The following is a 50769-nucleotide window of genomic DNA, read 5'->3' as shown; positions in this document are numbered from 1 at the left end:
ACGAAGAGGTTATGGGTTTAGAAACTTCAACAATTTCAAATTAAGAAGTTTTCTGACTTGGCATTTTGCCAGCTAGTTTCAGTTTATTTTACATACTATGTTCGGTAGAGCCGCAGCAACTACTCCCGGTAATTTCTGAACAACCCTACCCGCTTTTATTTGCCACAATCAGCGGCGCACATCTGTATGGTTTCCCGTCGCCTGATTCTGATTATGATTTACGTGGTTCGCACATTCTGCCAGTATCAGAGGTTGTTGGCTTAGATACTGGACGGGAAACTATTGAAGTCTCAGAATTACGCGACAAGCTAGAAATTGACCTGGTAACTCACGATGTCAAAAAGTTTTTTTCGCTATTACTCAAAAAGAATGGCTATGTTTTAGAGCAACTATATTCGCCTTTAATTCTGCACAGTACGCCAGAACACGAGGAATTGAAAGACATTGCCAAAGGCTGCATCATTCGCCATCATAGCCATCATTATTTAGGCTTTGCTCAGACGCAATGGAAACTTTTTGCCAAAGAAGAACGGCGGCGAGTTAAACCCCTGCTTTATGTTTATCGGGTGTTATTAACTGGCATTCATCTGATGCGAACGGGTGTAATCGAAGCCAATTTAGTGCAGTTGAATGAATTATTCAAATTACCCTACATTCCTGACTTGATTGAGCGGAAGTTAGCAGGAGCAGAAAAATCTGTTTTGGAAAATGCTGATATGGCATTTCATCTGAGCGAATATGAACGATTGTTAGGTGAATTAGAAGAGGCGAGTCAAAACAGTACCCTACCGGAATCGCCTTCTGCCAAGCCTGCGCTGAATGACTTGCTGGTAAGGGTACGGTTAGCATCTTTTACAAACAAGTTAGGGTAGGTTTAGTTGAGGAACCTCACCCAACAAATACTTGTGGGCGTTGGGTTTTGCTACCGCTCAACCTAAAATTAATAGGTATAATTATAATTCAAGAGGCAAATTTTTAATTAAATCTTCGCGGTTGTTACTACTCTTTAGAGATTTAATAACATTTTTATTCGCTTTTGCATAAATGGTGGGGTAATCTCTCTCGCCTAGTTCTTCCCTCACAGGATATGCAAGCATTTCTGTATCAAGACTAAATTCTGCTGCTACTCCTTTTTTATTACCACGGGCATCAACTCTAATCCATCTATTTAAACTTTTCAAATAAATTGCGTTCAAACCATGTAAGGTGAACCACGGTTTATCAGTGTCATCTAAAATAAGCTTTTGATAACAAAGTCCGGTGGGAATTCTTAAGTATCGTAAGATGGCAGCTAGTAAATGTGATTTTGCATAGCAAATGCCTTGTTTGTATTTCAAAACATCGGAAGCATTGCAGGTGACGGTATCGCTGTTTATATCGAATGAATGGGAGATTTCATCTCGAACATATTCATATACCGTTTTAGCTAAATGAATGCCATCATTTCCAACATTGTCCGATAAGTTATTGGCGATATTTTGTATGCTTTTTATGTTATAGTCGATGACTTCTGAGGGAGCTAGATATTCTTCAAGGTTATTAAGTTCAGGTATTAATTTCATTGGATTTATACTGGTTTTATTTGGCAAGGCTAAAATATTTGATCCCCCCAACCCCCCTTGAAAAGGGGGCTAAGAAAAAGTCTTACATTGTGTTAATTATTTAAAACTGAGGGCGGCGACAAACAGGCAACCCCAGCCTACAATAAATGCTACTCCTCCTAGTGGAGTAATTGCTCCCAGCCATTTGACACCTGTAAGACTCAAAGCATACAAACTACCAGAGAACAACGCCACGCCGACGATGAAGGCATATCCAGCTGCCACCAGGTTTGATTGTGCTGCTTCGGCACGACTTAATAATAATGCTACCAGTAACAGCGCCAAAGCGTGGTACATCTGATAACGAGCGCTAGTTTCAAAAATTTCTGTCGCCCTTTCAGTTAGTTTTTCCCTTAAAGCATGGGCAGCAAAAGCACCAAGGGCGACAGATGTAGCGCCGAGGATGGCGGCTATACTCAAAAAAATCCGCGTCATTTTCTCAGGTGAGTCCTAAGAGTAGTTCTCTTCAATTTTAAATGCTAAAGATTGAATCGATAGGAAATTCCTCCCTCTGAATTAACATCAAAATTGGCATCGAACTCTTTCGCTTTTTCATCCAAATACTGCTTGGCTTCCTTCCCTGATAGCTGCGCCTCTGCTGCAAAGCGCAATGTTGTAATGGTGCCGTCGCCGTCTTGGATGAGCTGATAAAAGATAGACTGGAGGCGATCGCGTGTTTCTTTGGAGTGTTGTTTTTGCAATCCCCTTGCCAGCCATCCTCCCAAAGCTACTGCGGGTAGCCCTAAAACTAAACCTCCTAAACCAGCCTCTCTATCTTCCTGCTTATCCTCCGGACTAGCATCCTGATTTGGCATCGTAAAAACGATTAACGGGACTAATAGAAGAAGACCGCCGAAGGTAAGTAGTAAACCCGCAGATAGTTTCTTAATCAGCTTCATAGGGCAGTTGATATATTCAAGACTGCCGCGATCTTAACCTCAGTTTCGGGTAGCTTCCAGTAGGCGGGAAAAATAAAAGCGAGTCTTAGTCATTGCTTTGCGCTGAATGACAAAACCGTTACTTTCCAGAATCTTCACGACATCAGCTTCGCGGTGCAGGTAAGCGCGAGTTGCTTTGCTGGGGCCTGGGAAGAAACTGCCGATTTTCTTAAGCAAACTGAGGGCTAAAGTTTTCGGTGCAAAGCTGAGAATTATCCGAGATTCGGCCATTGAACACAGATGAGAAATCATCTCGGCGGCTTTGTCTTGGGGATAGTGAATTAACACATCCAGACAAATCACGGTGTGATATTTGCCGCTCAATGTTTCCAAATCCTGCACTGTAAACGTAGGATTGCTATTGTTGCCTAAAAGTGCTTCGGCTCTTTCTTTGGCTTCTCCTACCATTTTTTCGGAGATATCGCTGGCGTAGAGTTTGGCACCAGCTTGGGCGAGGGGAATGCTGAGGCTACCAACACCACATCCCGCATCGCAAATGGAGAGAGTTGCTAAATTGCCATCGTCTGTTAGCCAGCTGATGACAGTCTCGACTGTCTGCTGATGCCCTTCGCGGATATCTAGTTGGACTTTATTAACTTCGCCATCGCCGTAGATGCGCCGCCACCGATCGAATCCGGTGGAGTTGAAGTAGTCTTTTACTATCGTTTTGTCGTCTGCTGCGTTCATGAAATTGGTTTTTGTTTAACTGTTCCCAACGCTTAAACTTACCATTCTGCGAGGTCAGTAGTATTAGTTGAGCCGTATTAGGCGGTGGAAACCGCTGCTAGACAAACTAAACCTGCCTACGCAGGTTCCAATTGCCTTGATTCTCCGTTAGTTTACCCTTCTCGGATGAGATTCTGTATAGCCGTGAAAATCTTTGCCAGGGCTTTGTGCATCTGAGTACCTTAAGCATTGGGAAATAAGCGTTGCCAGGTTAGCTCTTTGGTTGCTTCGTCTAGATGCCAGCGCAGCAGTTGATGAGCGGGTTGGCTGAGGTAGGGGCTGGTTTCGTTGTTTTTTTGGCGATCGCGTTTTGATGGTTCTTTGAGCAACCCTATGGCGCGACGAGGTGCTATGGTTGCTAGCGCGATCGCATCCTCTATTTGACAAATCCCCCACTTGACTAAATTCTGCACTCCCACCAACAGCGGTAATGTTGTCCCCGAAAGGGTGCCATCTGGTAATCTTGCTGTACCATTTTTTACTTCTATTTGCCGAGTATCCCACGGGTAAATGCCGTCTGGTAGCCCTAATGGTGATAATGCGTCGCTAACTAAAAATATGCCTTTTTCGTAGTCGCTGGCGCGTAGCAGCATCTGGATCATTGTCGGGGAGACGTGCTGACCATCGGCAATTAAACCACACATTACGTCAGGATGGACGATTGCTGCTCCGAGTAATCCGGGTTCTCGGTGATGTAAACTGGGCATGGCGTTGAAGGCATGAGTCACCATTGTTGCACCCGTGTTAAAGGCACGTTGCGCTTGAGTTTCTGTGGCTTGGGAGTGTCCGAGACTGATGGTAATGCCAAGCGATCGCAAATACTCTATTGCTTCCCCAGTTTCATCTAGTTCTGGTGCCAAGGTGATTACTTTGACAATACTGGCGTAATCCCCTAAAATTCGCTTCACGTTGTCAATTGTCAGAGGCAATAAATACTCTGCTGGGTGTGCGCCGCGCTTTTGGTAATTCAGAAATGGCCCTTCTAGATGAACTCCCAAAATCTGGGCGCTGGCTTGATCTTTCTGCTGGGAGGAGGCATCAGCGAAAATGGATAGCGATCGCTGTATATTCTCTACTGATGTTGTGACGATAGTGGGCAAAAATCCATCTACGCCCTGTTCCCACAATAATTTAGAAATTTCGGGTATTTTCTTGCTATTTTCTAAATTAACTTCTGGAAATGCTAAGCCTAGCGCCCCGTTAATCTGCAAATCCACGCCTCCCAGAGAAAGCCACTCGCCGCCTACATCTAAGACTTCTCCATCTGGCGATCGCATTCCTTTTTCAAAGACGCGCATCGGTGAGATTTTCTCAATTGTGCCTTGTGTAACGGAAATTTCCTGTAATCCTTGATATCCAGGCAGTCTAACGTTGATAATATTCACAATTCGATTATCCCAAATCTAAAATCGCATGACTCAACCCCTAGTTGGTATTATCATGGGCAGCGATTCCGATTTGCCTACTATGCAAGACGCGATCGCAGTCTGTGAAGAATTCAGCGTAAACTGCGAGGTAGCGATCGTCAGCGCCCACCGCACCCCTGAACGAATGGTAGAATATGCCCAACACGCCCACCAACGCGGCATTAAAGTTATTATCGCTGGTGCTGGTGGTGCTGCCCATCTGCCGGGAATGGTTGCTGCTTTAACACCCTTACCTGTGATTGGAGTGCCAGTAGCTTCTCGCCATTTGCAGGGTGTCGATTCTCTCTATTCCATTGTGCAAATGCCAGGGGGAATTCCCGTCGCCACTGTCGCTATTGGCAATGCGAAAAATGCTGGTTTATTGGCTGTGCAAATATTAGCTTCCCACCAACCAGAATTACTTGAACGAGTCCAGCAGTATCGCCAAAATTTAGCCCAATCTGTCATGGAAAAGCAAGGGCGGCTAGATGAACTGGGCTACAAGCAGTATTTAGAGGAAAGGCTTTAATAGGAATTCTGATACAAGGATTGTGAAATTCTTGCCCCTAGCAAGTTTTATAAATTTAAGCGTTGCACGATTCAAACAAAATCGTACAACATTTTTGTGCAGCAATCAGACGAATTATTAAAACTTTTTACCCAATCGGTTCTATATAAAAATTTACACTCAATGAGTTAGAAATATTGTAATATCTTACTCTAGATTTTATTCATCCCCCGAAAGGTATACTTTAGCTACAGGCTACAACTGCCTGTAGCTAAGACTTTGGAAAAATTATTTTTTGGTCAACTCTCTAAAGTCTGAAATAGGGAACTGTATTCTATTATACAGAATTTGTGATGAAGAAAATACAAAATCTAAGGACTTAAAAGGCAAAATTACAATTTTTCCAAACGCCAATAGCGTCTTGAATCCCTGTGGGGTTGTTTCTACAAATAGGTCATTTACCGCTTCAGAGGGCTAGATTTACCCCGATTGCGAAACTGTTGGATGTGTTTTAAGCGGCAAGGAAACTGCACTGATGATCTCTAGACTAAAGATAAAAAAGAAGAAGTCGAGGACTAAAAGTAAGCGACTTTCTTCAAATGGGCTACCTTACTCCCCTCGGAGCGCCATGATGTGGAAGCAGTTACAGACTGCTATTAAGAGGTTAACTCCGAGTTGGCAAGCTTGCATTCCTATAGCCACAATCATTGTGATGCTGTGGGGTTACTCGGCAGTTGCTCAAGATGCTCCAGCAGCCGCTGGCCCGACAACGGCGGAGCTAAAGGTAGCATTGGATACTTTGTGGGTAGCGATCGCTGCCTTCCTAGTGTTCTTTATGAACGCTGGTTTTTGTATGTTAGAAACTGGCTTTTGCCGCCAGAAAAACGCCGTCAACGTTCTTGCCAAGAACTTGATCGTGTTTGCTTTGGCTACCGTTGCTTTTTGGGCGATTGGTTTTGGCTTGATGTTCGGAGATGGCAACCCCTTCATCGGACTCAATGGATTTTTCTTAGGCGGAGCCGATAACAGTCCCGCCACAAACGATGCCTATCAAGGCGTCTTTAGCTCTCTCAAATGGGCTGGCGTCCCTTTAGCTGCTAAGTTTTTGTTCCAGCTAGTATTTGCTGGAACCGCCGCCACAATTGTTTCTGGAGCAGTTGCGGAACGGATTAAGTTTGTTGACTTCTTAATCTTCAGCCTCATACTCGTAGGTATTATCTACCCAATCACCGGACACTGGATTTGGGGTGGTGGCTGGCTACAAACGCGAGGATTTTGGGATTTTGCCGGCTCAACTGTAATTCACTCGGTTGGTGGTTGGGCAGCTTTGATGGGAGCTGCATTCCTGGGGCCGCGCCTAGGAAAATATCAAGACGGGCAGAGTGTTGCTTTCCCAGGTCACAACCTGAGCATTGCCACCTTGGGCTGTTTAATTCTCTGGTTGGGCTGGTTTGGTTTCAACCCAGGCTCCACAATGGCTGCCGATCCCAATGCCATTACTCACATTGCGCTGACAACCAACATGGGAGCAGCTGCGGGTGGAATCGCCGCTACAGCTACAGCTTGGTTGTACCTGGGTAAGCCGGATCTGTCGATGATTATCAACGGCATCTTGGCTGGCTTGGTGGGGGTTACAGCCGGCTGTGCTTTCATCAGCATTGGTAGTGCTTTGATCATTGGTTCGATTGCCGGAGTTGTGGTAGTTTTCGCTGTCACTTTCTTTGACAAGCAGAAGATTGATGACCCAGTGGGTGCTACCTCGGTTCACCTTGTCTGTGGTATTTGGGGTAGTTTGGCAGTGGGTCTATTCAGCGTCGGCCCTGGTGTCTACTCCTGGTACGGCGACGGTCTTGGCCCAGCGAAAGGGTTACTGTTGGGCGGTGGCCCTGGACAGTTCATCACTCAACTGATTGGCGTTGTTTCAGTAGGCGGCATGACAGTTCTACTGAGTACAATCTTGTGGATGGTGCTTAAGGCAACCCTTGGTATCCGAGTTAGCCCTGAAGAGGAGTTTGAAGGCTTGGATATCGGCGAACACGGTATGGAAGCCTACAGCGGATTTGCCAAGGAAGCAAGTGCAGGTGGTTTTGCTGAGACTGGTAAGCACGGTGGAATGCCAAATTCACCGGGAGAGTATGTCAAGTAAAGGCAAAGGCTAATAAGTATAAGGAAAAGGCAAAAGAATTTTTTCTTTTGCCTTTTTCTTTTTCTGGGAGCGATCGCGTACATTATCGCCGCCCCTGGGATCTTCATCATTCTCAAAATCCTAGATGCTACAGTCGGTCTGCGACCCAAAACAGAAGCCGAAATGTAAAGAATGGATATCAACGAACATGGTGAGGAAGGTTCAGGACTTACGCACTTACCGTGAACTAAAGTTCCGGCTCAAAGCCCAAACCCATTGAAATGGGTTGGTTCGGGTTTTTTAGTCAGTTTCAACTGACTTGGGCTTTGGGCCAGGAAATTGATTTCCTGGTTCCTAGTGCGTAAGTCCTAAAGGTTATGAAGATGAATTCGGAGGGGGGATGAGTTTTACCAGTGAGTGAAACTAAACAAATTTATTGCTGATAGCCTTTAAAATCAAATTCAAATGCTGAATTTGAGAAGTGTGTCTACCCGCTCGAAAACCTTGATTCCGGCTTGGGCTTTCATTTCCTTGGCTACTAACGGGCTGCTGATGCTAACAACGATCCTGTTGCTGAATCGGGATCGGTGGCTACCAGTCAGATTTCAATCTAGCGATTCTACATCGCAGATGCAAACTCCGCCGGATCTCTCTACCAGCCTGATGAGTAAAACCCTTGCTCCCCAACCAACCTTAGGACAACGCCACCAGTTGTCTTATCAACAGTGGGTGGCTTTGCTGGGGCGAGAAGCTGAGGTAATAGCAGCAAACAAACCGCCAAATTTAACCGTCCTAGCTGGGGATTCCCTCAGTTTATGGTTTCCTCCTGAGCTATTACCAAGCGATGCTCCTTCGGGGACTAGGGGCGATCGCACTTGGCTAAATCAGGGAATTTCTGGCGATACTTCCGCTGGGTTGCTCAACCGATTATATGTATTTGACCAAACTGAACCGAGTACGATTTTTGTGATGATTGGCATTAACGATCTGCTTCGGGGAGGGAAAGACCAGACAATTTTGGCGAATCAGCGACGGATTATCCGGTATCTGCGGCGAGTTCATCCCCAAGCCGAGATTGTGATTCAGTCGATTTTGCCTCACAGTGGAGCTAGGTCAACCTTTCGCGCACGCGATCGCTTGTCGGAAGTCCCCAACAGTCGCATCCGCAAGATTAACCAACAACTAGAAGCGATCGCACGTTCAGAAGGTGTCAATTATCTCAACCTGTATCCCCTCTTTAGCAATTCTCAAGGCGATTTGCAACTCGATTTGACTACCGATGGCTTACACCTGAATTCTCAAGGCTATTTAGTCTGGCGTTCGGCGCTTGTGCTGTTCATGGGGCTGCAACTAGAACCCGCAAATGCCAAATTTAATTAAAATTCTCCTTCCTCTGGTTTCTCTCGTTCTCATCCTCAGCCTGGGAACGAGGAAGCGAGGGTAATTTACCTTTCCCTACGCATCCAGGCAATTTATGATTTACAAGGAGATAAGAGAGAACACACAGGAAACGGCTAAATGGATACAAAAGCCTTCAAACGGTCATTAAACAGTTCTGAGAACTACCATCGCAAGGGCTTTGGTCATCAAGAGGAAGTCGCCGGAGTCCTCCAATCAGAATATCAAAGCAATTTAATTCAGCAAATTCGGGAAAACAACTACACCCTGAAACGCGGTAATGTCACCATCCGGTTAGCACAGTCGTTTGGTTTTTGCTGGGGTGTGGAACGCGCCGTAGCAATGGCTTATGAAACCCGTCGCCACTTCCCCAGCGAGCGAATTTGGATTACTAACGAAATTATTCACAACCCTTCTGTCAATAAGCGCTTGCAGGAAATGCAAGTCGGGTTTATCGCCTTGGAGGAAGGGAAAAAAGATTTTTCTGTAGTCGATACTGGTGATGTGGTGATTTTACCAGCCTTTGGTGCCAGTGTTCAGGAAATGCAACTGCTCAACGATAAGGGTTGCACAATTGTTGATACAACTTGCCCTTGGGTTTCCAAAGTCTGGAATACTGTTGAGAAACACAAGAAAAAAGCTTACACTTCCATCATCCACGGTAAATACAACCACGAAGAGACAGTCGCCACCAGTTCTTTTGCTGATAAGTACCTGGTAGTGCTAAATATGGCACAAGCTGAGTATGTCGCTAACTATATTCTCAACGGGGGCGATCGCAATGAATTTATGGTGAAATTCAAGCGCGCTTATTCGGCTGGCTTTGACCCAGATAAAGATTTAGAGCAAATTGGCATTGCTAACCAGACGACGATGCTTAAGAGCGAAACCGAACAAATCGGTAAACTATTTGAGCGGACGATGATGCAAAAGTATGGCCCCACCAATCTTTCGGAGCATTTCCAAAGCTTTAACACTATCTGCGATGCTACTCAAGAGCGCCAAGATGCAATGTTTGAGCTAGTAGATGAAAAGCTGGATTTAATGGTGGTGATTGGCGGTTTCAATTCTTCCAATACCACACATTTGCAAGAAATAGCCATTGAGAGGGGGATTCCGTCTTATCATATCGACAGCGCCGAACGAATTGGCCCAGGCGATCGCGTGGAGCATAAGCCGCTGCATGGCGATTTGGAAGTAAAGCCGAATTGGCTACCCGCTGGCTCAATTGTAGTGGGAATTACTTCTGGAGCCTCAACTCCCGATAAGGTTGTGGAGGACGTAATCGAGAAGATTTTTGAGTCGAAGGCTGTGGCGCTGGTTTAAAAGCTAGGGTGGGCTTCCACCCTACAAAATTTTAACTATCCATCTTACCATCGGAGACTGGGAAAGCATCATTAAACTGCTGCTGGTCGTAATGGTAAAGAGTGCGGATTGGGTAAGGAATGTTAATTTCAGCGCGATCGCAAGCTGCTTTGAGCGCGATCATTACCTTGGTTCTGGTGCGGCGCACCTCTATCTTTTGCGGTAATGTCCAATAGCGCACCACCAGATTAATTGAGCTATCACCAAAGCCCACACCATCCACTTCTGGCGCTGGTTTTGGCAAAACCCCCTCGACTTCAGACACAGCTTTCTGGAGGGTAGCGATCGCGTGGGGGATTGGCGTATTGTAATCTACTCCTATCTCCAAGTCAGTCCGGCGGTGAGTCATAGCAGTTAGCACCTGCACCGGAGAAGTGAAGACGATCGCGTTTGGCAGTACCACTCGCTCTCCCTGATAAGTCATAATTTGGGTAGAGCGAATCGAAATTTCTTCAATAGTACCCTCGAAACCCTCTACAATCACCTGATCGCCCAACCGAAAAGGCTCCTGCAACAGCAGCAGCACTCCCGCCAGGAAATTTTTGAAAATATCTTGAAAGGCGAAGCCAAACGCCACAGAACCCAGACCCAGCAATCCAATGATGTCACCCAGTCGCAAGTCTGGAAAGGCAACAACACAGGCAAAGAGAACTCCCCCCACCCAGGTTCCAACAAAACAAGTCTGCATTAGCAGCACTCGCAGGGATGGGTTTTTCAGCGCCCGCCTGCCAATTCTAGCGACCATCTGTCGCACCAGATTAGCTCCGTAACGGGTTAAAAAGAGAACCGCGATCGCTAGAAAAATTCCCGGTAGCGCCTCAATGGTATAACCCATCGTGTTTAACAGGCTCTGTTGAATTTCTTTGAGCAGAGCAGTCATAGGCGCGTTAAAATCATCTCAACTCTGGAGAACAATATCAGAAGATACAGGCAAAGCTGTTTTTTCTTTAGTTATTTTGGCGTAAAGGCGTTTCTGGAAATCATCAAAAATGCTTAGCCCGCGCAGGCGGGCTTGATTTTTGTAAGCGCCCATCAACGGCTAATGTGAGTTTTAGTCTTCGTGATCTTCAAACGGATCGCTCAATTCCTTGGCAGGAGGGCCAAAAGAGGTATAAATTGAAAGTCCAGTAATGGCGACGACAAAAGCACAGATACTAATGCTAAGAACTGTTGCGGGTTCCATAGGTTGAATAATTTATGAGAGCTTATCTTATACAATATTACAAAACGTTAAAAATTTCAGTCGAGATTGGTCGCTAGTAATCTATGGCACAACGCACTTGGTTAGGAGATAGACTCAAACCCCTGAACTCCGAATATGGAAAAGTCGCTCCCGGTTGGGGTACGACTGGATTGATGGGTGTTTTCATGGCGCTATTTTTCGTCTTTTTGCTGATTATTTTGCAAATTTACAACTCCACACTCCTGATTGACGGTGTGGATGTGGATTGGAAAAGCCTAGGCGGTTAATAAACTGCTACAAGGCTCAGAGCCTTGGGGCTTTGCTTAACGCCGTGAGTGAAGAACACGCGAGTTTTCCCGGCTATGCCGGGTTTTTTTTGTCAGGAAAGCAGGAAAAAACCTATGAATGTATTTGGCATTGGCCTGCCGGAAATGGCGCTGATAATGGTTGTGGCTCTTTTAATATTCGGCCCCAAGAAGTTGCCAGAAGTTGGTCGCAGCCTGGGTAAGGCAATTCGAGGGTTTCAGGAAGCATCCAGAGAGTTTGAGGGCGAGTTTAAGCGGGAAGCAGAAAATTTAGAACAAGTAGTAAAAACCCTTCCCTCGTCTGAAAGTGAGAAAGTGGCAGACACGAATTCTGAGAATCATGCCACAAGCTCGTCTCAACAAGGCTAAATATTCTATCTAGTTTCTAGTCAGATGCTGGAAAGTATGTAACGGGGGCGATCGCGCCAGAAGCGATCGCTTCTTTGCTCCTATCTACCTAAATTCTATTAATTAGCAGCCACTGGCAGAAATTCGTACTGCTGCAAAATCTGTCTCAAGGAAAGACAAAGCTTTAAAGCTGGGGCAATATTGGTAAAACAGTTGGTTAACAAAGCAGCGACACCAACACTTAGGTTAGTAGATTTAACCTTTGGGGAAATAGCAGGGGCTACAAGCCCCCAGCATAAAACTCATAAGCAGACAGCAGGCATAACGCCATTCAGTTTTAGGCTTTTCATCTTTGATTGACTAAAACTCGCTCTAAACTTTGGTTCCAAAAATCCAAAATTCAAAATCTAAAATGGTAGATATCCCCAAAACGTACCCCTAAACGCGCTCTGTTTTGCCATTCTGCTCAGTTGTACTGGGTACCTCAAACTTATACCCTACCCCCCGAACGGTTTGAATTAGCTCCGGCTGAGCCGAATCAATTTCAATTTTCCGGCGAATCTGGCCGATATGAACGTCAACCACTCTTGGATCTCCGATGTACTCGGAAGCCCAAACTTCTTTGATCAACTCTGCTCGTCGCCAAACTCGTCCCGGATGACTCGCTAGAAAATGTAGCAAATTAAATTCTAAGGCGGTCAGGGGGATTGGCTGGTCGCTAATATTCACTTCCCTACGCACTGGATCGATAACCAGTTTGTCAAAGATCAAACGTTGCTGTTCAGCAACTTTCAGGGGTCGGTGACGCTTAAAAAGCGCTCCTACCCGCACACCCAGTTCCCCTAAACTAAAAGGCTTGGTGATGTAATCATCCGCGCCTTGCAAGAACCCGTGGATTTTATCGTTTTCGTCGGCTCGACTTGTCAACAGCAGCACCAAGACATCTGTGCGTTCCTGTAATTCCTTACAAAGTTGATAGCCAGTCGTGTCCGGCAAATTCACGTCTAGAATCACCAGGTTCGGGTTGAATTGCTCAAAGACGGCGCGGGCTGTCTTCCCGTCTTCAGCAGACTGCATTTGATAGTTTTGCTGACTTAAAAACCGATGAATGAGATTCCGGATGGCAGGATCGTCATCCACGACAAGAATTTTGTGAGTTGCGGAAGCCATGACCATAACTTTCCACTAAAAACTGGATTATGATTAACGGACAAAAGAGGTGTTCAGCAAAGAGCGGCGTGGGGAGAATTTGCGCTCATTTTCGCTTAAACACAAGTTCCCCACTTTAATTAGTGTTCCCAACCTAATGGCGTAATGAGCATTTTAGACAATTATCGGCGCTCGCTCCAGGCGATGAAAATATCTTGTAATGGACAATTTTCCAAAATTAAGGTTTAAACGGGTTGTTTTATGTCTTTTTTGGCTAAAAAGATGAATTTTACCGATCGCACTGGGAGGAATCATCTGATGGCTGGGGTAGTGAGCTAGTAAAAGTGTTTTTCGGCTCAAGTGCTTGAGTCGAAGGATCAGGCTAAACTAACTTGCAGGGGGATGAGTTTCACCCGGTCAAGGCAAACCTGTTAACTGCTCTTTTTGCAGTACCTGTGGACTTGAAAGGTACAGAACAATGAACCAGTATGGCAAAACTTCATGGAAAATGTATAGCTACTTTGTCAAATGTATTAATTTATGACAACTCCATGCGAAAAAAGCTACAGAACATCTCTGGCCACGGTGCGTACTAGGAGCAATATGCTTATAGTAACCGGGAGTAGAGGGGGTGTCGGCCACTTAGCTTAACACGCTTGTGCTAACTTACACAGTGCTTGCAACTCGTGGGTCTGGAGCGTAAACATTTTCTTTTGTTGCTAGAAACTAACATAGGGGAATGTTGAGGGTTTTTCTCTTTGGCAGCAGAATAAATTCGATGAAGACTGATATAAATAATGGATCTCTGGGAGGTTTTGGATGAGCGAGCAAAATCCCTACGAAAAGCTTGGGCTGACAGAAGACTCAACGTTTGAGGAAATTCAGGAGGCGCGATCGCGTCTCCTTCAAGAGCATCATGGGCAAAAGGAGCTTCTGGAAACTATGGAAGCTGCCTACGATGCGATTTTAATGGAGCGTCTTAAAATGCGCCAAGAGGGAAGAATTAAGGTTCCTGAACGGATTCGTTTCCCAGAACGGCGAGAAACACCCGCTCCCAATTTTGCTCCGCCTCCGGTAAACCGTTCTGGGGCTTGGCTATCTCGGCTGGTGGATACGCCTAGTTTACAGGAGGTTATTTGGCCTAGCGGTTTGTTTTTACTATTGAGCGGCGTGAGTCTCCTCTACCCAGGTACGAATGATTCAATGCTGCCAATGAATATGGCTTTGGGAGCCGGATTAACTTTATTCTTTGTCAATCGCAAAGAGCGAAAGTTTGGTCGCGCTATACTGCTGACGCTGTTTGGGTTGTTGGTGGGTATAGGATTGGGAACGCTGTTTAATAGTCTGCTCTTGGAGCAAATTTCCTCTATCGGTGTAAGTGCTAATCAATTCGAGGCAGTAGTGACGTTTATTATCCTCTGGCTGGTCAGCAGCTTTCTACGCTAGAAGGATTTCTTCTGGCTGCGACTGACTCAAAACTAAATCCACGGCTTCGCTGAGGTCGTGGACTATTTCTGTTGGTTGGTATTGCTCTAGTTGGGCGCGCTCGCGTATCCCACAAGTTACCGCAATTACCTTGACATTGTGTTTTTTAGCTGATATAATATCTGCCTCAGTATCTCCCACCATCCACACATCAGTCGCGGGTGGTAATTCCTTGATGGCTCGTTCCATCAGCAAAGGTTTGTCGTCGATGTCGCGAGTCTTAACGTAGTCGTTGCTAAGTCGATAGCAGCGGTCTTTAGGGAAAAAACGCTCTACATCGCAGCGGCTGAAGGCATATTCAAGCTCTAGCTCTCGGCGCATGGTCATAACTACTAAATCGACGCCAGCTTGCTGTACTTTTTCTAAAGCTTCTACAGCTCCCGGAGCTAGTTGATCGTATGTCATATAGGGGAGCGTATGCACAGTTTGACGGCGCAGTCCGGCAAATTCCTTGGCTTGCGCTTCATCTAAACCGGAGAGAATGCCGATTTGTAGCTCTGGTACACGCGATCGCTTCAAACTCCAAAATTCCTCCTTAGACATTTTTCTCACAGGCTGATCTTGGCGTTTCGTATGCTCCAGACAAAACTGGTAAACCTGGTAATATCGCTCCGAAACATCCATAATCGGGCCATCGAAGTCTGTAATAAGTCTTAACATTTGCTTAACTATAGTGACTGCGATTGTTATTTTCAATAGCAGATTACTGCATTTTTGGGACGGATTGGGGATTGGGGATTGGGGATTGGGGATTGGGGATTGGGGATTGGGAAAAAGTCTTACCTAGTTCCTAGTTCCTAGTCCCTAGTCCCCAGCCCCTAGTCCCCAGCCCCCCATCTTCCAAACTACCGCGCTGCATCTGATCGCGCTCAATAGCTTCAAAAAGAGCGCGAAAATTGCCTTCCCCAAAGCCTTGCGCCTGGAAACGACGCTCAATCAGCTCAAAAAAGAAAGTCGGCTGTGCAAAAATTGGCTGAGTAAAAGTTTGCAACAGCAGCGCTTGAGGATTGTCCTTCTCCCAATCCACCAAAATTTGCTGCTTGGCGATTTCTTGTAATTCAGTTTTTGATAAGTCGAGTCCTTGGCGATTTTGCAAATCGGTGTAGTAGGTGGGGGGAACCGACAAGAAAGGTAAACCAGAGGCGCGGAGGTGCGCGATCGCCTGCACAATTTCAGGAGTCTGTAACGCAATATGCTGAATTCCCGAACCTCGATTCACATCCAGAAATTCCTGAATTTGAGAATTAGCCGAACTCGGTTCATTAATCGGTAACTTTACCCAACCATCAGGATGAACCATTACCTTACTGTGCAAGCCAGAACGCTTTGTCTGAATAGCGAACGACTGGTGGGGCAAAAAAGAGAGGGTATTTTTATACCAAGCAACCGCCCGATCCAGATCGCCAGCAGGAACATTCAGCACCACATGATCGATAGCGGTAAACAGTCCCTTGTCTATTGTTTGTTGTTTATTCCCGCTAAATACCAAAAAACCAATATCAACTGGCACATTGCCGCTTGCTTCAATTAAAGTATGCGACAGCGAACCCCAGCCAGTGATTTTGCCCCACTTGACATATCCTTCATCTTGGAAAAAGTGCCTAATTGGTTGCAGCACTTTCGCCCCTTGCGATCGCGCCCTCTCTATCACCGAATCGACATCTGGAACCCGAAAAGCCAAATCTGCCACACCAGGAGGGTGCAGGCGCAAAAACTCAGCAACCGGGCTAGTGGGTGCAATAGGAGAAGACAGAATAAAGCAGACTGAACCGCTTTTAACTACTTCCGTGCGGGTGTCGCTACTCGCACCGCCAAAGACACATTGAAAGCCCAGGATTTGAACAAACCAGTCGCGCAACGCTGTGGCATCTTCAACATAAAAGCGAACGTGATCGATTTTCATGGTTTATTCAGTCTTAGAGCTTTCCTGAGTGTAAATTCTGCCCTTTTCCCCGGATTTCCCGGTCACTCCTAAGAGAGATACAAGGCTAGAAAAATAGGTGGCTTTCTGGCTGAATATTAATTTCCATTGGCACCGCCTGCGGATCGGCTGCAAGAGCGAACATAATTGCGTCAGCAGCAGTTTCGGCACTGAGCATCTTTTTTCGGTCAACCTTCAAGGTAACTTTATCCCAGAAGGGAGAATCGACACCGCCAAAGTAGAACAAGGTGAACTTGATGCCAAAACGCTTCAGTTCATCCGCCATGCACTTGCTGAAACCCACAACACCAAACTTGGAGGCACAGTAAGCCGCTGCCATCGCCATTGAGTGCTTGCCCAAAATCCCTACCACATTGCAGATGTGACCGCTTTTATGCTCCTTCATCGCCTCAGCAGCCGCCTGACAGGTGTAAAAACTGCCCTTTAAATTCACATCAATCATGGCATCTAAGTCTTCTGGCTCTAACTGGTTGTACTGCTTGAGAATACCAGCACCAGCAGCATTGACTAAGACATCGATTTTCCCAAACTGGGCAACAGCCTTGGACATCAGCGCCTGTACCTGCTGTTGGTCGGTAATATCTGTGGGTACGGTTAAAACAGAATCGAGTTCTGATGCCAAGGAATCCAAACGGTTGCTATCTCTTGCCGCCAGTACCAACTGCGCTCCGGTTGGTGCCAGTTTGCGTGTCAAGGCGGAACCAATCCCGCCAGTGGCACCAACGATTACAATAACTTTGTCTTGCATATTGCTTTACATTTCTTTACATCTTTCCCCATAATACTGATTCCGGCTGATTCTGCTCAACAAAGGCGGTTACACTCCTTTTGCTGGTTTTTTCTCATTCCCAGGCTCGTGAGGATGGCACTGGGGGAACTTTCCCAGCAAACCTTGTCTTATTGATAAAGTGCTTCGCGCGTTCCCTCTTCAAATGGAGTAATTCATGAATTGGATTGTCACATCCGCACAACAGATATTTGCAGGCTTATTCTGGCTTTTTACCACGCCATTTTTTAATATAGGCAGCAACTCTCTCTCGCTTGGTTTGATTGTCCAACTGATTTTGTTAGCCTTGACGGTATTTGTGATTTCTCGCGCCATTAGTGAGTGGATAAAGCGGAAGCTGCTGGTACGAGTGGGATTAGATAGGGGAAGTCGAGAAGCGATCGCATCCGTCCTTAGCTATTTGTTGGTAGGCTTGGGTTTCATGATTGTGCTGCAAACAGCAGGCATCAACCTCAGCTCTCTGACTGTATTTGCTGGAGTTATCGGGATTGGTGTAGGTTTCGGGTTACAAAATTTAGCCAGCAACTTTATCAGCGGACTCACTCTACTTGTTGAATAACCAATCAGAGTTGGAGACTTTATCGAAATTGAGAACCTGCTTGGAACTGTAGAAAACATTTCTATTCGCTCCACTATTGTCCGGACACTTAATGGCGTTGTCGTTATAGTTCCTAATATTCGTTTTGTCGAAAATCATATTATTAACTGGAGTTATAAAGATTCTAATTGTCGCATTCATCTTCCAATTGGCGTGGCATACGGTAGCGCGGTATTAGTTACCGAGGCACTTTTAGCCGCCGCTCGCATGGAAACTGGCGTTTTATCTTCTCCTCCTCCCAAAGTTTGGTTTAAAGCTTTCGGAGAAAGTTCTTTAGATTTTGAACTGGTACTTTGGATCGACCAGCCACAAAATAGCGAGCCAATTAAAAGTTCTTTAAACTTTTTGATTGAACATGAATTTCGCTATCGAGGCATTGAAATTCCTTTTCCCCAGCGGGATGTAACAATCCGAAATCTAGAAAAATTAGAAAATTTGTTTCAAAAACATAACGCCGCAGATGTTTCCAATGGCATCAACTCCCAGAATGGCGCGATCGCATCCAACAACAAGCTAGTTTCAAAATCTCCTGACAATTGGACGCTGCGCGATTTGTTGCGGCGCGTGGCATACTTTGAAGGGTCTACTGATTTAGAATTGCGGCAATTAATTGAATATGGGTATCGGCAACTTTTTCCAAACTGACAAGTTGTATGTCAAGAGAATGACCCTGGCGATTCATTTTACATTATTCTCACCGGGTCTGTAGAAGTTTTTTCCCAAAAAGCAGAGAAATATATTGCCACGCTTCACCAAGGCGAATTTTTTGGGGAAATGTCTTTGCTGATGGGAACCCCTCGTTCAGCTACAGTTCGCACTTTGGAAGATTCAATTTTGTTTGTAGTAGATCGCCACGATTTACAGAAACTTTTGGTAGATCATCGAGAATTAGCGGATCAGATTGCTCAAAAATTATCTGAAAGGCAACAGGCGCTAAGAGATTTAGGATTACTCGCTGAAGAAATCACAGAACCGACTCCTTTTATTCGGCTACGTCAACGAATTCAAAACCTTTTTGGTATTTGATTTTAGTTTGTGTTTCTTATCGTTTATTAAAGATAGCCTTTACCTTTATCCAGCCTAAGTTTTAGTTAGTATAGCAGCGCTCTTAACCAAAACTTAATTCCTTTTTTATCTAAAGATAAATTAATTTTAATTCAACCACAATCCTAGATTATAAATCCTTAACCATGAACAGGTATTCTATCTGGGGTTAGATTTAGAGCGAACTTAGGGTTCCGGAGCGAAGGATATGGCAGCCAACGAAGTAAAGTTTAAGCTTAACCGCTTGACAGCAATAGGTACTGCGGCAATCACAGCTGCAACAATTGGTTTATCTGTATCTGCGGTTAAGTCTCAAAGCCCAGCAACAATTAAGATTGACGGTTCCAGCACAGTTTTCCCGATTACTGAAGCCGTAGCCGAAGAGTTTCAGAAGTCAAGAAGAGGCGCAGTAAGAGTTACAGTTGGCGTTTCCGGTACTGGCGGCGGCTTCAAAAAATTCTGTTCTGGCGAGACAGATATTTCTAACGCCTCCCGTCCTATCAGCACCTCAGAAATGGCGGCGTGTAAAGCCGCGGGCGTTCAGTACGTTGAACTGCCAATTGCTTATGATGCCTTAACAGTTGTGGTTAACCCGGCAAACACTTGGGTCAAGAGCCTGACAGTTGCAGAACTTAAGAAAATGTGGGAGCCTGCGGCACAAGGTAAAGTCAAAACTTGGAACCAAGTACGTTCTTCATTCCCCAATGCACCTATAAAACTATTTGGGCCGGGTGCTAGTTCTGGCACCTTCGACTACTTTACCGAAGCTATTAACGGCAAAGCCAAAGCCAGTAGGAGTGATTTCACTGCTAGCGAAGATGACAACGTACTGGTACAGGGCGTTTCCCGCGATAAGAATGCGCTGGGATACTTCGGATATGCCTACTACGAAGAAAACAAGGGCAAGTTGAAGGCAGTACCAATTGATAGCGGCAAAGGCCCCGTGTCCCCATCTGCCCAGGCGGTGCAGAATGGAACTTACACTCCCCTGTCTCGGCCTATGTTTATCTACGTCAGCTCTAAATCTATTAACAAGCCACAGGTGCAGCAGTTTGTACAGTATTACATAGGTAATGCTGGTAAGTTTGCTCGTGAAGTGAAGTATGTTGCTCTGCCAGCGCAGGCATACACCCTCGCGAATAGTCACTTCAAAAACAAAAAGTTCGGCACAGTGTTTGCGGGCGATACAAAAACCGGACTGAGAATTGAACAACTGCTACAGCTCGAAGCTAAACAGTAATAGGCAATAAAAAGGAAAAATTTACTTATTAAATTTTTCCTTTTCCTTCTCAGAGGATGTCCCCGAAGTGTCAAAAGTTAGTTTGCTCCCCCCCAGCCCTCCTTTTCAAGGGGAGAAAATCAAGTCTAAGTCCCCCTTTTTAAGGGGGATGCAAGGGGGATCTCAACCGCCTAAGCGTCTCGATTATAACTTTTCAGACGTCCTCTCAAAGCCCAACCTAAAAAGCATTTCAACTACTATCCATAAGTGGCTTAATTATGACCGAAAGACCACTGCAACTACCTTCTAAACAGGCTCAATTATCGTCAAAGCTAGTACGCGACTTGCGGGAAAAGGCAATTGAGTTTGTGTTATTTTTGGCGGCGCTTTCCTCGGTAGGAGTTACCTTTGCAATTATCGGCATCTTAATTGAAGAGTCTTTCCTATTTTTCCAGAAAGTATCTATAGTAGAATTCCTCACCAGCACCACTTGGTCGCCTTTGATTGCCGACGCAGATGGAAAATTTAACTACGGGATATTGCCGCTGATTTCAGGAACTTTAGTTACTACAGCAGTGGCATTGTTGCTGGCAGTGCCGTTGGGTACTATTGCAGCTATTTATCTAAGCGAATTTGCTAAACCACGAGTGCGAGAGGTGGTTAAACCAGCCTTAGAATTACTGGCAGGCATTCCGACAGTTGTTTACGGTTATTTTGCATTTTTGTTCGTCACCCCGTTGTTGCAGAAAGTGTATCCCGATTTGCCTGGTTTTAATATGTTGAGCGCTGGGCTAGTCATCGGTGTAATGATTATTCCTTATGTCAGTTCTCTGAGTGAAGATGCCATGCGTGCGGTACCTGTGCATTTGCGCGAGGGTTCCTATGCAATGGGGGCCACCCGCTTGCAGACGGCGTTGCGAGTTGTATTACCAGCTGCTATTTCCGGGATATCGGCCGCGTACATTTTGGGAATCTCGCGTGCCGTGGGAGAAACGATGGTGGTAGCGATCGCAGCTGGGGGTCAGCCTAATCTTACCTGGAATCCGACAGAACCAGCACAGACAATTACGGCCTACATCGTGGCAGTAAGTCTCGGCGACCTGCCTTATGGCAGCTTGGAATATGAAACCATATTTGCAGCTGGATTAACCCTAGTGCTGATGACCCTAGTTTTCAACATTGGCGGTCATTTCTTGAGAAAACGCTACCGAGAAATTTACTAAGTTAGTTATTAATAATTTAATAATCAATGACTAGCTAATAAATAATGAAAAATTTACAAGAGATTCGCTCTATTATTGCCAAGAGCAAGCGTTGGGACTTGGCTTTCCAAATCGTCGGCTTGTTGTCGATGTTATTTGGAATTGTCACTTTAATGGCGTTGGTGCTTAACTTAATGCACAACGGTTTACCGCGCCTTGATGGGCAATTTCTCACCTCCTTCCCTAGTCGCAAAGCGGAAGAAGCAGGCATCCTTTCTGCGTGGGTAGGAAGCGCCCTAGTAATGTTGGTAACTGCTGCAACTTCAATTCCAGTAGGGATAGCAGCAGGCATTTATTTAGAAGAATATGCTAAGAAAGGTTGGCTTTCCGACTTCATCGAAATCAATGTCACCAACTTGGCGGGAGTTCCCTCCATTGTCTACGGACTGTTAGCATTAGGCTTGTTCGTGTATAGATTTAAGTTGGGAGAAAGCGTTCTCACCGCCGGATTAACTCTGGCACTGTTGGTTTTGCCGATAGTAATTGTGACAACTCGCGAAGCTCTCCGCGCCATTCCCAATAGTATTCGCGAAGCTGCCTATGCAGTTGGTGCCAGCAAGTGGCAGGTGATCTGGGATCATGTTTTGCGTTACTCAACTGGCACAATTCTTACTGGTATAATTGTTGGCTTAGCACGAGCCATTGGCGAGACTGCTCCCCTAGTCACCATTGGCGCTCTTACCTTCATCTCCTTTTTGCCAGAACCCCCAATTCAAGGACAGTTTCCCTTCATTTCTTTTAAGTGGTTGCTGGCACCGTTCACAGTTTTGCCCATCCAAATGTTTGATTGGGTATCCCGTCCCCAGGAGGAATTTCAAGTTAATGCAGCAGCGGCGGGTATCGTCCTAGTTCTTATGACACTAGCTATGAATGGTATAGCAATTTTTCTGCGCTATCGTTTACGAAAAAATATCAAATGGTAGAAAAAATCGAAACCAACCAATCTCCCTTAAATTCAGCCAAAAATATTAAAGCTGAGGTTAATAACCTAAATTTTTATTATGGCGGTACTGTCCACGCACTGAAAAATATTAACCTGCCAGTCGGTGACAAACAGGTAACAGCGCTAATTGGCCCTTCAGGCTGTGGCAAAACCACTTTGTTGCGGTGTTTCAATCGGATGCACGACCTTTACCCCGGAAATCGCTACGAAGGGGAAATCCGCCTGGATAGCGATGGTATTAATATTCTCAGTCGTAAAGTTGACCCGATTGAAGTTCGGATGCGGATTAGTATGGTGTTTCAAAGACCTAATCCATTTCCTAAGTCAATCTACGAAAATGTGGCTTATGGTTTGCGGGTGCGGGGTATATCAAAGCGTAGCCTTCTTGATGAAAAAGTAGAGCAAGCTTTGCGTAGTGCTGCGCTTTGGGAGGAAGTAAAAAATCGCTTAAATGACTTAGCTTTCAACCTTTCCGGCGGTCAACAGCAGCGCTTGTGTATTGCCCGTGCTTTGGCAACTGAGCCTGAAATTATTCTTTTCGATGAACCGACATCGGCGCTAGACCCAATTGCTACTGGCAGCATTGAAGAATTAATTGCTGAGTTGAAAAAACAGGTGACAATTCTAATAGTGACTCACAGTATGCAGCAGGCAGCTCGTGTTTCTGACTATACGGCGTTTATGTACTTGGGGGAGTTGGTAGAGTTTGACGATACGAAGACTATTTTTGCTCAGCCTGCGAAGAAGCAGACAGCAGACTACGTAAACGGACGATTTGGCTAATTTTAATCCTTGTTAAGAGTTTCTTAACTGGGAATGCCTATTTATCAGGCTCTGTCTTATATTAATTTATAGGAAGCAGAGCCTCGAATACTTGCGTTAATAGTTTCTGACTCTTAACGAGAAATGCTGAGTGTCTTATTTTTATTTTGACCAATTTACTTAGCGATCGCAACTCGATATGACTTCCCTGAATTTTCTACCTTAAAAGCACTACACGACTGCAAAAACTTTAGGAAGTTACCATCCATCTTCAATTGCTTCATTATTGCGCTAATCGTTACCCCGTATTGCTTGTGAAATTCACTACCTAAACTTTCTATGGGAATAGGCGAGTTTTCAGATGTATTAGTTAAGGAGTTTAGAAGATTTATTAATACCTGTTCCAAAACAGCTTGCGAGTTAATCGTAGATGCAGAGTTTTGGGCAAATTCCACAAACTCATCTTTACCAGTATTCTGAACTTTCAACCCTTGGCATGACTGTAAAAATTTACTTAAGCTTGAGCCTAGTCCTAATTTTTTAAGAACTTCAGTTGCAGATTTGTTATATACAGCTCTGAAACCTGTACCCAAGTGTGATAAGGAAATTTTAGACTCTGGAGACTTGGTTTTTATACTACCCAAAATTCCTATAAGCGCCTGTTCTAATTCTTGCTTAGAGTTAATAGTATGTAAATGCTTTATGTCAGTTTTAACATCAGTTAGAGCAGTATTATTACTGTTATTACTGGCTACACTTCTAGGAGCAATTGTCTCAAATAGCGTTACATATAATTCAGACTGCTCTGGCGGTTGATGAACAACAAAATCAGATGGATTGTTTATAAAAATATCTCTAGCTCTCTTACCCGGAAGATGAGCCGCGACAACTTGGCTGATAGTAATTTTGTGTAAATCCAGAAACAAAGCGGAGATTATTGATAGCTTAATCCACTGGTTTGCGGTACGTTCTTGCTCACTTTTAATCAGTAATTGGAGATGCGTAATACATTGAGATAAGGTCGGGATTTCGAGCGGTTTTTTGGGGGGATAAGTCTCAGTTTTACCATTTTTGTAGTTAGATATTGTTAAATTTTCTCCCTGCCGCCAAACGCGATATACATTTAATCCAGTTTTTAGAAGATGGTTACAAAGGTTTGTCATCACTTTGTCTGAGGAGCAAACTAAAACTTCTCTGGCTTTGGGATAATGTTCACGAATTGACAAGCCAACTGCGATCATTTTCCCATCAGCATTGTCTCGGCCAGCAGGAACGTGAATCAAGTCATAGCCACGCTCATGAAGTTCAGCATCTAGCTTGCCCAGATGCCGCCAATTTGCAAAGGCAATTTTTACTTGAATAGGATAGGTGCAAACTGTTGTTAAGAAATTTTCGGTTTCGGTGTCCAGTTGCAAGTTTTCTGTATCCAGAAGTAAGATAGCGATCGCTTTTGGCGTATGTGCGTCAGCGCTGCTGGCGTTAGGGGTATCTTGGACATTAGTGCTGTTCGCTCCCGCGGCTTGTTGCATTACACTATTGTTTGGACTCTGGCTCATATGACGAATTTTTGCCAGTAAGTTACTGTAAATCGGCAACTCTAAACAGCGCCCAATTAGCAGAACTTGCAGAAATTTCTGTACCGTTTTAATCAGTGTATCCCTGTCTTGTGCTTTACTGAGTTCTGTTTCCAACTTCAGCAGGAATGCAGACTGATAACGAGTATCGCGCCAAGGAGCATTCCTGTACTTTTCGCTGAGTAATTCAGGTTCGTACTGCTGGATAGAAATAATCGCTTGGTAGACACAGAGGCTGATTTGGTGGATAACGGCAGAATCATTTGCTGCCCGCAAGCTGGGATTATCTGGCATAGCTGTTCACAAGATATATCCCATAATAAAAGATGAAGATTCACATATCTTAAACATGGCGAGAGACCTGCGGGGATTCATCAAACTACTGGAAGAAAGGGGACAATTACGGCGAATTTCAGCCTTAGTTGACCCAGATATGGAAATTGCGGAGATTTCCAACCGGATGTTGCAACGGGGTGGCCCCGGACTGCTATTTGAAAATGTCAAAGGGGCTGACTATCCGGTGGCGGTGAACCTGATGGGTACAGTTGAGCGGATTTGCTGGGCGATGAATATGCAGCATCCGTTGGAGTTGGAGGAACTGGGCAAAAAGCTGAGTATGTTGCAACAGCCGAAGCCACCGAAGAAGATTTCTCAGGCGGTGGAGTTTGGCAAGCTGCTATTTGATGTGCTGAAGGCGAAACCGGGACGCGATTTTTTCCCGGCGTGTCATCAAGTGGTAATCCAAGGCGATGATTTGGATTTGAATAGATTGCCGTTGATTCGTCCTTATTCGGGGGATGCTGGCAAGATTATCACGCTGGGGCTGGTAATTACCAAGGATTGCGAGACGGGTACGCCGAATGTGGGCGTTTATCGCCTGCAACTGCAATCTCGCAATACGATGACGGTGCATTGGCTATCGGTGCGGGGCGGTGCGAGACATTTGCGGAAGGCGGCGGAACAGGGGAAGAAATTGGAGGTTGCGATCGCGCTCGGTGTTGACCCTCTGATCATCATGGCAGCTGCAACACCGATTCCAGTCGATTTATCAGAATGGCTGTTCGCTGGACTCTACGGCGGTTCTGGGGTGCAGTTGGCGAAGTGTAAGACGGTAGATTTAGAAGTGCCAGCCGACTCGGAATTTGTCCTAGAAGGCACGATTACACCGGGGGAAGTGCTGTCCGATGGCCCGTTTGGCGATCACATGGGCTATTACGGCGGTGTGGAAGATTCGCCGTTGATTCGCTTCCAGTGCATGACGCACCGCAAAGATCCAATGTATATGACAACGTTTAGCGGTCGTCCGCCGAAAGAAGAAGCGATGATGGCGATCGCGCTGAACCGCATTTACACGCCGATTTTACGACAACAAGTTTCAGAGATTGTTGATTTCTTCCTCCCAATGGAAGCGCTGAGTTATAAAGCGGCGATTATATCCATTGATAAGGCATATCCGGGACAAGCGCGACGGGCAGCCTTAGCTTTTTGGAGTGCTTTACCTCAGTTTACTTACACCAAGTTTGTGATTGTGGTAGATAAAAATATTAACATCAGAGATCCGCGTCAAGTTGTATGGGCAATTAGTTCCAAAGTTGATCCAGTTCGAGATGTTTTCATTTTGCCCAATACGCCTTTTGATACTTTGGATTTTGCCAGCGAAAAAATTGGCTTAGGTGGAAGAATGGGTATTGATGCGACTACCAAGATTCCTCCAGAAACGGAACATGAATGGGGCGAACCTTTGGAATCCGATCCAGATGTCGCAGCGATGGTGGAAAGACGCTGGGCAGAGTATGGCTTAGCGGACTTGCAATTAGGAGAAGTTGATCCGAAATTGTTTGGCTACGATATGAAGTAATTATTTGGCACCAGCACCAACGCTGGTGTTAAATAATTGGGAAACTTATGGCTAAAAAGATAAGGAAGACAGCATCAAAGCTAATCGCCGGATTAGCACTCGGTAGCATTAGCTGGATTATCAATACTGGCGCAGCTAATCTTAGCGTATTAGCGCAATCAGCTAATGAAAAAAAGTGCGATATTTCTGCCATCGTTATCGACAAAGATCCGCAAGGTTTAAATGTACGTAGTGGCCCAGGTACCAGTAACCGAATTCTGGGGAAAATTCCCACATACGAGTCAGTTGATATCATCGCTTCCTCTGGAAATTGGGTAAAAATTAGGAAGGATTATAGCGACGGCTTTCGGGGAACTGGCTGGGTGTTTCTGCCCATGTTAGGCACCGCAACAAGGGGTTATGAAACGAATGGGGTTAATCTTTATGCCAGTCCTAGTCAGCAAAGCCGAAAAATTGGACGAGTTCCACGTAGAACCGATGTCAAACTATTAGGCTGTCAGGGACAATGGGCGCAGATTGAATATCGAGGTGTTAAAGGTTGGCTGAAAAGTGACGATCAATGTGGCTTAGGCACCACCTGTTCTTAATTGTTTTGCATTGAGAAGATTTGGCGCAAAACTGTTTAGCTATGATATAACGTAGAACCCCACCGCCAGCCTCTCCCCGCAAGCGAGGAGGGGCTAAAAAATGAGTCTAAAATTTTTAGTTTTTAGGTACTTTTATGCCTTCTCCATTTCCGGGGATGAATCCCTATTTAGAACATCCTGATTTTTGGACTGGAATATATCACTTGCTGATTAGCAAACTTTTGAACTTGTTGGCTCCCCAGGGAAAACGCATCTAAAAGTTATTGATTTGTAGCTGCAAAGGACATCTAATTTACTTCTCCCGGTTTTAAGAATAAATCTCAAACTCTAACTGATGATTGAGAAAGTTGTGAGTGAAATGGTCAACAATATTTGTGTCGCTGAGTTCTAAATTGTAGAAATCTACAAATTCATGTTCAAAATATGGGCCAGCGTGCCAAGTTCCTATTTCTAATTTGATGAAACAATTACCAGGAATGCGGAAAGCTGCAATGTCTTCTAATGCGGGTTTGTCAGCATCATTATTAGGAGGGGCAACGGCGATTAGCCAATCTTTTCCTTCGAGGGAACCTAAACATTGAGTGCATTGGGTGTGGCGTGTGATTGTGTGAAATTTCCGCCCTTTGTGGTGCAGTCGCATGATGTAAAAGCGGGGTATTCCATTTTGAAGATTTAGTTGGGCATCTTCTGTGTCGTAGTTTTTGCCGTCAACACTGGCAGAGATTACTTGACCGTAGGGGCGGAAATTTTCTGGTGTTATTAATTGTGCTTGTAGTTGTTGGATTGTTTTTGATGTGTTCATATTAAGTCAAGAAAAACTAACCGCAGAGGCGCTGAGAACGCAGAGAAAAGAGAAGTTTTAAGAGATGATGGGGTTTATTCTGGTTTGGGTTTGCCAGGAATTATTGAGGCTTGTTTTTCGTCGTCTGAGGGTCTGGTGTACCACCACGCCCAGGCAATTAAGACTGCTTGAAAGGGAAGTCTTGCTGCTTGAAACCAGGGAGAGTTCGGTATGTTTGGAAGCTGGATTTGGTTAACTGCCATGTTGATGTTGGCTGGGAAAACGAAGATGAAAAGAGTAAGTAATCCCCAAGCCGCAGTATGACTGACGAGGGGAATTAATAGCCCGATACCGCCTAATATTTCAAAGAAGCCGCTGATATAGACGAGTGACAGAGGGTAAGGTAGTTCGGCGGGGATGAGTTTGGCAAATATGTTTGGGATTACAAAGTGCAGCACGCCGACAAGAATGATACAGGCGGCGAGGATGATTCGCAAAAGTTCTTTGTTCTTTTTGATGAGTTCCATTTGAACCTATACAGACTGATTATTATAAAATACTGACAAATTTTGTCTATTTTTTTAGTTTCTGCGTGAAATTTTCCTTTTTCTTGAATCAAGATTCGGAAAATTTGGTTGCAAATCCTCCAAAATAAGAAAATATCTCTTATCCTCATGGAGGCTAGCCAGATGACTGCAACTTCTATACGATCAATAGACTGGAATGCTCTGTCATCTGAGCTGACGGGCATAGAAATCATTACTGATGCTACCCAAGTCGCGAAACTTTCCCAAGATTACTACACGTTCAGCCCGGTGTTGCAAAACCTGTTGAGTGGGAAAACGGGGAATTTAGTTGCCCGTCCGGTTACTGAGGCGCAAGTGTTACAAGTGGCGGCAGCTTGTGTTAAGTATAAAGCGCCGCTGACGTTGCGGGGTGCGGGTACGGGGAATTATGGTCAGTGCGTACCTCTGGAAGGTGGGGTAATTTTGGATACTACGCGGTTGAATGCGATTCGCTGGATTAAGCCGGGTTTGGCGTGTGTGGAGCCTGGGGTGAAGCTGGCGGCGTTGGATAAACAGGCACGGGAAGCGGGGTGGGAAATGCGAATGGCACCTTCAACTTACCGCACGGCGACAATTGGAGGGTTTATTGGCGGTGGGAGTGGGGGAATTGGTTCGATTACTTACGGACAGTTGCGCGATCGCGGTAATCTCCATGCTCTTAGAGTGGTGACAATGGAAGATGTACCGCGTGTAATTGAGTTACGCGGCGATGAAGTCCAAAAGGTAAATCACGCCTACGGGACGAATGGCATTATTACTGAGTTAGAAATTCCCCTTAGCCCCGCTTATGCTTGGGCAGAGTTAATCGTCACTTTTGATGATTTTATGACAGCTGCTCACTTTGGCCAAAGTCTGGGTGATGCTGATGGTTTGATTAAGAAATTAATTTGTATCTGTGCTGCGCCAATTCCATCTTACTTTGCTGCTTTACGCAATCAGATTCCTGAAAATAGTCACTGTGCTTTGTTGATGGTGGCAGAATGTTGTCTGGAACCGTTACAAGGTTTGATTCGGGAATATGGCGGTACAATTTGTTATGAAAAATCTGCAAGAGAAGCTAGTAAAGGTACTTCTTTAGCAGAGTTTACTTGGAATCATACTACTTTACACGCTCGTAGTGTTGACCCGACACTCACTTATTTACAAACTCTATTTCCAGCAGATAAAAGTCTTAATTTGGTGGAGCATATGTATCATCATTTTGGTGAGGAAGTGATGATGCACTTGGAATTCCTTCGGGTGAATGGTACTGCTATCCCTGCTGCTTTGCAAATTGTTCGCTATACGACTGAGGAAAGGTTGAAGGAAATTATTCGCTATCACGAGGAACAGGGGGCGTTTATTGCTAATCCTCACACTTATATTTTGGAGGATGGGGGAAGAAAAAGTATTGATCCGGTGCAGTTGCAGTTTAAGGAGATGGTTGATCCTTATGGGTTGTTGAATCCAGGTAAGATGAAGGCTTGGGGAGAAAGGAAATAAATGAACCGCTCCAGACGCAGAGAACGCAGAGGTGTAGAGAGGCGAAATTTCGCGTTTCCAACGGAAGCGACAGACAAAATTCGCTATATACCAATCTTCATTCATTCGGAAGATTATCCGTTTAAAGTCTGAAATTGTCTCTCCGTCCTCTGCTCCTGGAGTGGTTCGTTAATTACCATAAATCGGATTGCTATATCTTCATCTTTTATCTCTACAATGATGCACAATTTTATTCCTCCTGAGCGGTTTTTTCCTTATCTGAGTTGGACTGATATTCAGGAAATGCCGGATAAGGAAAATGTAGTAATTATTCAGCCTGTGGGTGCTATTGAGCAACATGGCCCTCATCTGCCGATTATTGTGGATTCGGCTATTGGTGTGGCTGTGATTGGGAAGGCTTTGGCAAAGTTAGATTCGGAGATTCCTGCATACGCTTTACCGCCTTTATATTACGGGAAATCAAATGAACATTGGCATTTTCCGGGGACGATTACTTTAAGTGCGGAGACACTTTTGTCTGTTTTAAAGGAGATGGCTGATAGTGTTTATCGGGCAGGTTTTCGGAAGTTGGTCTTGATGAATTCTCATGGGGGACAACCACAGGTAATGGAAATTGCGGCGCGGGATTTGCATCAGAAATATAAAGATTTTCTGGTGTTTCCGTTATTTACTTGGCGGGTTCCGCACGTTGCTAAGGAGTTACTGACTCCGAAAGAATTGGAATTTGGTATTCATGCGGGAGATGCGGAAACAAGTCTGCTGCTGTCTATTTTGCCGGAACAAGTGAAGATGGAAAAGGCGGTTGCTGAGTATCCGCAAGGTTTACCGGAAGATAGTTTGTTGAGTATGGAGGGAAAGTTACCTTTTGCTTGGGTAACGCGAGACTTAAGTCGAAGTGGGGTTTTGGGAGATCCGACGACGGCGACTAAAGAAAAGGGCGATCGCTTGTTAGAATCTGTTTCTGATGGCTGGGTACAAGTTATCAAAGATATCTACAAGTTCCGTCAGCCGCGTTGTAAAACTTAAGGCAAGTTATTTCACCCAGTCAGGTGAATCAAACAGGTGAAGGCTGTACCTATGGCTAGAGGTTAATTTGAGAGTAATCCAACCAACTCTCAATACCTCAGCTATGAAAACTTTCTTAAACTATTCTGCCTTATTATCTGCTCTAGCTTTGTGTGGTGCTTTGCCCTTAGCTTCCCCAACTCTTGCGTTTGATAAAGACTCCATACAAAATTTCAACCAGAGACGAAATAATGATGCTTTGCTGGCGCAGTGGCGAGACACTAATCGCCCTAGCGGACAAGTGCAGCAACTGTTAAACCGCATAGAAAGCCGTAGTGATAGGTTTCGTGAAAACCTCGATAGGGCGCTTGACGAAAGCCGTCTCAATGGTTCCAATCGGGAAGATGAAATTAATCAGTATGTCAGAGATTTTGAAGTAGCAACAAATCGCTTGCGCGATCGCTATTACAATGGTCAATATGTTGCTGCCGATCTTCAGGAAGTGCGGCGACGGGCAAACAGAATAGACAATTTCATGCGTCGCCAACGCTTAGGTTTGGGTGCTGAACGCGACTGGGCTGCTATCCGTCTGGATTTAAATCAACTAGGACGTATTACAAACGGCGTAACCAGACGCTATTACCTAGATCGTAGTTATTAAAGTGTCCCGTTGCAGATAGTTGCGATCGCAATCCCTAGCAGTTGTAAATTAACTTGTTAAAAGTTGATGATTTGATAATAAGACAATATGCGCGATTGCTATGTTTTTTCCTCTACTTTCTCTCCTTAGCAAGCGCCGGGGCAATTCATGAATTGCCCCTACTTCTAACCCTAACGCCCAACGGTAAGCGGTTGCTTGGTGAAAACAGCATTACCCGTCTCTACATCAAACCAGTGAATAAATTGGGGAGGAAGTGTTAACGTTACATCCTCGCCACTCAACTGCTGATCTGGCGGTAACAAAGCCCGAATTGTGACTGCTTCTGTCTGCGGCCCTTCAACGCGGACGCTAATTAAATTGTGCATTCCCAAGTTTTCTACTAAATACACTCGCCCCCGAATTGTTTGTCTATCTTCCGGTTGGGCAATGATTACATTTTCTGGACGAATACCCAGCACAATTTGCGGCGGCGTAGTGGGAATTTCCGGCAACGGTATTCTGAAACTACCCAACATTGCGGAATTTCCCTGGCAAGGAACAGTGAGCAAATTCATCTGCGGACTGCCAACAAAACCAGCAACAAACTGATTCGCCGGATTGTTATAAATACGGTGCGGTGGGTCAAGTTGCTGTACGTCACCCTTATTAAGAACAGCCACTTTTGTAGAAAGCGTCATGGCTTCTGTTTGGTCGTGGGTGACATAAACAACTGGGACTTTTTGAGCTGCAAATAGTTGCTTAATTTCCGCTCTGACTTTTTCTCGCAACAACGCATCTAAGTTACTCAGCGGTTCATCTAATAAGAATACATCTGGGCTACGTACCAGGGCGCGTGCTAGAGCAACCCGTTGCCTTTGTCCTCCAGACATTTGACCGGGTTTGCGGTTCATTAACTCGTCTAATCCCAAGACTCGCGACGCTTCTGCTACTCGTTCTTTGATTTCTGCGGATGGAGTTTTTTTCAGTCTAAGTCCAGAAGCAATGTTTTCGTAAACAGTTAAGTGTGGATAAAGGGCATAGCTTTGAAACACCATCGCAATATTGCGATCGCCTGGTCGTTTATTCGTAACATCCACGTCCCCGATGGTTACTCGACCGCGAGTGGGTTCCTCCAAACCTGCAATTAATCGGAGTATGGTAGATTTACCACACCCGGAAGGGCCTAGTAAGGTGAGAAATTCACCATCTTCTACACTCAAGCTAACGTCTTTAACTGGGATGACTTTAGGAGTATAGGTTTTATTTAAGTTTCTGAGTTCGAGTCTAGCCATTTTTCGATTTTGGATTTTGGATTAAAAAACTTTAGATGGAACCTCTCCCCTAGTCGTAATTTTGGATTTGTGGGAGAGTTTACTAGGGTTAAAAAAGGGTTTCCGGCTGCCCTTTATTAGGAAGGGGGTTAGGTTTTTTTAACCTTTGACAGCACCAGCTGTTAAACCTTGGACAATCTTGCGCTGGAAGAATAAAACCAGTAAGACGAGGGGCAATGTTCCTAAGACAGTAGCAGCAGCGATCGCTCCATAGGGAATTTCAAAGGCTGAGGAACCGCCTAGCTGTGCAGCTGCAACGGGGATTGTCTTCATATCTTCACGGGTGATGAAAGTGAGGGCGAAAATAAACTCGTTCCACGCAAAAATAAAAGTCAGAATTCCCGTTGTCACCAGTGCAGGTAATGTCATTGGTAAGACAATTTGTGTTAGCATTTGCCAAGTATTATAACCATCAACCTTAGCCGCGTCTTCCAAGTCTTTTGGTAATTGCTCGAAAAAGCTTCGCAGCACCAGAATTGTTAAAGGTAGATTAATTGCCGTATAGGGAATAATCAGCGCTAGATAGTTATTTGCTAGTCGCAGCCCTTGGATAATTTCCAACAGTCCCAAGAATAAAAGAATTCCTGGGAATAAGGTGACAATTAGGACACCTGCAAGAATAACTTTTGCACCCCAAGGGCGCAATCTTGCCAGCGCGTAGGCGGCGGGCGCTCCGATTAATAAAGCGAGAGCTGTGGAAGTAATCGACACGAAGGCACTATTTAAAATGTATCGCCAAAACGGGCGACGGACGAACAATTCAATGTAGTGATTGAGCGTATATCGAGTGGGAAAATAAACCGTGGGAACGGCGACAATATCTTCGTTAACCTTAACTGAAGTCAGCAATTGCCACAAAACGGGGGCTAGAGAAAATAGCACCACAAAAGCAACTACTATGGGTATGAATATTTTTTTCCAGGGAATTTTTACTCCTCCGGTTGGAGTTGGGGTTGGAGTCGTTTTTCGTTCTTGGGGAATTACAGTCATGTCAATTTTGGATTTTTATTTAATAAATGCTATTAAGCTGATCCAGAAGTTTTGGCACGGGATCTAGTTAGCAAGAAACTAGCGATCGCTACCGCTAAAATCAGCAACAAAAATGTCACTACTACTAACGCTGCACCATAACCGAAATCTAAGTAGCGCATCACAGTAGAATAAATGTATAGCGATACCACTTCAGTCGCACCCCCAGGGCCACCACCTGTCATTACTGCAATCAAGTCGAAGATTCCGAAAGCTTGAGCAAACCGAAATAATAGGGCGATCAAAATTTGTGGTAGCAGCAGCGGTAGGGTAATTCTGGTAAAGTTTTGCCAGGGTGTCGCTCCATCAATCGAATGCGCTTCGTAGAGGTCTGGCGAAATAGATTGTAAGCCCGCCAGCAGCAGAATACTAATGAATGGTGTGGTTTTCCAAACATCAGCAAAAATAACTGCCATCATTGCCAGCGTCGGGTCGCCAAGCCAGTTGATCCCAGTCTTAATTAGACCCAACCGCAGTAGAATATCGTTAACAACTCCAAATTGGTCGTTAAAAATCCAAGCCCAGGCAAGACCAATTAAAGCAGTCGGTAAAGCCCAAGGTAAAATAGCGGTGGTTCTTACTAAGCCTCGTCCCAGAAATTTCTGATTCAGAACTAGCGCAATCGCCATTCCTAACAGTAACTCGAAGAAAACTGATGCAGACGTGAAGATTGTTGTCGTCCAAAAACTCTGCCAGAAACGTCCATCGCCCGCCATTCGCGCATAGTTAGCAAAACCAGAGAAAACGGGTTTTAATTCTGTACCCAAATTTTCCGTAAACAAACTCAACCAAAATGCTCGCCCAATTGGGTAAGCATAGACAAATAAAAGCAGCAGTAATGCTGGTAGTAATAAAATCCAACTTGTTCGTTGTTCCCGCCCTCGAATTGTATCCATCTTATTTTTGCCTTTTGCCTTGCTTTATTAGTAGTTGAGGTACGACCAACTAAAGTTCGCTGCTTTTCACGCCTGACCTCTCCCCAACCCCACTTAAGGGAGGGGCTTTCGATTCCAACATTCCCAACAATGGTTGGGAGTTAAATTGTGAGGTTTTTCATGTCTGGTTGGGAACGCTTTCATCTTTTAGCTTTTGCCTTGTACTAGCAGTCGCCGCGTTTCATTAGCTGCGGATTTCATCGCTGTTTCTGGAGCCATGCGATTAGTTAGCGCAGCGCTAAGATAGCGTTGCAAAATATCCGACACTTGGGCATATTGAGCAATTGGTGGACGCAAAACTGCTTGCTGTACAACTTCTAGAACTTGTGGATAGTGAGCGTATTTAGCAACGATTTCTGGATCTGTAAACAATTCTCTTCGGCTTGGCACATAACCCGCACTCAAAATGAATCGGCGCTGTGCTTCAATACTGGTAAAGTATTGAATTGCTTTCCAAGCTTCTTTGGGATGTCTGGAAGTTTTAGAAATACCTAAACCCCAGCCTCCCAAACAAGCTCCTCCAGCTTGATTAGGAGCATGAACCATCGGTCTAATGGCAATTTTGCCTTTAATTTGTGATGTTTCTTCATTAGCTAAAGGCCAAACATAGGGCCAGCTGCGGAGAAATGCTGCTTGACCGCTTTGGAAAAAACGTCGGGTTTCTTCTTCCTGATAAGTTGTTACTCCTGGTGGAGAAACGCCCTCTTGAACGGTGTCTTTGAGGAATGCGATCGCTTGCAAAGTTTCCGGTCGATCCAATCCCACTTCTAGCGTGTCGCGATTAACCCAAAAGCCGCCAAAACCTTCGAGAACTTCCACAAACATTGCCACGAGTCCTTCGTATTGGCGACCCTGCCAAACGTAGCCCCAATTAACTTTTCCTTGCTGCTGCAAGGCTTTAGAAACTCTCATCAAATCTTGAAACGTTTCTGGTGGTTCCAATCCTGCTTCTTTTAATAAATCTTCCCGATAATAGAGCATCCCCACATCGGAACGAATTGGAATTCGGTACAGTCTGCTTTCGTAACGTCCCCCCTCCACATCTTGTGGCGTAAATGCTGCTAACTCCTCTTGGCTAATTTGATCAGTGAGGTCTCGTAACCACCCAGCAGCGGCAAATTTGGGTGTCCAAATTACGTCCATATTTACTAGATCGTAAGGAGAATCGCCCAAAAGAAAAGCAGAAGTATAGAGGTCTTCGAGTAAATTTGTAGCATTCGGCCCCTCAATAATATTGAGCCGAATGCCAGGATTTTCTGCCTCAAAATCTTTTACCATACCTTGTTGCCAAGGTTGAGCATCGGGGGCTGTCATCAACAAGTTGAGGGTGACTGGCTGCTGAGCCATCACAATCCAGTTAAATAGTATGACACCCAAGGAAAGAGTCAGGAAAAACCAAAAGCGGCGCAAATATCCTAACTTTTTTAGGATATTTCGCAATATGTTTATTGGTTTGCTATATAACATTGTTAGCTGAGTAATTAGAGGTTTTAATCATTAGAAAATGAAAACCCTCAACCTTCCTAATAGCCCGCTTTTGTTACCTATAAGCATTGCTTAGTACAATTAAACAAACTTAAACAAAGTTTTCCAGCGTCGGCTATGGGAATAGTTGTGTTTAGAAAACGTGAATATGCAGGATCGCCGTCTCAGTTTATCTGAGACTTTTCTGTAAGTTCTGCTAAGAGTGCGAACTGCTTATTGAGATAGACAAAAGCTGATGCAATTTTTCTAATTTAATTCGCCCTTAAACAGGGAGCAACTTTCCTAAGATATAGTAATCTATGCCTAAAGATAATCTCTCAAGAGGTAGAACTAGCACCATAGAAAGTGTTATTTTCAAGAAATAATGTAAAATAATGTTAAGATAAATAAACTTTTTATATTATATTTACGGAAAAACACCTGATAACTGTATAGACACGATAACCGCTATTCTACAAAAACGAACGCCGCTCTTCACACAGACCATAGAGGTTGAGATAATGAAAAAGTTGTTTATTTCCTGATATGAAATTTCAGATTTATAGGGCTTACGCACGTTAACAAACTTGTTCGCCTGATGGGATTAGGAAGCAAGAGAGTATAATTTTTGATGTAATAAATTTATTATTTTTTTTGCTATGAGTACACTACCAGAACAATCTCAAACTGAATATGTAGAACAAATGGCAAAGTTAATAGATTTGCCCATAAAACCAGAATACCTTCCGGGTGTGGGGGAAAACTTTGCTAGAATTGCTGCGATCGCGCAAATTGTCACAGAATTTCCCTTACCAGATACAATTGAAGCGGCACCTGTATTTGAGCCATGAGCAAAGCATATCCTGATGCCACTCAAATTGCTGAGGTAGTGCGGGGACAAGAAGTTTCTGCAAAATCTGTCATCGCTGCTACATTGGCAAGAATTGCCGAACAAAATCAGACGTTTAATTGTTTTACTACTGTAACTGCTGATACAGCAATGGCAGACGCTTCAAAAATTGATGAAGCGATCGCATTAGGTAAAGATCCGGGTATTCTCGCAGGCGTACCATTCGCCGTAAAAAATCTCTTTGATATCGCTGGGTTGACTACTTTAGCGGGTTCAAAAATTAAGGATGAAAATCCTCCAGCAACCAAAGATGCCACAGCCGTTGCTAAACTAAAACAAGCTGGTGCGGTGCTAGTCGGGGCGTTAAATATGGACGAATACGCCTATGGTTTTGTCACCGAAAATAGCCATTATGGTGCTACCCGCAACCCCCACGATACAACCCGCGTTGCTGGCGGTTCCTCTGGAGGTTCGGCGGCGGCGGTTGCTGCTGGGTTAGTTCCGCTAACGTTGGGAAGCGATACTAACGGTTCAATTCGCGTTCCTGCCTCATTGTGCGGTATTTTTGGCTTTAAGCCTACTTACGGGCGATTGTCGCGCTCAGGTGCGGTATTATTTTCCAGTAGCTTCGATCATATCGGCCCTTTTGCGCGTTCTGTGCGCGACATTGCCGCAGTTTTTGATATCCTTCAAGGAGCGGATGAGAGCGATCGCGCTTGTACAAAGCGCCCCCCTCAATTGTGCTTACCGCAATTAAATCAAGGTGTTGAAGGTTTGCGAATTGCTGTTGCTGAAGGTTATTTTGCTAAAGGTGCAGAACTAGAAGCCTTAGAAGCAGTCGCCACAATTGCAAGTGCGTTGGATGTCACCAAATTTGTAACGATACCGCAACCCCATCGCGCAAGGGCAGCAGCTTTTATAATTACAGCAGCAGAAGGCGCTAATTTGCATATAGATTCCTTGCGATCGCGTCCTTTTGATTTCGATCCAGCAACACGTGATCGCTTTCTAGCTGGTGCCTTAATTCCGGCAACGTGGTACATTCAAGCGCAACGGTTTCGACAATGGTATCGCGATCGCGTTCGAGAAATCTTCAACGAAGTAGATATAATTCTCGCCCCCACAACTCCTTGCTTTGCCCCTAAAATTGGTCAAGAAAAGATGACAATTGGCGAAGAAGAAGTCTTAGTTCGTCCTAATTTGGGACTATATACTCAACCTCTATCTTTTATCGGATTGCCCGTTTTATCCGTCCCAATTCATCATCCCGATAGACTACCTTTAGGAGTACAAATTATCGCCGCACCTTACAACGAAGCGCTAATTTTACGAGTAGCAGCAGTGTTAGAATCTCAATCAATTATATCAGCACCAGTTGCACAGTAGTTTAACATTTCTTTATCCCCACCCCCGAAATGTGAGGAGTGACGATGGGAATCGAAGGTTCAAACCTTTCATAATCAAGATGTTCAAAACCAGCATTTTCTAACGCTATCCAAGTTTCGCGGGCTGGTTCGCAACCATCAGCCAGAAATTTCCACACCGGACGAACTCCCTCCTGTACCCGCCTCAACCAAGTACCTTTAGGGGCGGCGACGTGTTCAATAAATAAGAAGCGTCCGCCGGGTTTGAGAACTCGCAAAATTTCTTGTAAAGTAGCCTTTAAATCTGGTACTGAACACAAAACCAAGGTACTAACAACCGCATCTACGCTGTTATCTTCAGCTTCCAAACGTTCAGCGCTGATCGTGCGGACATCAACGTTATTTAAGCCCACCTTTTCTGCTTCTTTCTGGAGATACGGGTGCATATAGGGATTTGGCTCGATGCCAATCCAACGCATATCTTTGGGATAGTAGGGGAAGTTAGCACCAGTTCCAGGGCCAATTTCCAAAACATCCCCGTGTAAGTTTCCGAATAGGTTGCGTTTGCGATCGCAAACCAGTTTCTCGTAGCTTGCATTGCCCGTAGATAGTAACCAGGCAAATAAACGTTTGTTCCAGCAGCAGGGGCAACCTTGCATTTGTAATTCCATAGAAATTTGCCTTCAATCACATTATCTATTATTTTATAAACCAGAGAACTTAGCCAAATACATCTAATAGGGTAAACCTACTGGATGAATATCATTAAACCGCTTGCAAAAGTTGATAAACGCCCTCAGACTGAGGTATAAGCGCATTTTGGCTACATAAAGATGATAAAAACATACGATTGGATTGTAGTTGGCAGCGGTATTACGGGTGCAACGCTAAGTTACGAACTGGCAAAAAAAGGCTTTTCGGTTCTGTTAATACAACACGCCGCATCGCCAAATGCCACGCGCTATAGTTATGGTGGATTGGCATATTGGTCTGGGACAACAGATTTAACGCGGCAATTGTGCGCTGAAGGTATCGAAATTCACCGCAATTTATCGGAGGAATTAGACAGTGATACTGAGTTTCGCGAATTAGACTTAATTTTAACAATTGCTGCTGATGATAACTCGAAACAAGTAGCAGCATACGCTCGTTTTGCTATTCCACCGCGCTTACTCAGTGTTGAGGAAGCTTGCGAAATGGAACCGCTACTAAATAAAGATGCGATCGCGTCTGCTTTAACCGTCCGTCACGGTCATATTGAAACAGAAAAAACTACCTCCGGGTACATCAAAGCCTTTCGCCGTTTTGGGGGTGAAGTTCTTTGCGATCGCGTGGTACAACTCAACAGAGAAGGCGAAAAGATTCTCGGAGTCAAAACAGCAACCGAAACCTATCATGCAGCTAACACCATCATCTGTGCAGGTGGTTTCAGTCGCGCCTTACTAAAAGCAGCTAATATTCCCATTCGGCTATATTTTACCCATGCCGAACTAATCGAAACTGAGCCAGTTGATATACATTTGCGTACACTGGTAATGCCAGCGGATACAACACGATTTCAATTAGAAGCCGAAGCCAGTACACCTGAACTGGATCATCTATGGGATCAGCCCAATAATGAACCAATGCCACCCATTTTAGATGCAGGTGCCATACAGTTTAAAAACGGCAGCTTACGCATTGGACAAATTAGCCGAGTTCTCACCGATCCCAACGCGAAAATTGATGGGGTTGAAAGCGAAGCCAACCTCCGCGCTGCTGTGGGAAAAATATTACCTGCGATAGAGAAATTACCGGGAAAGTGGCATCATTGCTTGGTAGCATTTAGTAGCGATCGCCTTCCTCTCATCGGTGCTATTAATAACGTTGAAGGTATCTATATTTTCTCCGGATTCTCCAACCCATTAGTATTCGTACCACCCTTAGCTAAACGCTTTGCGAGTTGGGCAACTGGGCAAGATGACCATATTATCGCCCAGCTATCTCCTCAACGATTGTGATTTAAATAACCATTTTTTTGTAACTGCTGATACTCTTTTTGGTAGATGAATTGCCTCTTAGCGTGAGCCAAGGTTATTGAGTAAACCTTTAACAGGCAAAATTTATGCAAACCACTGACAATACACGCGCCGTTAGCAACCTTGAGTACGATTTGCTCACAGTATTACAAAACAAAGCTGAAGCGTTGAAAGCATATGAGACTTATATAAAAGACGCGCAGGAAATGGGATCTCAGCCTTGTGCAGAACTCTTCCAGAAGTTGCAGCAAGAAGATATGAAGCACGCGCAGGAAATCCGCCAGCATCTTCAGGAAGTGATGCAGAAAGGCAAAATGTAGCCGACATCGGGTGAGGCGATTAAATTAGTTTCCTAGGGTGGGCAATGCCTACCCTACTTACTGTATGCTAAGTGTCATAAATCGCTTCACTCGCTATGACATCAACCACCTTATTAATATTTGCTGCTGCTGGAATATTTTCCGGAATACTCGCGGGATTTTTAGGAATTGGCGGTGGCACTGTTCTTGTACCATTATTAGTAGCATTAGGTTACAAGCCAGTTGAAGCCGTTGCTACCAGCAGCCTAGCAATTTTAATCACCGCAACTTCTGGCAGTATCCAGAATTGGCGGATGGGGTTATTCAGCTTTAATCGGGTAATTGCTATCGGATTTCCTGCTATAGTTACAGCCCAAATTGGGGCATATTTAGCCACTCGTTTTCGCCCTTATTTGCTATTAGCATCTTTTGGATTATTGCTACTTTTAAATATATATTTAGTTGAACTACGCAAACAACTGACAGCAAAAAAGAAGCTGGAAGAAGAGCAGGGAATAGACGCAGAAGCGCAGCAACTTAAGACTCAAAAATCCAACCTTTTTTTCAATCCAAATATTGCTAGAATTTTCACGGGAAGCACCGCTGGAATACTAGCAGGATTGTTTGGTGTTGGTGGCGGCGTAATCATGGTGCCTCTACAAATATTACTATTAGGAGAAACCATCAAAGTTGCCATTCAAACAAGTTTAGGTGTCATTGTCATTACTGCCATATCCGCTTGTGTGGGCCACGCCTTGCGAGGTAATGTCTTATTTACAGAGGGGTTCTTGTTAGGAGCAGGTGGTTTTTTAGGAGCGCAAATTAGCACCCGATTTTTGCCTAAATTACCCGATGAAGTTGTTAGTTTAGCCTTTCGTACACTGCTAGGAATTTTATCAATTTATGTTTTCTGGCAAGCATGGCAAAGTTATAGCAGCTAATTCCGCGTTACCAGCCTCAGCCTGGTAACGCGGGAGCATCCCGTATTTGCACGCCCACAGGCTTTCAGTCTGTGGTTACACAAACAAAGCCTACCGACCCAGACCCCATTGAGTCCGCGCAGGCGGACTTCGTTTGTGTAGCCGCGATTTCTAATCGCCAGGTATTTTGCTGGGATGCACCCTGAGAATTACACTAAAGGCAGTAAAATTTGAGAAGGAAAATCTTTCCCACTTCGCACAGTTAAAGTAATAATTTGAGCTGCAATTAAAGCGGTTTCACTAGGGGAAGAACCAGTACCGGGATTAACAGGATAAGCGGGAAAACAAGCTGCACTTAAACTAAGCCGTAGACAATTACCTTTGTCCAATCGCGCACAAGTTGCTTGCAAAATAATTTTTAAAGGTGCCGTTTCTTGATTCGGTTCAACCCGCACATATCCTTGAGTAAAATTGTAGACAGTGCCATCTGTTCGCACTTCCGACAACACTGCACATAAGTCAAAACAGGGTGTATCTGCTATAGCATAAACTTCTACAACTACATCTCCAGCAAGATGTAAATCTGACTCTATCGGTGCAGAAGTATAGGTTAAAATATCCGTGCGACAATCAAGGCTAGAACGGTCAAAGGAACCAGCAGGAATTGTAGCATGACCTCCTAAAGCGGGAACAGGTCGCCAAGGATCGTGAACCAGTACATCAGAAGAATTTTGGATAACTTGTTTCGCCTGTCTTATCAACTTACCTGCATCATCCCGCATACTAGCTAAACCAGAACTTTGCAGAAAATAGGATTTATGATTATCGCTAGGGAAAGTTTCAAAAAATCGCCATTTGTTACTACCCATTTCAAATAAATTAACAGGCGGTTCATTCAATAATCCTGTATCAATACCTTTGAGAAACTGGTCAAACCATCGAATTTGCAATTTATCAATTGAACTATTAGCCTCTGCACCATAATCTACATTCCCTACTTTTCGACCCCAAGGGAGATGCGCCCAAGGGCCAATTACTAAATGCTGAGGAAAGGCACTACGAGATGCCATTTCTTTGTATAAATGCAAAGTTCCGCCCAGGAAAGTATCAAACCATCCGCCAATGTGTAGCATCGGCAAATCAACATCTTGCAAATGCTGTTTTGGTGAAAGGTTTTCCCAATATTCACCGGGTTGAGGATGGTCTAACCATTCGTGATAGAAAGAGTCAGGCGCTAGGTTTTTCAGAATGTCTGGACGGGCGGGAATTTTGTCATAAAGTGGTAAATTACGAGAAGCTGTAAAAAAAGCTTGATACGCTTTTTCATCTCCTAGCAATCTAGCGGTTTCTGTTGCTAGTTGAATCGCCCAGCCGAGATTGGCTTGTAAACAAAATGCTCTGTTTTCATACGCCCAATCTGTATATAAATCGTAGCCAATCATGGCGGGACAAACCACTTTTAATGCCGGGGGATGTGCGGCGGCGGCGTAAAGCTGGGTCATTCCCTGATAGGAAAACCCATACATTCCAACATTTCCATTACTACCTGGTAAATTCGCAGCCCAATTAACTGTGTCAAAACCATCCTCAATCTCGTGGGAAAATAGTTTAAATTCGCCCTCTGATGTGCCGCGCCCCCGAACATCTTGAATTACCACAATGTAGCCTTGGGTGGCGTACCAGGTAGGATGGGCATAGACAACGGTGGATGCGATCACTTTCCCATACGGCTGTCGCATCAGCAAGACGGGAAACTCACCCTCCGCATCCGGGCGATAAATGTCCGCATCCAAGCGCACCCCATCCCTGGTAAGCATTGAGGCAGTTTCTTTGGGAAAAACATTTAGCATGGAACTAGAGAATCTACTCTACCCAATACTGCTAAATCCTCTTCATCCAATTCCACTGGCGTACCGCTACGAATTAATTCCGCAAAGTCTTCATTTGGCACCATAATACACAGCGCATACAAGCGAGTAGAACCCGTATTTTCAATTTTATGGATGCCAGTTGGAGGAACTAAAATACTATCTCCAGCACCAATTGGTACAGTTTTCCCATCACAAGTAGCTTGCCCTTCCCCTTTAAGAATGAAAAACATTTCTACAGCGAATTGGTGCCGATTTGGGGGAGTTTTCCCGCCAACATCGAAAATTTCTACGCAAAAAGTTAAGGACATATGCGCCGTTTTCGGCTCAAACACAATCGCTAAACGATTAGTATCCTGGGGACTAATACGATAGACTTGGTAATCTTTGGGAGACTTGAGGACAGGAATCACGCAACGAGCAGCATCCATAAAGGTTTCACCTTTGCTAATTGAAGGATGGCTAATTGTGTTTTTTATCACTATTAGCCATTAACCAGTTGTAATTGCTTCTAAGATAGCTTGAGAATCTGTCACGAACCCAAAACACTGTTTAACGTTATAAAGTGTAGCTTGCCAGCAATATTCTGGAGAGGTAGTAGCAGTGCAATCTGTAACTAAAATGCAGTCATAGCCAAGAAAGTTGGCATCTTGTAAGGTAGCCATCACGCATTGATCGGCATTCACCCCCGCAAAGAAGATAGTAGTTTTTCCCAGGTTCCGTAAAATACTATCGAGGGGAGTATCCCAAAAACCGCTCATCCTGTACTTATCGACGCGAATATCTTCCGGCTTTTGTTCCAATTCATCCACCACCGCCGCCGCCCAACTACCCGCCATCAGCACTTTAGCATCAGCTTCGGGCAAGCGATCGCCTAAACCAACACCATCGCCTGTCGGGTTATAAACATGATGTACTCCCGCACTAATATTTAACAAATCGGGGCGATTTCCCCAATTTAGCCAAATTACAGGCACGTTTGTATCTCGCAATTTTGGCAGTAAATTGTTTAAGGGATTTATGGGATTCCGTGCAGGTGTCACATCTACGCCAATGTGCGCCAGCCAGCCTTTTGGATGGCAGAAGTCATTCTGCATATCAATTACCAAAATCGCCGCTTTTGCCAAATCCAAACGCAGTGTTTTAGTTTCTGTCGCCAAAGTAACAGGTTGCGGTTTTAAAGGAGGGCGCGTGATATCAGCAATTTGAGCATCAACAGCCCAAGCATTCGGTGGTACGCCCAAGGTTCGTAAAGGTGAATTCATAGGGATTCTTGAGAAGGGAACTTTAATGGTAAGGACTCAAGGCTCTAGATTTGAACTGAGTTAGAAGAGATTATGGTAATGAGCGATCGCATTCCGGTGAAGTACGAAGGTCAATTTGTTGATATTTTAGATGCTGCTACTAGCCACGGTGGAAAAATTTGATGATTTGATGACTGTGGCATCTCGGCGGGTGTTGAAGGATAGCGATCGCTTTATGTACGATTGAGGGAAAACTCTGGCGTTACGATGCTGCTGAGGCTCAAACAAGTTTAGCTACTTTCAAAGTACCATTGCGGGTTATCTCGACTGCTGATTTGATGGAGGAGGCTGTTAATATTGCCTTGGCTTATGGAATTTCTGCTTATAATGCCAGTTATGTTGCCCTTTCTCAGCAAGTTGGTGCTACGCTATTGACTCTCGATGAGAAGTTGGTGAGGGCTGTAGCTGCTACGTCTTACAATGTTCGCTCATTTAATGATTTTACAATTCTGCCGTTGCCCTCAGTGTAGATATTAAAATCAACCATGCTTCAATCAACTTATGAGTAATTTTAAGTTGCGTTGCCGTGGTGTACTAATGTCAATTCATTAATATCTTAGTTGAAAGTTATGTCAACAGCGATAGCTCTTTCTCAAGTGTCTTCTAAAGTATTGGAGAAGCTAAAAGAAAATCCTTATGCTTATGATGTGTTTTTTGAGGCAATAACCATATCTGATCCCAATGATTGGCAAGAATTTAAGTCTGTTTTTTACCAACAGGACTTTGACGAATTTAAAGCCGATGCTCCTCGCCTTTTAGCTGAGGGTAAAAATAGGCGGTTATATCTTGGGGAAAATTGGCAACCAATCCAATTTTATCTTACAGCTACTTGTGGAGAAGAAGATTTAATTTTCCCAAATAGTTATAGCCAGGATGAAAATGATTTACTTCGAGTTAATGCTGTCACAAGTGTAAATTACCTGAAATATGAAAGGTATATAAGGTACTTTAGTGCTGATGAAGTCAAGGACGTAGTAGAAGAATTATCGAGAGTTGCACAAGAGGATGATAGGGAAAGACTAAGAAAAATATGTCGAAAAGCCAAAGTAAATTTTCGGGAAAGAGAATATGAAAATTGGATTGAATATACTGAGCTGTTTAACGAATTGATAGATTACTACAAAGATGCTGCCGACAAAGGGAATGCCATGTTAATATCTATTGGATGATGATGTTAATAGGTAGTAGGTGAAAATTAAACAATAACCCGCAATGACGAAAATTAATGGGATTCAACCCGTTATATTACCAATTTTATCGTCAGTGATGGCGATCGCGTCCTTAATTATCCTCTAGCTGAAAAGGCATGAAAGCACTGTAAAATGAGAGAATAATGTTTTTTTGTGATTAATCGTAATTTTTAAAATCAAGAAACGTAGAATTTAATAAACCCTAACTAAAAGGTAAAAACTGTGACTTTTACAATTCAACAGGCTTTAGTCCCGGTTGATGACGGTTATGCAAATGTCGATGTGCAGATTCAGGATAACGCGATCGCTGCCATCGAAGCTAATCTAGAAGTCGTCGGTACAGCTATCGATGGTAAAAATAAACTTCTCCTACCCGGCTTCGTCAACGCCCACACCCACTCTTCAGAAATGTGGCAGCGGGGATTGATTCCCCCTGTACCCTTAGAATTGTGGATTGCGGAACTTTACGACTTTACACCCCTCGAACCCGATCAAGTTTACCTGAGTGCTTTAGGAACAGCGGTAGAAACTCTACTTTCTGGAGGGACTAGCGTAGTCGATCACTTAGTTTTAATTCCTGGCAAAGAAATTGAAACTATTGCCGCGGCTGTTCGCGCCTACAAAGAAATTGGTATCCGCGCTTTTATTGGCCCATTAATTCAAGATGAAACCCTGACTCGTGGCATCCCCACAGGTGGGAAAGAAACGGAACACGAAGCCTACATCCGTTCCACAGAGGCAACTCTAGCACTAATGCAGGAAGCTGTAGACAAGTTTCATAATCCTGCGGAAGGTGTTTATATTTTAGTTGCACCAACGGGGATTCAACTGTGTTCAGATGCCTTGTTTCAAGGTTGTATTGAATTAAGCGATCGCTACAATCTCTGTCGTCACGCCCACCTCTTAGAAACCCAAGCCCAAAAACTCCTCGCCCAGGAAAAATACGGCTGTAGTGCAGTTGAACACCTAAAGCGTATCGGTTATTTAAGTCCGCGCACTTCCTTAGCTCATTGCGTTCATTTGACCGATGCTGATATTGAAATTCTGGCAGAAACTCAATCCACCGTAGTACATAATCCTCTCAGCAACCTGCGTTTAGGTAGCGGCATCGCTCCAATTTTGAAATATCTTCAAGCGGGAGTCAATGTATCTTTTGGTTGCGATGGTGCTGCTAGTAACGACTCGCAAGATTTGCTAGAAGCTATCAAAATCGGCTCAATTTTGCACAACATCACCGATTTAGATTACCACCACTGGATTACACCCCGTCAATCGGTAGAAATAGCAGCTTTTGGTGGTGCCAAAGGATTAAATTTAGCCGATGAAATGGGTTCGTTGGCTGTGGATAAAAAGGCTGATTTGGTACTTTATGACCTTACCAGTTTATCGCTGCTACCCCGCACAGATGCGATTGGGTTGCTAATTTTAGGCCGTCCAACTCAAGCAGTGGATAGTATTTGGGTAAATGGTAAAAGAATCGTTGCCGATGGCAAAGTGACGACGATTAATGTAGAAGATTTGAGAAAAGAATTGTTTGAGCGCAGCCAATGGGCTACAAATCGTCAGTCTAAAACTTTAGGTGAAATTGAAGCCCACTATCGCAGTGTAATGGGATTACCAGAAGGAGTAAAAAAAGGTTACTCGTAAGATTTGGGCAGGCTTTTAGCCTGCCCCACTAACAATTTTATTGTTAGTGGCTAATTCTGTTAATTGCGGGTTCTCTTGATATGATCCATAATCTGCTGCTTGCGCTGATCTGAATTGGTATTGTAATTCGCCTGATTGATTTTTACAGTTTTGCTGACATGATCTAAAATCCGCTTTTTGCGTTCTGAGGTAGCCATTGTTAGATACTTGAATTAATTAATTGGATTACAGACCTTATCTATATATTAACTTATATTAAGTGAGTTTAACAGCCGTGAAAGTTTCCAGGCTTGAATGACAAAATACCTCCCTCAAAAGAGAGAAGATTGGAAATATTAAATGGATATCAACATACCGGATGTGGTAGCTGAAGTTACAGCAGCTTTTGAGCATTACGAAAAAGCTTTGATTAGCAATGATGTCGCCGTACTCGACGAATTATTTTGGAGGAGTCCGCACACTTTGCGCTTTGGCGTGACTGAAAATTTGTATGGCTATGATGCGATCGCTACTTTTCGCAGCCAGCGATCGCCTGTGAATTTAGAGCGATCGCTAATTCATACCACTATCACCACCTACGGACGGGATTTCGCCACCGCCAACACACAATTTCAGCGCCTTGGCTCAAATCGCACCGGACGACAAAGCCAAACTTGGATGCGAACCCCGGACGGTTGGCGTATCGTTAGCGCTCATGTTTCATTGTTGGCTACTCCCGATTAGAGGGCGCTGGGTGCGTTAAGCAGGTAGAACTTTGCCGCTTTGTAAAGAAATATTAAGCAGAATTTATTAAAAAATGTTGCAGCTTCTTGAAACCAGTTGCTAAGGTGTGCATAAGCAATGCTTCAGGTTAGCGCTCGTATTGAGGAGACGTGCCATTTATGCTCTACATTCATCTTGGCTGTTTGCCGACTAACTGATTCCAGAAATGTCTGAAAAATATTTCTCGGACTTTCCGGCAAAACGGCTGAGAAATATCTTTTTTGCTTGTTTGACTGCTTTTAGTCCAGCGTCATTCTGTTAGCAACTTCTCAAAGTTTTGGGTTATCAATTTTAGACATTTTTAGGTTGGTGTTCCCTAAAATTTCCGGAAAATGTCTTGCACGGCAAGGTTTAGTCCAAGTAATACCCCAAACACAAATCAATTGTCATCTCAGTGCGTGAAATTAGGAACTTTTCTGTTGGATTTTGCACATAACCACTGAAAAAGCCAGCGCAGTGAGTCCTCAAATATGGAGGTTTAATCATGGATATTCAAGGAAAGACAGCTCTGATTACTGGAGCTTCGCGGGGGATTGGACGAGCGATCGCACTCGTTTTAGCCAAACAAGGAGCAAAACGCCTGTTGTTGGTAGCACGCGATGAACAGCGGTTAGCCCAAGTCGCTGCCGAAATCGAAGCTATGGGCGTGGAAGTGGCGATCCTACCTTTAGATTTGGCTCAAGTGATCGAAGTGAATATTGCGATCGCTAAAGCTTGGCGAGATTACGGGCAAATTCATCTACTCGTCAACTGTGCAGGCGTTGCACACCAAACACCTTTCTTACGTTCCCGGCTGCCAAATGTGCAGGAAGAAATCGCCATTAATTTAATGGGAATGTACACCATCACACGTCTAGTTGCTCGACGCATGGCAGCACAACGGGAAGGGACAATCGTTAACGTTTCAAGCTTAATGGGCAAAGTGGCAGCCCCGACGATGGCAACTTATTCTGCCACCAAGTTTGCAATTGTCGGATTTACCCAAGCCTTGCGCGGCGAACTCGCTGCACACAATATCCGGGTAATAGCTTTGCTGCCCTCTTTAACCGATACTGACATGGTGCGAGAATTACAGTGGTTTCGCTGGGTAATTCCCACGACTACCGAGAAAGTCGCTCAGGCACTCGTCGCCGGACTGCACAAGGAATCACCGGAAATCTTGGTAGGATGGCAAAGTCATTTGGCCGTGTGGTGCAACCGCCTTGCACCTTGGCTGCTGGAGAAGGTTTTACTGATAGCTGCTCCGCTGTCGAAGTATAAGCAAAAGCGTTACCGCAGGCTCCGCGAGGCTGGAGTAATTTCACGTTAAAGTCTGTTGTTAACAGGCGAATCTAATTCCAGAGTAGAGACGCGATTAATCGTGTCTCTACTTTAGCTGTGAAATTTATTTCCAGGCTCCGAGCGTTAGTGCCATTTAACCTACCAGGATTTGGATAGACTGATTGCAGATAAAGAGATGTTAACGATGAGTCAAAATCGCCAGATATTAGATGACATTGCCGAACGCATCCAAGCAATTGTCAAGGCTGAAACAGCCACCGTGGTGCTAGCTGAGTCCGAAGGGGAAACCGTCTACTATGCGGCAGCAATAGGCAAGCACGCTGAGTGGGTGTCGGACAAAAGGGTTGCCGCAGCGACTTCCGGATTGTGTGGTACGGCATTTCAGAGCGACAAACCCGTGTTAGTTTGTCGTACTGAGGGCGATCGCCGAGTCCGGCAAGATCATGCTAAAGCGTTGGGAATAGAGACAGCTTTAGCCGTGCCTCTCTACTACGAAGGCAAGCTTTTGGGAGCGCTACAAGCTTGGAATCGTACTGACAGCAGCTTATTTGACGAAGAGGCAGAACGTGTTTTGGCTGCTTACGCCTCTGAAGTTGCTCCACTGGTTTATCAATACCAGACAACCATGAAGTAGAGGATAATTTGCAAGGAAAAGCGATCGCGCTGGCTTGAAATAAGCAACCAATCAAAGATGAGCAAATGACCCAAGATGAACCCATAGAACCAAAGCTTCTACGCCACTCCAATTCCCTCTCTTTCTCCAATCCCCTCTCTTTCTCCAATCCCCCCTCCTCGCTTGCGGGGAGGCAGGGTGGTTTCATGTTAGCCAGAGAAAAACCTGGTGAACCTGATTGGCAAGATCGCGGATACAATCGGGAACAGTGCGACAGCCTAAACGACGGGCTAAAGTAATCAGAAAC

The 50769-nt window shown here is 44.6% G+C and carries 53 protein-coding genes and 3 pseudogenes; 33 read left to right on the top strand and 23 right to left on the bottom strand.

Annotation, left to right across the window (positions count from 1 at the left end; all coding sequences use genetic code 11):
* Positions 1-92: 92 nt before the first annotated feature.
* A complete protein-coding gene (locus tag H6F74_RS06715; RefSeq protein WP_190438156.1) occupies positions 93-872 on the top strand; it encodes a nucleotidyltransferase domain-containing protein in 780 nt (259 codons plus the stop codon).
* Positions 873-953: 81 nt separating this feature from the next.
* Here the strand turns inward: H6F74_RS06715 and H6F74_RS06710 are convergent, their stop codons facing one another.
* The 5 genes from H6F74_RS06710 to nagA form a co-directional block, all read right to left on the bottom strand.
* A complete protein-coding gene (locus tag H6F74_RS06710; protein ID WP_206756293.1) occupies positions 954-1589 on the bottom strand; it encodes a transglutaminase family protein in 636 nt (211 codons plus the stop codon).
* 69 nt (positions 1590-1658) lie between these two features.
* Complete coding sequence (locus tag H6F74_RS06705) at positions 1659-2036, bottom strand: DUF423 domain-containing protein (RefSeq protein WP_190438148.1); 378 nt, start codon at positions 2034-2036, stop codon at positions 1659-1661.
* A 44-nt stretch (positions 2037-2080) separates the two neighbouring features.
* Positions 2081-2500, bottom strand: coding sequence for a hypothetical protein (locus H6F74_RS06700; RefSeq protein WP_190438147.1), 420 nt, complete (start codon positions 2498-2500; stop codon positions 2081-2083).
* A 39-nt stretch (positions 2501-2539) separates the two neighbouring features.
* Complete coding sequence (bchM, locus tag H6F74_RS06695; protein ID WP_190438144.1) at positions 2540-3226, bottom strand: magnesium protoporphyrin IX methyltransferase; 687 nt, start codon at positions 3224-3226, stop codon at positions 2540-2542.
* A gap of 221 nt (positions 3227-3447) precedes the next feature.
* On the bottom strand, positions 3448-4650 hold the full coding sequence (nagA, locus tag H6F74_RS06690) for an N-acetylglucosamine-6-phosphate deacetylase (RefSeq protein ID WP_347269484.1): 1203 nt from the start codon (positions 4648-4650) through the stop codon (positions 3448-3450).
* Between the two features lie 28 nt (positions 4651-4678).
* Between nagA and purE the strand changes: the two genes are divergently transcribed.
* The 4 genes from purE to H6F74_RS06670 all read left to right on the top strand — a co-directional run bounded on the left by purE (position 4679) and on the right by H6F74_RS06670 (position 10028).
* Positions 4679-5200: a 5-(carboxyamino)imidazole ribonucleotide mutase gene (purE, locus tag H6F74_RS06685; RefSeq protein WP_190438141.1), complete on the top strand. Its 522-nt coding sequence runs from the start codon at positions 4679-4681 to the stop codon at positions 5198-5200.
* Between the two features lie 514 nt (positions 5201-5714).
* Positions 5715-7325: an ammonium transporter gene (locus tag H6F74_RS06680; RefSeq protein WP_190438138.1), complete on the top strand. Its 1611-nt coding sequence runs from the start codon at positions 5715-5717 to the stop codon at positions 7323-7325.
* A 444-nt stretch (positions 7326-7769) separates the two neighbouring features.
* Entirely contained in the window at positions 7770-8684 is a 915-nt protein-coding gene (locus tag H6F74_RS06675) for an SGNH/GDSL hydrolase family protein (RefSeq protein ID WP_190438133.1), read from the top strand.
* A gap of 138 nt (positions 8685-8822) precedes the next feature.
* Entirely contained in the window at positions 8823-10028 is a 1206-nt protein-coding gene (locus H6F74_RS06670) for a 4-hydroxy-3-methylbut-2-enyl diphosphate reductase (protein ID WP_190438131.1), read from the top strand.
* Between the two features lie 31 nt (positions 10029-10059).
* Here H6F74_RS06670 and H6F74_RS06665 read toward each other — a convergent pair whose 3' ends face one another.
* Together H6F74_RS06665 and psbN are read right to left on the bottom strand one after the other, a co-directional pair.
* Complete coding sequence (locus H6F74_RS06665; protein WP_190438127.1) at positions 10060-10947, bottom strand: mechanosensitive ion channel family protein; 888 nt, start codon at positions 10945-10947, stop codon at positions 10060-10062.
* A 171-nt stretch (positions 10948-11118) separates the two neighbouring features.
* Positions 11119-11250, bottom strand: coding sequence for a photosystem II reaction center protein PsbN (psbN, locus tag H6F74_RS06660; protein WP_190420022.1), 132 nt, complete (start codon positions 11248-11250; stop codon positions 11119-11121).
* An 83-nt stretch (positions 11251-11333) separates the two neighbouring features.
* Here psbN and psbH point away from each other — a divergent pair, with 83 nt between their 5' ends.
* Together psbH and H6F74_RS06650 are read left to right on the top strand one after the other, a co-directional pair.
* Positions 11334-11537, top strand: coding sequence for a photosystem II reaction center protein PsbH (psbH, locus tag H6F74_RS06655; RefSeq protein WP_190420020.1), 204 nt, complete (start codon positions 11334-11336; stop codon positions 11535-11537).
* A 114-nt stretch (positions 11538-11651) separates the two neighbouring features.
* The gene (locus H6F74_RS06650; RefSeq protein ID WP_190438124.1) at positions 11652-11924 is read left to right on the top strand and encodes a TatA/E family twin arginine-targeting protein translocase; all 273 of its coding nucleotides are present in this window, start codon (positions 11652-11654) and stop codon (positions 11922-11924) included.
* A gap of 417 nt (positions 11925-12341) precedes the next feature.
* On the opposite strand, the gene H6F74_RS06645 is transcribed toward H6F74_RS06650, so the two are convergent.
* A complete protein-coding gene (locus tag H6F74_RS06645) occupies positions 12342-13079 on the bottom strand; it encodes a response regulator (RefSeq protein ID WP_190438120.1) in 738 nt (245 codons plus the stop codon).
* 792 nt (positions 13080-13871) lie between these two features.
* On the opposite strand from H6F74_RS06645, the gene H6F74_RS06640 reads away from it, so the two are divergent.
* Positions 13872-14498, top strand: coding sequence for a CPP1-like family protein (locus H6F74_RS06640; protein ID WP_190438118.1), 627 nt, complete (start codon positions 13872-13874; stop codon positions 14496-14498).
* Here H6F74_RS06640 and H6F74_RS06635 read toward each other — a convergent pair.
* The 3 genes from H6F74_RS06635 to H6F74_RS06625 all read right to left on the bottom strand — a co-directional run bounded on the left by H6F74_RS06635 (position 14490) and on the right by H6F74_RS06625 (position 17227).
* Positions 14490-15197: an HAD family hydrolase gene (locus tag H6F74_RS06635; RefSeq protein WP_190438115.1), complete on the bottom strand. Its 708-nt coding sequence runs from the start codon at positions 15195-15197 to the stop codon at positions 14490-14492. The genes H6F74_RS06640 and H6F74_RS06635 overlap by 9 nt on opposite strands.
* Before the next feature lie 130 nt (positions 15198-15327).
* The gene (gene hppD, locus H6F74_RS06630; RefSeq protein ID WP_190438113.1) at positions 15328-16440 is read right to left on the bottom strand and encodes a 4-hydroxyphenylpyruvate dioxygenase; all 1113 of its coding nucleotides are present in this window, start codon (positions 16438-16440) and stop codon (positions 15328-15330) included.
* A gap of 85 nt (positions 16441-16525) precedes the next feature.
* On the bottom strand, positions 16526-17227 hold the full coding sequence (locus tag H6F74_RS06625; protein WP_190438110.1) for an SDR family oxidoreductase: 702 nt from the start codon (positions 17225-17227) through the stop codon (positions 16526-16528).
* A 196-nt stretch (positions 17228-17423) separates the two neighbouring features.
* On the opposite strand from H6F74_RS06625, the gene H6F74_RS30890 reads away from it, so the two are divergent.
* The 8 genes and pseudogenes from H6F74_RS30890 to pstB all read left to right on the top strand — a co-directional run bounded on the left by H6F74_RS30890 (position 17424) and on the right by pstB (position 23115).
* Complete coding sequence (locus H6F74_RS30890) at positions 17424-17825, top strand: mechanosensitive ion channel domain-containing protein (RefSeq protein WP_199300923.1); 402 nt, start codon at positions 17424-17426, stop codon at positions 17823-17825.
* Between the two features lie 3 nt (positions 17826-17828).
* A pseudogene (locus H6F74_RS30885) lies at positions 17829-17966 on the top strand (mechanosensitive ion channel domain-containing protein); the annotation flags it as partial.
* Between the two features lie 51 nt (positions 17967-18017).
* Complete coding sequence (locus tag H6F74_RS30880; RefSeq protein ID WP_347269483.1) at positions 18018-18509, top strand: hypothetical protein; 492 nt, start codon at positions 18018-18020, stop codon at positions 18507-18509.
* A 12-nt stretch (positions 18510-18521) separates the two neighbouring features.
* Positions 18522-18890: pseudogene (locus tag H6F74_RS29875) on the top strand (cyclic nucleotide-binding domain-containing protein); the annotation flags it as partial.
* A 226-nt stretch (positions 18891-19116) separates the two neighbouring features.
* Positions 19117-20148 (top strand): PstS family phosphate ABC transporter substrate-binding protein, encoded by a 1032-nt coding sequence (locus tag H6F74_RS06615; protein WP_190438109.1) that lies wholly within the window; start codon positions 19117-19119, stop codon positions 20146-20148.
* Between the two features lie 257 nt (positions 20149-20405).
* Entirely contained in the window at positions 20406-21350 is a 945-nt protein-coding gene (gene pstC, locus H6F74_RS06610) for a phosphate ABC transporter permease subunit PstC (RefSeq protein WP_190420004.1), read from the top strand.
* A gap of 44 nt (positions 21351-21394) precedes the next feature.
* Positions 21395-22312, top strand: coding sequence for a phosphate ABC transporter permease PstA (gene pstA, locus H6F74_RS06605; RefSeq protein ID WP_190438106.1), 918 nt, complete (start codon positions 21395-21397; stop codon positions 22310-22312).
* Complete coding sequence (pstB, locus tag H6F74_RS06600) at positions 22306-23115, top strand: phosphate ABC transporter ATP-binding protein PstB (RefSeq protein ID WP_190438103.1); 810 nt, start codon at positions 22306-22308, stop codon at positions 23113-23115. The genes pstA and pstB overlap by 7 nt, the downstream gene beginning before the upstream one ends.
* 155 nt (positions 23116-23270) lie before the next feature.
* On the opposite strand, the gene H6F74_RS06595 is transcribed toward pstB, so the two are convergent.
* Complete coding sequence (locus H6F74_RS06595; protein ID WP_190438100.1) at positions 23271-24962, bottom strand: NYN domain-containing protein; 1692 nt, start codon at positions 24960-24962, stop codon at positions 23271-23273.
* A gap of 55 nt (positions 24963-25017) precedes the next feature.
* Here H6F74_RS06595 and H6F74_RS06590 point away from each other — a divergent pair, with 55 nt between their 5' ends.
* From H6F74_RS06590 to H6F74_RS06580, 3 genes and pseudogenes are all read left to right on the top strand, one after another.
* Entirely contained in the window at positions 25018-26526 is a 1509-nt protein-coding gene (locus H6F74_RS06590) for a UbiD family decarboxylase (protein WP_190438098.1), read from the top strand.
* A 47-nt stretch (positions 26527-26573) separates the two neighbouring features.
* Positions 26574-27113 (top strand): SH3 domain-containing protein, encoded by a 540-nt coding sequence (locus H6F74_RS06585; protein ID WP_190438096.1) that lies wholly within the window; start codon positions 26574-26576, stop codon positions 27111-27113.
* Positions 27114-27247: 134 nt separating this feature from the next.
* Positions 27248-27355: pseudogene (locus H6F74_RS06580) on the top strand (DUF4058 family protein); the annotation flags it as partial.
* A 65-nt stretch (positions 27356-27420) separates the two neighbouring features.
* Here H6F74_RS06580 and H6F74_RS06575 read toward each other — a convergent pair.
* Positions 27421-27915: an ureidoglycolate lyase gene (locus H6F74_RS06575; protein ID WP_190438092.1), complete on the bottom strand. Its 495-nt coding sequence runs from the start codon at positions 27913-27915 to the stop codon at positions 27421-27423.
* A gap of 74 nt (positions 27916-27989) precedes the next feature.
* A complete protein-coding gene (locus H6F74_RS06570; RefSeq protein WP_190438153.1) occupies positions 27990-28412 on the bottom strand; it encodes a DoxX family protein in 423 nt (140 codons plus the stop codon).
* A 171-nt stretch (positions 28413-28583) separates the two neighbouring features.
* On the opposite strand from H6F74_RS06570, the gene H6F74_RS06565 reads away from it, so the two are divergent.
* From H6F74_RS06565 to H6F74_RS06555, 3 genes are all read left to right on the top strand, one after another.
* The gene (locus H6F74_RS06565; protein ID WP_190438089.1) at positions 28584-29942 is read left to right on the top strand and encodes an FAD-binding oxidoreductase; all 1359 of its coding nucleotides are present in this window, start codon (positions 28584-28586) and stop codon (positions 29940-29942) included.
* 219 nt (positions 29943-30161) lie between these two features.
* The gene (locus H6F74_RS06560) at positions 30162-30968 is read left to right on the top strand and encodes a creatininase family protein (RefSeq protein ID WP_190438152.1); all 807 of its coding nucleotides are present in this window, start codon (positions 30162-30164) and stop codon (positions 30966-30968) included.
* 103 nt (positions 30969-31071) lie between these two features.
* Complete coding sequence (locus H6F74_RS06555) at positions 31072-31608, top strand: hypothetical protein (protein WP_190438086.1); 537 nt, start codon at positions 31072-31074, stop codon at positions 31606-31608.
* A gap of 170 nt (positions 31609-31778) precedes the next feature.
* Here the strand turns inward: H6F74_RS06555 and H6F74_RS06550 are convergent, their stop codons facing one another.
* The 4 genes from H6F74_RS06550 to H6F74_RS06535 form a co-directional block, all read right to left on the bottom strand.
* The gene (locus tag H6F74_RS06550; RefSeq protein WP_190438084.1) at positions 31779-32879 is read right to left on the bottom strand and encodes an ABC transporter ATP-binding protein; all 1101 of its coding nucleotides are present in this window, start codon (positions 32877-32879) and stop codon (positions 31779-31781) included.
* A 138-nt stretch (positions 32880-33017) separates the two neighbouring features.
* A complete protein-coding gene (locus H6F74_RS06545) occupies positions 33018-33908 on the bottom strand; it encodes a carbohydrate ABC transporter permease (protein ID WP_199300920.1) in 891 nt (296 codons plus the stop codon).
* A gap of 32 nt (positions 33909-33940) precedes the next feature.
* A complete protein-coding gene (locus tag H6F74_RS06540; protein WP_190438079.1) occupies positions 33941-34843 on the bottom strand; it encodes a sugar ABC transporter permease in 903 nt (300 codons plus the stop codon).
* A gap of 186 nt (positions 34844-35029) precedes the next feature.
* Positions 35030-36349 carry an ABC transporter substrate-binding protein gene (locus H6F74_RS06535; protein ID WP_190438076.1) on the bottom strand — a complete coding sequence of 440 codons (1320 nt, stop codon included), beginning with the start codon at positions 36347-36349 and terminating at the stop codon, positions 35030-35032.
* 656 nt (positions 36350-37005) lie between these two features.
* On the opposite strand from H6F74_RS06535, the gene H6F74_RS06530 reads away from it, so the two are divergent.
* Positions 37006-37197, top strand: coding sequence for a DUF4089 domain-containing protein (locus H6F74_RS06530; RefSeq protein WP_190438072.1), 192 nt, complete (start codon positions 37006-37008; stop codon positions 37195-37197).
* Positions 37194-38582 carry an AtzE family amidohydrolase gene (locus H6F74_RS06525; RefSeq protein ID WP_190438070.1) on the top strand — a complete coding sequence of 463 codons (1389 nt, stop codon included), beginning with the start codon at positions 37194-37196 and terminating at the stop codon, positions 38580-38582. Before H6F74_RS06530 ends, H6F74_RS06525 begins: the two co-directional genes overlap by 4 nt.
* 1 nt (position 38583) lies before the next feature.
* Here the strand turns inward: H6F74_RS06525 and H6F74_RS06520 are convergent, their stop codons facing one another.
* Positions 38584-39231: a class I SAM-dependent methyltransferase gene (locus tag H6F74_RS06520; RefSeq protein WP_199295138.1), complete on the bottom strand. Its 648-nt coding sequence runs from the start codon at positions 39229-39231 to the stop codon at positions 38584-38586.
* Positions 39232-39396: 165 nt separating this feature from the next.
* Here H6F74_RS06520 and H6F74_RS06515 point away from each other — a divergent pair, with 165 nt between their 5' ends.
* The 3 genes from H6F74_RS06515 to H6F74_RS06505 all read left to right on the top strand — a co-directional run bounded on the left by H6F74_RS06515 (position 39397) and on the right by H6F74_RS06505 (position 41818).
* Complete coding sequence (locus H6F74_RS06515; protein WP_190438150.1) at positions 39397-40560, top strand: FAD-dependent oxidoreductase; 1164 nt, start codon at positions 39397-39399, stop codon at positions 40558-40560.
* A gap of 104 nt (positions 40561-40664) precedes the next feature.
* Complete coding sequence (locus H6F74_RS06510; RefSeq protein ID WP_190438067.1) at positions 40665-40898, top strand: hypothetical protein; 234 nt, start codon at positions 40665-40667, stop codon at positions 40896-40898.
* A gap of 95 nt (positions 40899-40993) precedes the next feature.
* Positions 40994-41818 carry a sulfite exporter TauE/SafE family protein gene (locus H6F74_RS06505; RefSeq protein ID WP_190438064.1) on the top strand — a complete coding sequence of 275 codons (825 nt, stop codon included), beginning with the start codon at positions 40994-40996 and terminating at the stop codon, positions 41816-41818.
* A gap of 188 nt (positions 41819-42006) precedes the next feature.
* On the opposite strand, the gene H6F74_RS06500 is transcribed toward H6F74_RS06505, so the two are convergent.
* Genes H6F74_RS06500 through H6F74_RS06490 form a run of 3 tightly spaced genes read right to left on the bottom strand, consistent with a single transcriptional unit; the run spans position 42007 to position 44930 of the window.
* Entirely contained in the window at positions 42007-43647 is a 1641-nt protein-coding gene (locus H6F74_RS06500; protein ID WP_190438061.1) for a CocE/NonD family hydrolase, read from the bottom strand.
* Entirely contained in the window at positions 43641-44096 is a 456-nt protein-coding gene (locus tag H6F74_RS06495) for a cupin domain-containing protein (protein WP_190420688.1), read from the bottom strand. The genes H6F74_RS06500 and H6F74_RS06495 overlap by 7 nt, the downstream gene beginning before the upstream one ends.
* 60 nt (positions 44097-44156) lie before the next feature.
* Positions 44157-44930, bottom strand: coding sequence for a cysteine hydrolase family protein (locus tag H6F74_RS06490; protein ID WP_190420689.1), 774 nt, complete (start codon positions 44928-44930; stop codon positions 44157-44159).
* Between the two features lie 290 nt (positions 44931-45220).
* Here H6F74_RS06490 and H6F74_RS06485 point away from each other — a divergent pair, with 290 nt between their 5' ends.
* The 3 genes from H6F74_RS06485 (at position 45221) to H6F74_RS06475 (ending at position 47806) form a co-directional block, all read left to right on the top strand.
* Complete coding sequence (locus tag H6F74_RS06485) at positions 45221-45439, top strand: type II toxin-antitoxin system VapC family toxin (protein WP_190438058.1); 219 nt, start codon at positions 45221-45223, stop codon at positions 45437-45439.
* 99 nt (positions 45440-45538) lie between these two features.
* Positions 45539-46138, top strand: coding sequence for a DUF1877 family protein (locus H6F74_RS06480; protein ID WP_190438055.1), 600 nt, complete (start codon positions 45539-45541; stop codon positions 46136-46138).
* Between the two features lie 243 nt (positions 46139-46381).
* The gene (locus H6F74_RS06475) at positions 46382-47806 is read left to right on the top strand and encodes an amidohydrolase family protein (RefSeq protein WP_190438051.1); all 1425 of its coding nucleotides are present in this window, start codon (positions 46382-46384) and stop codon (positions 47804-47806) included.
* A 59-nt stretch (positions 47807-47865) separates the two neighbouring features.
* Here H6F74_RS06475 and H6F74_RS06470 read toward each other — a convergent pair whose 3' ends face one another.
* Positions 47866-48003 (bottom strand): hypothetical protein, encoded by a 138-nt coding sequence (locus H6F74_RS06470; protein ID WP_190438049.1) that lies wholly within the window; start codon positions 48001-48003, stop codon positions 47866-47868.
* A gap of 142 nt (positions 48004-48145) precedes the next feature.
* Here H6F74_RS06470 and hpxZ point away from each other — a divergent pair, with 142 nt between their 5' ends.
* The 3 genes from hpxZ to H6F74_RS06455 all read left to right on the top strand — a co-directional run bounded on the left by hpxZ (position 48146) and on the right by H6F74_RS06455 (position 50483).
* Positions 48146-48529, top strand: coding sequence for an oxalurate catabolism protein HpxZ (gene hpxZ / locus H6F74_RS06465; RefSeq protein ID WP_190438046.1), 384 nt, complete (start codon positions 48146-48148; stop codon positions 48527-48529).
* Between the two features lie 523 nt (positions 48530-49052).
* Positions 49053-49877 (top strand): SDR family NAD(P)-dependent oxidoreductase, encoded by an 825-nt coding sequence (locus tag H6F74_RS06460; protein ID WP_190438043.1) that lies wholly within the window; start codon positions 49053-49055, stop codon positions 49875-49877.
* Positions 49878-50033: 156 nt separating this feature from the next.
* Complete coding sequence (locus H6F74_RS06455) at positions 50034-50483, top strand: GAF domain-containing protein (RefSeq protein ID WP_190438040.1); 450 nt, start codon at positions 50034-50036, stop codon at positions 50481-50483.
* Positions 50484-50769 lie beyond the last annotated feature (286 nt).

The sequence above is a fragment of the Trichocoleus sp. FACHB-90 genome (assembly GCF_014695505.1).
GTDB classification, from domain to species: Bacteria; Cyanobacteriota; Cyanobacteriia; order Cyanobacteriales; family FACHB-T130; genus Funiculus; species Funiculus sociatus.
The sequence above is the reverse complement of the archived record's forward strand: the minus strand, read 5'-3'. Positions and strand labels throughout refer to the sequence as shown.

Bases quoted from the DNA above. Each gene is read 5' to 3' on its own strand.
- H6F74_RS06585 (WP_190438096.1), top strand. From the start codon at position 26,574: ATGGCTAAAAAGATAAGGAAGACAGCATCAAAGCTAATCGCCGGATTA.
- H6F74_RS06500 (WP_190438061.1), bottom strand. From the start codon at position 43,647: ATGCTAAATGTTTTTCCCAAAGAAACTGCCTCAATGCTTACCAGGGAT.
- H6F74_RS06560 (WP_190438152.1), top strand. From the start codon at position 30,162: ATGCACAATTTTATTCCTCCTGAGCGGTTTTTTCCTTATCTGAGTTGG.
- H6F74_RS06700 (WP_190438147.1), bottom strand. From the start codon at position 2,500: ATGAAGCTGATTAAGAAACTATCTGCGGGTTTACTACTTACCTTCGGC.
- purE (WP_190438141.1), top strand. From the start codon at position 4,679: ATGACTCAACCCCTAGTTGGTATTATCATGGGCAGCGATTCCGATTTG.
- H6F74_RS06645 (WP_190438120.1), bottom strand. From the start codon at position 13,079: ATGGTCATGGCTTCCGCAACTCACAAAATTCTTGTCGTGGATGACGAT.
- H6F74_RS06675 (WP_190438133.1), top strand. From the start codon at position 7,770: ATGCTGAATTTGAGAAGTGTGTCTACCCGCTCGAAAACCTTGATTCCG.
- H6F74_RS06640 (WP_190438118.1), top strand. From the start codon at position 13,872: ATGAGCGAGCAAAATCCCTACGAAAAGCTTGGGCTGACAGAAGACTCA.
- H6F74_RS06555 (WP_190438086.1), top strand. From the start codon at position 31,072: ATGAAAACTTTCTTAAACTATTCTGCCTTATTATCTGCTCTAGCTTTG.
- H6F74_RS06565 (WP_190438089.1), top strand. From the start codon at position 28,584: ATGACTGCAACTTCTATACGATCAATAGACTGGAATGCTCTGTCATCT.
- H6F74_RS06470 (WP_190438049.1), bottom strand. From the start codon at position 48,003: ATGGCTACCTCAGAACGCAAAAAGCGGATTTTAGATCATGTCAGCAAA.
- H6F74_RS06670 (WP_190438131.1), top strand. From the start codon at position 8,823: ATGGATACAAAAGCCTTCAAACGGTCATTAAACAGTTCTGAGAACTAC.
- H6F74_RS06505 (WP_190438064.1), top strand. From the start codon at position 40,994: ATGACATCAACCACCTTATTAATATTTGCTGCTGCTGGAATATTTTCC.
- H6F74_RS06510 (WP_190438067.1), top strand. From the start codon at position 40,665: ATGCAAACCACTGACAATACACGCGCCGTTAGCAACCTTGAGTACGAT.
- hpxZ (WP_190438046.1), top strand. From the start codon at position 48,146: ATGGATATCAACATACCGGATGTGGTAGCTGAAGTTACAGCAGCTTTT.
- H6F74_RS06680 (WP_190438138.1), top strand. From the start codon at position 5,715: ATGATCTCTAGACTAAAGATAAAAAAGAAGAAGTCGAGGACTAAAAGT.
- bchM (WP_190438144.1), bottom strand. From the start codon at position 3,226: ATGAACGCAGCAGACGACAAAACGATAGTAAAAGACTACTTCAACTCC.
- pstA (WP_190438106.1), top strand. From the start codon at position 21,395: ATGAAAAATTTACAAGAGATTCGCTCTATTATTGCCAAGAGCAAGCGT.
- H6F74_RS06495 (WP_190420688.1), bottom strand. From the start codon at position 44,096: ATGGATGCTGCTCGTTGCGTGATTCCTGTCCTCAAGTCTCCCAAAGAT.
- H6F74_RS06535 (WP_190438076.1), bottom strand. From the start codon at position 36,349: ATGTTATATAGCAAACCAATAAACATATTGCGAAATATCCTAAAAAAG.
- H6F74_RS06455 (WP_190438040.1), top strand. From the start codon at position 50,034: ATGAGTCAAAATCGCCAGATATTAGATGACATTGCCGAACGCATCCAA.
- H6F74_RS06595 (WP_190438100.1), bottom strand. From the start codon at position 24,962: ATGCCAGATAATCCCAGCTTGCGGGCAGCAAATGATTCTGCCGTTATC.
- H6F74_RS06665 (WP_190438127.1), bottom strand. From the start codon at position 10,947: ATGACTGCTCTGCTCAAAGAAATTCAACAGAGCCTGTTAAACACGATG.
- H6F74_RS06490 (WP_190420689.1), bottom strand. From the start codon at position 44,930: ATGAATTCACCTTTACGAACCTTGGGCGTACCACCGAATGCTTGGGCT.
- pstC (WP_190420004.1), top strand. From the start codon at position 20,406: ATGACCGAAAGACCACTGCAACTACCTTCTAAACAGGCTCAATTATCG.
- H6F74_RS06550 (WP_190438084.1), bottom strand. From the start codon at position 32,879: ATGGCTAGACTCGAACTCAGAAACTTAAATAAAACCTATACTCCTAAA.
- H6F74_RS30890 (WP_199300923.1), top strand. From the start codon at position 17,424: ATGAATTGGATTGTCACATCCGCACAACAGATATTTGCAGGCTTATTC.
- H6F74_RS06590 (WP_190438098.1), top strand. From the start codon at position 25,018: ATGGCGAGAGACCTGCGGGGATTCATCAAACTACTGGAAGAAAGGGGA.
- H6F74_RS06625 (WP_190438110.1), bottom strand. From the start codon at position 17,227: ATGCAAGACAAAGTTATTGTAATCGTTGGTGCCACTGGCGGGATTGGT.
- H6F74_RS06635 (WP_190438115.1), bottom strand. From the start codon at position 15,197: ATGTTAAGACTTATTACAGACTTCGATGGCCCGATTATGGATGTTTCG.
- H6F74_RS06540 (WP_190438079.1), bottom strand. From the start codon at position 34,843: ATGGATACAATTCGAGGGCGGGAACAACGAACAAGTTGGATTTTATTA.
- hppD (WP_190438113.1), bottom strand. From the start codon at position 16,440: ATGAAAATCGATCACGTTCGCTTTTATGTTGAAGATGCCACAGCGTTG.
- H6F74_RS06480 (WP_190438055.1), top strand. From the start codon at position 45,539: ATGTCAACAGCGATAGCTCTTTCTCAAGTGTCTTCTAAAGTATTGGAG.
- psbH (WP_190420020.1), top strand. From the start codon at position 11,334: ATGGCACAACGCACTTGGTTAGGAGATAGACTCAAACCCCTGAACTCC.
- H6F74_RS06525 (WP_190438070.1), top strand. From the start codon at position 37,194: ATGAGCAAAGCATATCCTGATGCCACTCAAATTGCTGAGGTAGTGCGG.
- H6F74_RS06530 (WP_190438072.1), top strand. From the start codon at position 37,006: ATGAGTACACTACCAGAACAATCTCAAACTGAATATGTAGAACAAATG.
- H6F74_RS06545 (WP_199300920.1), bottom strand. From the start codon at position 33,908: ATGACTGTAATTCCCCAAGAACGAAAAACGACTCCAACCCCAACTCCA.
- H6F74_RS06575 (WP_190438092.1), bottom strand. From the start codon at position 27,915: ATGAACACATCAAAAACAATCCAACAACTACAAGCACAATTAATAACA.
- pstB (WP_190438103.1), top strand. From the start codon at position 22,306: ATGGTAGAAAAAATCGAAACCAACCAATCTCCCTTAAATTCAGCCAAA.
- H6F74_RS06460 (WP_190438043.1), top strand. From the start codon at position 49,053: ATGGATATTCAAGGAAAGACAGCTCTGATTACTGGAGCTTCGCGGGGG.
- H6F74_RS06520 (WP_199295138.1), bottom strand. From the start codon at position 39,231: ATGGAATTACAAATGCAAGGTTGCCCCTGCTGCTGGAACAAACGTTTA.
- H6F74_RS06615 (WP_190438109.1), top strand. From the start codon at position 19,117: ATGGCAGCCAACGAAGTAAAGTTTAAGCTTAACCGCTTGACAGCAATA.
- psbN (WP_190420022.1), bottom strand. From the start codon at position 11,250: ATGGAACCCGCAACAGTTCTTAGCATTAGTATCTGTGCTTTTGTCGTC.
- H6F74_RS06705 (WP_190438148.1), bottom strand. From the start codon at position 2,036: ATGACGCGGATTTTTTTGAGTATAGCCGCCATCCTCGGCGCTACATCT.
- H6F74_RS06650 (WP_190438124.1), top strand. From the start codon at position 11,652: ATGAATGTATTTGGCATTGGCCTGCCGGAAATGGCGCTGATAATGGTT.